Source organism: Candidatus Taylorbacteria bacterium, assembly GCA_039934295.1.
In the GTDB taxonomy this organism is placed as follows: Bacteria; Patescibacteriota; Minisyncoccia; order Phycocordibacterales; family HO2-43-120; genus HO2-43-120.
The window spans coordinates 1-57,640 of record JBDTMN010000008.1 but is presented as its reverse complement, the minus strand read 5'-3'; the positions used below and the strand labels follow the sequence as shown (position 1 = coordinate 57,640).

At 45.5% G+C, this 57,640-nt stretch carries 56 protein-coding genes and 1 tRNA gene; 20 read left to right on the top strand and 37 right to left on the bottom strand.

Annotation, left to right across the window (positions count from 1 at the left end; all coding sequences use genetic code 11):
• Positions 1-147: 147 nt before the first annotated feature.
• The 3 genes from ABI430_03250 to ABI430_03240 all read right to left on the bottom strand — a co-directional run bounded on the left by ABI430_03250 (position 148) and on the right by ABI430_03240 (position 2,736).
• Positions 148-1,710 (bottom strand): ComEC/Rec2 family competence protein, encoded by a 1,563-nt coding sequence (locus ABI430_03250; protein ID MEO8637892.1) that lies wholly within the window; start codon positions 1,708-1,710, stop codon positions 148-150.
• 90 nt (positions 1,711-1,800) lie between these two features.
• Positions 1,801-2,562, bottom strand: a complete 762-nt coding sequence (locus ABI430_03245) for a viroplasmin family protein (protein ID MEO8637891.1) — start codon at positions 2,560-2,562, stop codon at positions 1,801-1,803.
• Between the two features lie 3 nt (positions 2,563-2,565).
• The gene (locus tag ABI430_03240) at positions 2,566-2,736 is read right to left on the bottom strand and encodes a hypothetical protein (GenBank protein MEO8637890.1); all 171 of its coding nucleotides are present in this window, start codon (positions 2,734-2,736) and stop codon (positions 2,566-2,568) included.
• A 62-nt stretch (positions 2,737-2,798) separates the two neighbouring features.
• Between ABI430_03240 and ABI430_03235 the strand changes: the two genes are divergently transcribed.
• Positions 2,799-2,984 (top strand): hypothetical protein, encoded by a 186-nt coding sequence (locus tag ABI430_03235; GenBank protein ID MEO8637889.1) that lies wholly within the window; start codon positions 2,799-2,801, stop codon positions 2,982-2,984.
• A gap of 136 nt (positions 2,985-3,120) precedes the next feature.
• Here the strand turns inward: ABI430_03235 and recJ are convergent, their stop codons facing one another.
• Positions 3,121-4,857, bottom strand: coding sequence for a single-stranded-DNA-specific exonuclease RecJ (gene recJ, locus ABI430_03230; GenBank protein ID MEO8637888.1), 1,737 nt, complete (start codon positions 4,855-4,857; stop codon positions 3,121-3,123).
• A 52-nt stretch (positions 4,858-4,909) separates the two neighbouring features.
• Here recJ and ABI430_03225 point away from each other — a divergent pair, with 52 nt between their 5' ends.
• Both ABI430_03225 and ABI430_03220 read left to right on the top strand, forming a co-directional pair.
• Complete coding sequence (locus ABI430_03225) at positions 4,910-5,584, top strand: hypothetical protein (GenBank protein ID MEO8637887.1); 675 nt, start codon at positions 4,910-4,912, stop codon at positions 5,582-5,584.
• Positions 5,585-5,665: 81 nt separating this feature from the next.
• Positions 5,666-6,025, top strand: a complete 360-nt coding sequence (locus ABI430_03220; protein MEO8637886.1) for an HIT domain-containing protein — start codon at positions 5,666-5,668, stop codon at positions 6,023-6,025.
• A gap of 86 nt (positions 6,026-6,111) precedes the next feature.
• Here the strand turns inward: ABI430_03220 and pgk are convergent, their stop codons facing one another.
• The 12 genes from pgk to ABI430_03160 all read right to left on the bottom strand — a co-directional run bounded on the left by pgk (position 6,112) and on the right by ABI430_03160 (position 20,524).
• Positions 6,112-7,266, bottom strand: coding sequence for a phosphoglycerate kinase (gene pgk / locus ABI430_03215; GenBank protein MEO8637885.1), 1,155 nt, complete (start codon positions 7,264-7,266; stop codon positions 6,112-6,114).
• A 4-nt stretch (positions 7,267-7,270) separates the two neighbouring features.
• Complete coding sequence (gene tpiA / locus ABI430_03210; GenBank protein ID MEO8637884.1) at positions 7,271-8,044, bottom strand: triose-phosphate isomerase; 774 nt, start codon at positions 8,042-8,044, stop codon at positions 7,271-7,273.
• Between the two features lie 206 nt (positions 8,045-8,250).
• Positions 8,251-9,672 (bottom strand): hypothetical protein, encoded by a 1,422-nt coding sequence (locus tag ABI430_03205; GenBank protein ID MEO8637883.1) that lies wholly within the window; start codon positions 9,670-9,672, stop codon positions 8,251-8,253.
• Positions 9,669-10,328, bottom strand: a complete 660-nt coding sequence (locus ABI430_03200) for a prepilin-type N-terminal cleavage/methylation domain-containing protein (protein ID MEO8637882.1) — start codon at positions 10,326-10,328, stop codon at positions 9,669-9,671. The genes ABI430_03205 and ABI430_03200 overlap by 4 nt, the downstream gene beginning before the upstream one ends.
• A gap of 49 nt (positions 10,329-10,377) precedes the next feature.
• Positions 10,378-12,216: a prepilin-type N-terminal cleavage/methylation domain-containing protein gene (locus tag ABI430_03195; GenBank protein MEO8637881.1), complete on the bottom strand. Its 1,839-nt coding sequence runs from the start codon at positions 12,214-12,216 to the stop codon at positions 10,378-10,380.
• A 43-nt stretch (positions 12,217-12,259) separates the two neighbouring features.
• A complete protein-coding gene (locus ABI430_03190) occupies positions 12,260-13,471 on the bottom strand; it encodes a type II secretion system F family protein (protein MEO8637880.1) in 1,212 nt (403 codons plus the stop codon).
• A gap of 44 nt (positions 13,472-13,515) precedes the next feature.
• The gene (locus ABI430_03185) at positions 13,516-13,896 is read right to left on the bottom strand and encodes a GxxExxY protein (GenBank protein MEO8637879.1); all 381 of its coding nucleotides are present in this window, start codon (positions 13,894-13,896) and stop codon (positions 13,516-13,518) included.
• A 51-nt stretch (positions 13,897-13,947) separates the two neighbouring features.
• Positions 13,948-15,696 (bottom strand): GspE/PulE family protein, encoded by a 1,749-nt coding sequence (locus ABI430_03180; GenBank protein MEO8637878.1) that lies wholly within the window; start codon positions 15,694-15,696, stop codon positions 13,948-13,950.
• Between the two features lie 318 nt (positions 15,697-16,014).
• A complete protein-coding gene (locus ABI430_03175; protein ID MEO8637877.1) occupies positions 16,015-18,261 on the bottom strand; it encodes a hypothetical protein in 2,247 nt (748 codons plus the stop codon).
• A gap of 2 nt (positions 18,262-18,263) precedes the next feature.
• A complete protein-coding gene (locus ABI430_03170) occupies positions 18,264-18,572 on the bottom strand; it encodes a hypothetical protein (protein MEO8637876.1) in 309 nt (102 codons plus the stop codon).
• Between the two features lie 205 nt (positions 18,573-18,777).
• The gene (locus tag ABI430_03165) at positions 18,778-20,253 is read right to left on the bottom strand and encodes a fibronectin type III domain-containing protein (GenBank protein MEO8637875.1); all 1,476 of its coding nucleotides are present in this window, start codon (positions 20,251-20,253) and stop codon (positions 18,778-18,780) included.
• A 52-nt stretch (positions 20,254-20,305) separates the two neighbouring features.
• Entirely contained in the window at positions 20,306-20,524 is a 219-nt protein-coding gene (locus ABI430_03160) for a hypothetical protein (GenBank protein ID MEO8637874.1), read from the bottom strand.
• A gap of 194 nt (positions 20,525-20,718) precedes the next feature.
• Between ABI430_03160 and ABI430_03155 the strand changes: the two genes are divergently transcribed.
• From ABI430_03155 to ABI430_03115, 9 genes are all read left to right on the top strand, one after another.
• Entirely contained in the window at positions 20,719-20,856 is a 138-nt protein-coding gene (locus tag ABI430_03155; protein ID MEO8637873.1) for a hypothetical protein, read from the top strand.
• Positions 20,857-20,924: 68 nt separating this feature from the next.
• Entirely contained in the window at positions 20,925-21,242 is a 318-nt protein-coding gene (locus ABI430_03150) for a hypothetical protein (GenBank protein ID MEO8637872.1), read from the top strand.
• Position 21,243: 1 nt separating this feature from the next.
• Positions 21,244-22,242, top strand: a complete 999-nt coding sequence (locus tag ABI430_03145) for an H-type lectin domain-containing protein (protein MEO8637871.1) — start codon at positions 21,244-21,246, stop codon at positions 22,240-22,242.
• A gap of 557 nt (positions 22,243-22,799) precedes the next feature.
• Positions 22,800-23,957: a transcription termination factor NusA gene (nusA, locus tag ABI430_03140; GenBank protein MEO8637870.1), complete on the top strand. Its 1,158-nt coding sequence runs from the start codon at positions 22,800-22,802 to the stop codon at positions 23,955-23,957.
• Between the two features lie 117 nt (positions 23,958-24,074).
• Positions 24,075-26,057 carry a sodium-translocating pyrophosphatase gene (locus tag ABI430_03135; protein ID MEO8637869.1) on the top strand — a complete coding sequence of 661 codons (1,983 nt, stop codon included), beginning with the start codon at positions 24,075-24,077 and terminating at the stop codon, positions 26,055-26,057.
• Between the two features lie 166 nt (positions 26,058-26,223).
• Positions 26,224-26,871 (top strand): hypothetical protein, encoded by a 648-nt coding sequence (locus ABI430_03130; protein ID MEO8637868.1) that lies wholly within the window; start codon positions 26,224-26,226, stop codon positions 26,869-26,871.
• A 161-nt stretch (positions 26,872-27,032) separates the two neighbouring features.
• Complete coding sequence (locus ABI430_03125; protein ID MEO8637867.1) at positions 27,033-27,734, top strand: hypothetical protein; 702 nt, start codon at positions 27,033-27,035, stop codon at positions 27,732-27,734.
• Between the two features lie 153 nt (positions 27,735-27,887).
• The gene (locus ABI430_03120) at positions 27,888-28,226 is read left to right on the top strand and encodes a hypothetical protein (GenBank protein ID MEO8637866.1); all 339 of its coding nucleotides are present in this window, start codon (positions 27,888-27,890) and stop codon (positions 28,224-28,226) included.
• A gap of 543 nt (positions 28,227-28,769) precedes the next feature.
• Positions 28,770-29,810 carry a trigger factor gene (locus tag ABI430_03115; GenBank protein ID MEO8637865.1) on the top strand — a complete coding sequence of 347 codons (1,041 nt, stop codon included), beginning with the start codon at positions 28,770-28,772 and terminating at the stop codon, positions 29,808-29,810.
• A gap of 67 nt (positions 29,811-29,877) precedes the next feature.
• Here ABI430_03115 and ABI430_03110 read toward each other — a convergent pair whose 3' ends face one another.
• On the bottom strand, positions 29,878-30,576 hold the full coding sequence (locus ABI430_03110) for an RsmE family RNA methyltransferase (GenBank protein MEO8637864.1): 699 nt from the start codon (positions 30,574-30,576) through the stop codon (positions 29,878-29,880).
• Positions 30,577-30,819: 243 nt separating this feature from the next.
• Here ABI430_03110 and clpP point away from each other — a divergent pair, with 243 nt between their 5' ends.
• The 3 genes from clpP to rny all read left to right on the top strand — a co-directional run bounded on the left by clpP (position 30,820) and on the right by rny (position 33,786).
• Positions 30,820-31,398 carry an ATP-dependent Clp endopeptidase proteolytic subunit ClpP gene (gene clpP, locus ABI430_03105; GenBank protein ID MEO8637863.1) on the top strand — a complete coding sequence of 193 codons (579 nt, stop codon included), beginning with the start codon at positions 30,820-30,822 and terminating at the stop codon, positions 31,396-31,398.
• Positions 31,399-31,558: 160 nt separating this feature from the next.
• Entirely contained in the window at positions 31,559-31,936 is a 378-nt protein-coding gene (locus tag ABI430_03100; protein ID MEO8637862.1) for a hypothetical protein, read from the top strand.
• A 320-nt stretch (positions 31,937-32,256) separates the two neighbouring features.
• Complete coding sequence (gene rny, locus ABI430_03095) at positions 32,257-33,786, top strand: ribonuclease Y (protein ID MEO8637861.1); 1,530 nt, start codon at positions 32,257-32,259, stop codon at positions 33,784-33,786.
• 292 nt (positions 33,787-34,078) lie between these two features.
• Here rny and ABI430_03090 read toward each other — a convergent pair whose 3' ends face one another.
• Together ABI430_03090 and ABI430_03085 are read right to left on the bottom strand one after the other, a co-directional pair.
• The gene (locus ABI430_03090) at positions 34,079-34,558 is read right to left on the bottom strand and encodes a hypothetical protein (protein ID MEO8637860.1); all 480 of its coding nucleotides are present in this window, start codon (positions 34,556-34,558) and stop codon (positions 34,079-34,081) included.
• 185 nt (positions 34,559-34,743) lie between these two features.
• Positions 34,744-35,244: a hypothetical protein gene (locus ABI430_03085; protein MEO8637859.1), complete on the bottom strand. Its 501-nt coding sequence runs from the start codon at positions 35,242-35,244 to the stop codon at positions 34,744-34,746.
• A gap of 533 nt (positions 35,245-35,777) precedes the next feature.
• Here ABI430_03085 and ABI430_03080 point away from each other — a divergent pair.
• Complete coding sequence (locus tag ABI430_03080; GenBank protein ID MEO8637858.1) at positions 35,778-36,050, top strand: HU family DNA-binding protein; 273 nt, start codon at positions 35,778-35,780, stop codon at positions 36,048-36,050.
• A gap of 326 nt (positions 36,051-36,376) precedes the next feature.
• On the opposite strand, the gene ABI430_03075 is transcribed toward ABI430_03080, so the two are convergent.
• Both ABI430_03075 and ABI430_03070 read right to left on the bottom strand, forming a co-directional pair.
• The gene (locus ABI430_03075; protein MEO8637857.1) at positions 36,377-37,618 is read right to left on the bottom strand and encodes an SPASM domain-containing protein; all 1,242 of its coding nucleotides are present in this window, start codon (positions 37,616-37,618) and stop codon (positions 36,377-36,379) included.
• A gap of 150 nt (positions 37,619-37,768) precedes the next feature.
• Positions 37,769-37,891: a hypothetical protein gene (locus ABI430_03070; protein ID MEO8637856.1), complete on the bottom strand. Its 123-nt coding sequence runs from the start codon at positions 37,889-37,891 to the stop codon at positions 37,769-37,771.
• Between the two features lie 52 nt (positions 37,892-37,943).
• On the opposite strand from ABI430_03070, the gene ABI430_03065 reads away from it, so the two are divergent.
• Complete coding sequence (locus tag ABI430_03065) at positions 37,944-38,729, top strand: helix-turn-helix domain-containing protein (protein MEO8637855.1); 786 nt, start codon at positions 37,944-37,946, stop codon at positions 38,727-38,729.
• A 9-nt stretch (positions 38,730-38,738) separates the two neighbouring features.
• Entirely contained in the window at positions 38,739-39,590 is an 852-nt protein-coding gene (locus tag ABI430_03060; protein MEO8637854.1) for a DUF4105 domain-containing protein, read from the top strand.
• Positions 39,591-39,694: 104 nt separating this feature from the next.
• Here ABI430_03060 and ABI430_03055 read toward each other — a convergent pair whose 3' ends face one another.
• The 13 genes from ABI430_03055 to ABI430_02995 form a co-directional block, all read right to left on the bottom strand.
• On the bottom strand, positions 39,695-40,750 hold the full coding sequence (locus ABI430_03055; GenBank protein MEO8637853.1) for a DUF4325 domain-containing protein: 1,056 nt from the start codon (positions 40,748-40,750) through the stop codon (positions 39,695-39,697).
• 75 nt (positions 40,751-40,825) lie between these two features.
• Complete coding sequence (locus tag ABI430_03050; GenBank protein ID MEO8637852.1) at positions 40,826-41,509, bottom strand: DUF2238 domain-containing protein; 684 nt, start codon at positions 41,507-41,509, stop codon at positions 40,826-40,828.
• Between the two features lie 41 nt (positions 41,510-41,550).
• Entirely contained in the window at positions 41,551-41,889 is a 339-nt protein-coding gene (locus tag ABI430_03045; GenBank protein ID MEO8637851.1) for a hypothetical protein, read from the bottom strand.
• On the bottom strand, positions 41,876-42,676 hold the full coding sequence (locus tag ABI430_03040) for a type II toxin-antitoxin system antitoxin SocA domain-containing protein (protein ID MEO8637850.1): 801 nt from the start codon (positions 42,674-42,676) through the stop codon (positions 41,876-41,878). The genes ABI430_03045 and ABI430_03040 overlap by 14 nt, the downstream gene beginning before the upstream one ends.
• 408 nt (positions 42,677-43,084) lie before the next feature.
• Positions 43,085-43,438, bottom strand: a complete 354-nt coding sequence (locus ABI430_03035) for a hypothetical protein (protein MEO8637849.1) — start codon at positions 43,436-43,438, stop codon at positions 43,085-43,087.
• A 190-nt stretch (positions 43,439-43,628) separates the two neighbouring features.
• Entirely contained in the window at positions 43,629-44,867 is a 1,239-nt protein-coding gene (locus ABI430_03030; GenBank protein MEO8637848.1) for a hypothetical protein, read from the bottom strand.
• A gap of 344 nt (positions 44,868-45,211) precedes the next feature.
• Complete coding sequence (locus ABI430_03025) at positions 45,212-45,745, bottom strand: hypothetical protein (protein ID MEO8637847.1); 534 nt, start codon at positions 45,743-45,745, stop codon at positions 45,212-45,214.
• Between the two features lie 136 nt (positions 45,746-45,881).
• Entirely contained in the window at positions 45,882-46,385 is a 504-nt protein-coding gene (locus ABI430_03020; protein ID MEO8637846.1) for a hypothetical protein, read from the bottom strand.
• Between the two features lie 898 nt (positions 46,386-47,283).
• Positions 47,284-47,484 carry a hypothetical protein gene (locus ABI430_03015; GenBank protein ID MEO8637845.1) on the bottom strand — a complete coding sequence of 67 codons (201 nt, stop codon included), beginning with the start codon at positions 47,482-47,484 and terminating at the stop codon, positions 47,284-47,286.
• Between the two features lie 158 nt (positions 47,485-47,642).
• A complete protein-coding gene (locus ABI430_03010) occupies positions 47,643-48,125 on the bottom strand; it encodes a hypothetical protein (GenBank protein MEO8637844.1) in 483 nt (160 codons plus the stop codon).
• Between the two features lie 167 nt (positions 48,126-48,292).
• Entirely contained in the window at positions 48,293-48,541 is a 249-nt protein-coding gene (locus tag ABI430_03005) for a hypothetical protein (GenBank protein MEO8637843.1), read from the bottom strand.
• Between the two features lie 27 nt (positions 48,542-48,568).
• Positions 48,569-48,982, bottom strand: coding sequence for a GNAT family N-acetyltransferase (locus tag ABI430_03000; GenBank protein MEO8637842.1), 414 nt, complete (start codon positions 48,980-48,982; stop codon positions 48,569-48,571).
• Positions 48,983-49,174: 192 nt separating this feature from the next.
• Positions 49,175-49,519, bottom strand: a complete 345-nt coding sequence (locus ABI430_02995; protein MEO8637841.1) for a hypothetical protein — start codon at positions 49,517-49,519, stop codon at positions 49,175-49,177.
• Positions 49,520-49,740: 221 nt separating this feature from the next.
• On the opposite strand from ABI430_02995, the gene ABI430_02990 reads away from it, so the two are divergent.
• A complete protein-coding gene (locus ABI430_02990) occupies positions 49,741-50,505 on the top strand; it encodes a helix-turn-helix domain-containing protein (GenBank protein ID MEO8637840.1) in 765 nt (254 codons plus the stop codon).
• A 242-nt stretch (positions 50,506-50,747) separates the two neighbouring features.
• Here ABI430_02990 and ABI430_02985 read toward each other — a convergent pair whose 3' ends face one another.
• The 3 genes from ABI430_02985 to ABI430_02975 form a co-directional block, all read right to left on the bottom strand.
• Positions 50,748-51,101: a hypothetical protein gene (locus tag ABI430_02985; GenBank protein MEO8637839.1), complete on the bottom strand. Its 354-nt coding sequence runs from the start codon at positions 51,099-51,101 to the stop codon at positions 50,748-50,750.
• A 123-nt stretch (positions 51,102-51,224) separates the two neighbouring features.
• Positions 51,225-56,009 carry a GNAT family N-acetyltransferase gene (locus tag ABI430_02980; protein MEO8637838.1) on the bottom strand — a complete coding sequence of 1,595 codons (4,785 nt, stop codon included), beginning with the start codon at positions 56,007-56,009 and terminating at the stop codon, positions 51,225-51,227.
• A 316-nt stretch (positions 56,010-56,325) separates the two neighbouring features.
• A tRNA-Gly gene (locus tag ABI430_02975) sits at positions 56,326-56,396 on the bottom strand.
• Between the two features lie 88 nt (positions 56,397-56,484).
• On the opposite strand from ABI430_02975, the gene ABI430_02970 reads away from it, so the two are divergent.
• Positions 56,485-57,510 carry a serine protease gene (locus tag ABI430_02970; protein MEO8637837.1) on the top strand — a complete coding sequence of 342 codons (1,026 nt, stop codon included), beginning with the start codon at positions 56,485-56,487 and terminating at the stop codon, positions 57,508-57,510.
• The last annotated feature ends 130 nt before the right edge of the window (positions 57,511-57,640 follow it).

Here is a 57,640-nt window from a genome sequence, read left to right as displayed (position 1 = left end):
CGCTAGATACCGAGCTTTCGAGGTATAAGAGGATTATTTTGCAAACCTTAATTGGGAAAGTGTTGAGGACAACTATTTACGCGCAAACAAATAAAATCACCGCTAGATACCGAGCTTTCGAGGTATAAGAGGATTATTTTGCAAACCTTAATTGGTCGGAGATAGAGAAGAACCTGGAGAACTCGTCAAAGTAATGGCATCTTTCGCCACAGTTTTTTTATTGATTTTCAAATATGCAAAGATATAGCTCACATAGATAACCGCCATGAGCCATAGGGGGAAAAACGAGAGCTTGAGCGAAGCGAATGGGAGCTTTGAAAACAGTTCTACAACTTTGAGTTCATACCCTATGAGAAAATAGGTGATTCCCGCCGCAGGCAGAGCGACGAAAGAGCCGAAAAATGCAAGAATGCTTGTTATAAAACTCATAGCCATAGTCCAAGGAATGAGAAAGAGGACTAGAATGTTTACCGGAAGTGAGACGATTGATATTTCTCCCATTCTGTAAAGAATAAGGGGCATCACAATAATCTGGGTGGCGATTGTGGCCACTACATACTCGCGGATATTGAATTTTTTTGTGACAAACATTATTTTTCTCTCAACGATTGGCGAGAAATGAATGAGACCGAGCGTTGCCAGAAAACTTAACTGAAATGAAAAATCAAAGACCAGTATTTTCGGGTTGTGCAGGAGCATGAGAAATCCCGCAAGAAAAAGCGCACGATTGACCGCATTCGTCCTTCCGGTAAATTTGCCCAAAAGTGCAATGAGGGCCATTACAGAGGCGCGAACAACCGTCGTCGACCCTCCTGTCATAATGGCAAAAAGAATCACAGAAACAGCTCCCACCCCGAGATTCCCCGCTCGGGGAAGAAACGAAAAAATCTTCATCACATACTGCGAAACAATCATAATGTTATATCCAGAAAGAACAATAATATGGATGATTCCTGCGGTGCGAAAATCTTTTTCCAGATCTTTGCCGATTGCATTTTTCCCGCCCAATATGAGTCCCCCTGCAAGCGACGCATGAGGCTCGGGAAGAGCGCGCCTAAGATTTTGGAAAAGAGCGTTCTTAAGAGCGAACAACTTGGCTTTTACAAAATTGCCCTCTCCCTTTCCAACGAGGGTCACTTTCGCGAACGAAACGGTGTAAAAAATATTATCCTTTGCGAGGTAACTTGTATAATCAAAAGGCTTCTCTCCCTCCACCACGAAGTTTTTCGCTTTTTCGATTTTCCCCTCCGCACGTATTCTGTCGCCATAGGAGAACTCCGGATATAAATCGGTAGAGACCAAAATTTTTTCCGATATTGCAGCCTCGGTCGCACCGGCTTTTAGTATTGAATCCGCCTTGACCGTTAACTTTTGATTGTTTTCGCCGATGTCCGGCTCGTCTCTTACAACTCCTTGAATTACGACTTTGTCATTGGCATAGGAAGAAAGTGAATCGGGATTATGAAAAATGTTCGCGACATCATAGCGCAGAGAGCCGAAACCAAACGAAAACAACGTCAGGATAAAAAGGAAAATGTATCTTCTCCGATTATCACTACTTTTCTGTGATAAAAATTTTGTGACTAAAAAAGATGCTGTCGCTAAAAAAATAATGAGCGCCGAGAAATGCAAACCGAAATCTAAAAATGAATGGAAAAATATTCCGAGAGCAAACCCAAAAATAACGCTATAAAAATGCTCATTTTGCATTAAAATAATGTAGCTTGTAACATGTAACTTGTAACATGAGAAAATAAATTCTTTCGCATTTGTTTTGTGTTACATGTTATATGCTATATGTTACATATTCTGCCATTCTTCCATAATTCTTTTCTCATCGTCCAAGCTCAAACTTTTTTTATATTTCGCGCCACTCACGCCCTTGACCCTCGCCTCGCAATCTTTCCACGTTTGATGTTTTTCAATCTTTCTGTCAATCATACTCACGTATGAGTATGCTGGTTTTTTGGATCGATTTTTTGCCTCACCTGCACTTTTGCTTTTCGACTCATCGCCTGAAATATCCAGGACATTTTTTAAAGGATATTTTTCCATCGGTCCAGAAAAAAGATTAACTTTTTCTCCATCCGCAAATAACGTTGCAATTTCATCCGTCCTCTCATTTCCCGCAACCCCCACGTGCCCGCCAACATACTTCCATTCAATGTTCGCGCCTTCGGTCAAATCCGCCAATTGCGCCCACAAATCTCGATTCAAAACATCTTTTTTTTCTTTCGTCTTCCATCCGTTCATTCTCCAGCCGAAAACCCATTTGGTTATGCCGTTTATGATGTAGCGGGAGTCGGTGTAGAGGGAGAGGTGTAAGGTGTAAGGTGAAAGGTGTAAGGTTTTAAGATGAGAAAGAGCTTGGATAGCAGCCATGAGCTCCATGCGGTTGTTTGTTGTGTGATCCTCTCTGCCCCCCAACTCGATGACTTTCCCCTCTTCTTCGCTAACACCTAACACCTTACACCTTACACCTATCAGGACGCCCCACCCTCCCGGCCCGGGATTTCCGCGAGAAGACCCGTCGGTGAAAATGGTAATTTGTCTTGATTCCATAGCTTACTGGTAGCGGACAGAACGCTCCGCGGTCTTCGCCGCGGCGCGGACTTGCCACATGTTTATTTGCACGAGCGAAGCTTGCTCTTCTCCAGCAAAGGACACCTTGATCTGCGCCGAGAGCCCCGCTTCATGCCCCTGCACTCTTGGCGCAGGGTTCTTTACATTATACACAAAAAATCATATATTTCAGTGGGAAATATGGGTAAGAAATAATCAACTCGAGAGAAACAATCATGACTCAAAAAATCGAAACAGTTCTTCCGAAACCGCGCTTGCGACACGTGAAGGAGATCATCGGACGGCTGGAGGAAAGAAATCCGACAATCTCTAAAGATCTGAAACCCGCAGATCTTTGCCGTGTAGTCCTCACGATGTGGTTTTACGGCTACGCAAAGGGCCGCAGAAAGGTAACCGCCTAAAAGGACACTCCTGCACTAACCGAGCTCGACCACATGTCGGGCTTTTTTCCAACAAATTTAATCAACCAGAAAAATGCCCCCTGCTAACGTATGTCTTCGCCTCTCATGAAAAAAATAATTCGCAATAGTTGTGTGCCTAAACAACATCAACAATCCTCAAGCGAAGTTCGGGAAAACCGCGGAACACTGATTTTTCCATTGTGGCGAGGAGAGAGATAGTCGAGCCTTTTTCAGGTTTTACGGGAAATGCTTCCGGGGACATGAAAAAACCGATAGCAGAAATGTTTTTGCCAAGAGAATTTGTAAAAATAATCTCGAGATGATTTTTTTCTTTTCCGAATTGCCGCACATCAGCAAGCAGAATTTTTTTGAATATGAAAACGGGCTTCGGATTCCCCGTGCCAAAGGGAGCTATTTTTTCCACCTCCCGATAGGTTTCCCAGTTGACCGAGTCACTCGAAAGTTCATAGTCCGCGTATCCAATTTCCTCTTTTTTTTCGCTCTTCATGCTCCGATAGGCAACATTGAGTTTTTCTTCAAGGGTGTGAATCGCCGACAATGCCACTGAAAATCCTCCCGACCCTTCGTGTCCGCCAAACTGCATGAATGTTCCTTCCGGAGTCGCCTGCATGAGATTCAGCAAATGAACTGTGCCCGCAGACCTGCACGAGCCCTTCAAGACACCCTCGCCGTCCCTACCCCAAAGAAAAACAGGAGTGCTATATTCCTCCGCGCAGGTGTTTGCCGCAAGTCCAACCAAAGCGGGCTTCCAAAGAGGATTTCCGACCACAATCACCCCGTCAGGCTTTTCTCCGTATCGCTCCAGAATGTGATGCTTCGCTTCTTTCACGAGCGCGGCCACGGTTCCCTTTCGTTCGTTGTTAATTTGGTCAAGGTGTGCCACTAAAAGTTCTGCTTCCGCGAGGTCGCGGGTCGCGAGCAATCTGAAGGCGTCCATGGGAACACCCATCCTCGACGCGGCATTTATCCGAGGACCAATGGTAAATCCGATATCGTCTTCCGTAAGATGCCTCTGTTCCACTTTTAACTTGCTCAAAAGTCTCGTCAAACCGACCCGGGGAGATTTTCGAAGCACCGCGAGACCGAAATGAGCAAAAACTCTATTCTCACCCATAAGCGGAACCATGTCGGAAAGGGTTGCGATACCCACCATATCGAGAAGCCACTTCTCGTAACCTTCCTTCATTCCAAAACGCTCTTTGGAAAGTATGGCTTGAATAAGTTTGTAGACTACTCCCGACCCGCAGAGCATTTTTTCCGGATACCTGCAGTCTGCTTGCTTCGGATTCACGATTGCAAATGCTTTCGGTAAAATTTGGACCTGTTTACCCGACTCGCCTTGCGAGTTGAGGGGCAAATGGTGGTCGGTGATGATGACATCTATTCCATTTTTTTGAGCGAGCTCCACATGTCCGACATCCGCAATCCCGCAGTCAATCGTTACAAGAAGTTTTACACCATCTGCGATAAATTTGGAAACCGCCTCGTGATTGAGACCAAATCCTTCGTCGTGACGATGAGGAATATAGTTTTCAAAATTCGTGAATCCCGCATTTTTAAAAAAATCATGAAGCGCCACGGCTCCCGGAATGCCATCGGTGTCGTAGTCGCTGTAGATGACTGTTTTTTCGCTATTTTTTATTGCCTTAATGATTCTATCCGCCACTTTTTCCGCGTCTTTCAAAAGGAATGGGTCATGGGTATGTGCCTCGTAGTCGGGATGTAAAAATGTATTCGCCGTTTCGGACTCAACAATGCCTCGGTGAAAGAGAAGATGTGCGAGCAAATCCGATACGTGAGGAAGTCGGTTGCGTTCATCCACAGTCAAAGGTCTTCGAATAGAATAGTGCATAAAAAAAAGTATATCACAGCAATTTGAATAAACGCGGAACAATTTGCCTTGTTTGTTCTGTAGATTCCCCTTGACGGGTCATGTTCCGAAGCGTAAAGTGAAACCCGAATTGTTCATAAGCATTGATTGCTTAGAAATCACCGAACCCGCTCAACCTGACCGATTCGCAGGAAGCAAAGAAAGACACATGGCCATGGCATATTTTGTCGGAGAATTTTTCTTCAACACAAGATTCGGAATGTATTCGGTCTTGGTGACGGATGTGTTTTCGAGTCCGCGTGTAACCCAAAGTTTTGCTTTTGAAAAGACGCGCCCTGATGGGGAGCCAAAGGTAATCCGTGTTCGCAGGGTTTTCCCAAAAGGAATATACCTCGGATTTGCGAAGAAATGTGTCGCAAAATACAGTTTATTTCCTCATCAGGGAGTTCCTATTCGAGACAAAAAACCTCCAGCGCTCGGAACTGTCCCAACTCTCTATTGGGGATCTCAAACCACATCGCCTCCTATCGGTCTTTTTATGAAGCGAGAAGACTGTGAAGAGTGCTTCCGACATTTCTCGGAGAATCGCACCGCTTCCGGGAATGCCTATGATTCGCGCTGGCTAGTGCCGACCATCGAAGTGTTGAAAGCAATCGGCGCCGACCATCCGCTCGTGACTGTCGCACTTCAAAATCGTTGCGCGCTTCCGAGACCCGTCCGAGATTGTCTCACGACGCCCCACTCGTGAAATTTCATCTCGGAAAACGAACATCAGAGCCTTGGCAACCTTTTGCCGAGGCCAATTTTTTTCTGGTATAATTATCTCAACATGGAAACGTGCATCTTCTGCAAAATTGCGAGCCGTGAAATACCTGCAACGATTGTCTACGAGGACAAAGATTTTTTGGCATTCCTCGATATCCATCCACAATCCCCCGGTCACGCGCAAGTAATTCCAAAAAAACATTACCGCTGGGTCTGGGACGTGCCGAACACACGAGACTACTTTGAAGTTGTCAAAAAAATCGCTCTTGCTCAAAGGAAAGCTTTTGACACGGATTTTATTTTAAGCAGAATCGTAGGTGATGAGATTCACCACGCTCACGTCTGGGTCTTCCCAAGCAACAAAGTGGAAGGAGACCTGATGAATTTTGATACCAATGCGGAAAAGATCCGAAAGAATTTGTAACATGTAGCACGAAACATAAGAAGGGGGAAATTTTCTCCATCTCTTACGTTACATGTTACCCTAGTCCGACGCGTCATCGGACGGGTTTAGGACATGTCTTGTGTTACATTCTTCTTCAGGGCTTCAATTCCCACCAAGGTCTCGCTCGCCAAAAACTCGAGCATTGAGCCTCCACCAGTCGAGACGAAACCAAATTTTTTTTCGAGATGCAATTCGTCGATTGCCGAAAGCGTATCTCCCCCGCCCACTATCGATTCCGCTTTGCTCTCTATAATCATATTGGCAACCGCAAGCGTGCTTTCCTTAAATCCTCCCTCGTAGAGACCCAACGGCCCGTTCCAGAGAATAAAGCTTGAAGTGTTTATGAGTTTCTTCAAATCCGAGAGGGACTCGGGTCCCGCATCTACGATGGAATCCTCGCCCGTAACTTCAGCCGGATGTTTAATCTCTACACTGCCCTCTTTGCTTTTTACCCGCACATCAACAGGCAGAATGATTTTTCTATTTTTTACAATATTTCCTATGTCATAGGTGTTTTCGGACACTTTCGAGATTCCGACGGAAAGACCTTGCTCTTTCCAGCAGTCATTGGCAAGCGCCCCGCAGAGATAAATCGTGTCCGCGATATCTAAAAATTTCTTTACAAGCGGCAATTTCGTATCAAACTTCGCTCCGCCTAAAATAAAAAGAAAAGGACTCTTAGGCGCAAAAGCGCGCGACAAGTGTTTAATTTCATTTTCTAAAACAAAACCTGCGAAACTTGGGAGTTTCCCCGGAAGGCCGATGATTGAAGCGTGTGGCCGGTGACAAACGGCGAAGGAATCGTTGACATAAATATCGCCAAGAGACGCCAACTGCGCAACATATGCGGGGTCATTTTTTTTCTCCCCGGGATTTTTTCTCAAATTTTCAAGCAACACAACATCGCTCTCTCGCATCGCTTCAAACTGTTCGCGTTTCAAAGAGGAAATGGGGTCAGTAATGAAGGTAAGCGGAAAAAGCTTTTTATAATAGGCATAAATTTCCCCGAGAGTATCAACGCCCTCGGACTCGATATGGCCGATTATGACTATTTTTGCGCCCTGTTTTTTCAAATACTCGATTGTGGGAATCCCCCCTCTCAAGCGAAAATCATTCTCAATTTTTCCGTTCTGAATCGAGACATCGAGGTCAAGTCTCAGTAAAACAATTTTTCCTTTTAGATTCTCGGCCTCATGCAGAGAGTGCACAGATTTTTCCATGTTGTTATAGTGCGTTAACTGTTTTCAATATGTCGGAGAAATTTGTCACATCCAGACTTTGATGCCCGACTAAAAGTCCGTCCACCTGGCCACCGCCAACAAGCTCCTTTGCGGTCGAGCTTGAAGCGGACCCGCCGTATAAAATCGAGATAGAAGCGGCAGAAGCGGTCTTAAAATGATCGACCAGATTCTTTCGGATGAAAATAGCCATCTCGCGCAGGTCTCCCGGACTCATTGCATCTTTATCGGACTTGTTTATAGCCCAGATCGGCTCATAAGCAATCACGATACGCTCGAGATGTTTTTTGTGCAACCCTTTCAAAGATTCCCTGATTTGCCCTTTCAGAAAGTGAAAAAAGTTACCGTCTTTATCCCTCTCTTTCTCTCCAATGCAGACAACCGCGGTGAGACCGGAACGCAGAGCCAAAGCGGTTTTTTTCTGCACTACCTCATCTGTTTCGCCCATATTTCTTCTCTCCGAATGGCCGACAATGACAAAACTCCCGCCCACGCTCTTTATCATGGGAGCCGAAATCTCTCCGGTAAACGCTCCCTTGGTATCCCAAAAGACGTTCTGCGCTCCGAACGCGATGACCTCGTCTGTATAGAGCTTATTCAAGAGACTAAGGTAGACGAAAGGAGGGCAAATGACCGTTTTTACATTCGTAAGCGACGTCGCCACCTTCTTTACTCCTAAAAATATCTCTTTCGCCTCTCCAATAGAAAGCGGGTTCATTTTCCAGTTGCCGATGATAATTTTTTGTTTTTTTGCTTGCATAAGTAAAGTATAACAGAAGAATATGCAACATGTAACATGTGAGGTAAGAGAAAAGAAGTTATCTTAGACGCCAGAGCGAGAATTGTCTTTTGGAGAGACGAGCGAGTGAGCTTTTCGAAGAAAAGCGCAAGGCCGGAACACGACGGTGCGAGCTCGAGAAATTTTCTAGCAAGAAAATATCTGTGCCCTCCAAAAGACAATCCGAGCTACTTAACCTCTTTCCACGACTGAATTGAGTACAAATTAGAAGTTAGCGGGAAATTCGGAGGAGGGGCGTAGAGCAAATTAGCATCGTAGATGATGTTTCTTGCGTCGTAGCCGGTTCCGTCCGTGTAAGCAAAACCATAACGAAGATTCGTCGCAATCATTCCATAGAGAGTGAGCTCCGTCCGGTTGTAACCCGTTCCGCAGGCGCTTTTATAGTAGTATCTTCCGGCTCGACCATTTTGAGCAATGAGAGCGGCATCTATCCGCATCGTGTCTAAACTACCAAGCCCTGTGTTTATATCTCCTTGAGCGACAAGGCCGATTGAATCTTGCCCGTCATAATACGTATAGAGAAGATCTTTGTTTATGGTAATGCTTTTTCTGGTAGCGGGACTGTCGGGGAATCTTCCTGCGGCAATAGTAAGTCGTGCGGTCTGTATCGTTCCTTCAACCCAAATATTGTCTTCAAAAAACATCACGCCATGCACCGGAAAAGTGTGGTTTTTAATAAAAGTCTTGTTGAGAATAGTCCATGTTCCCCATCCTGTTTGTCCTGCGGTATTTGTGCAACCCCCCGCAGGAGCTTTAATGCTCGTCACTTTATAGAGGTCAAAAGTATCATTCGTCTTGAGGACAATAAGATAGCCTTGAGAACCTGACGCGAGGAAATACCTGCTGTCAGTAGTCGCCTGAGTTTTCATTTGGGAAAGGTCGGTGGTCATTCCAACAAAATCAACAGCAGGAACGGGAAATTGTCGCCCCGCCATAAACACATCTGCGCGAGCTGGCACGGCTGTGGGAGGAGAAGGATCTTGCGGGCTCAATGTTGTATACACGCCATAACGAAACGAGGAGCCGTTATCCGGGTCTACATATTTGTCTTTCGCGCTTGTGACGATATTGTGGGCGAGACCGTCAAAACGGATTCCGTTGTTGGAATGCACGGGACCGAAAATTTCCGTTCCGTCGCCAAAACGCATCACATCATTCGCCACAACCGCATACCGAGCGAGCGAAGGGATGCCAAGCGACACTTCGAGTGTCCGAGCCACCGACGGATTTGCCGTGACGGTACCCTTGGATTTAATTTTTACGACAGTGGACCCTATGGGAGGCGGAGTGATGGTGAGAGTAAATTGCCCGATGACCGTCCCGTCTTTATCCGTATAATCATGCACGTAGGGACCGCTCGCACCCGTCCCATCTTGGTAATCTGCCGGGGCGTGAGCAAGATGCCAACGGTAATAATCCACCCCCGATTCGGCAATTTGAAACGCCTGTTCACGGAGACCCAACACTTTGGAATCTTTAAAAAGCGCCGCCGCGAAATAAATCAGAGCCCCCGTCACGAGGACTGCGATTGCTCCGAAGATGAGAACCGGTACTATAATTATTCCTTTTTTAAAAGAGAGAGGTGTCATAGATTATCTTTTAGATTTCGAAACATCACTTGAGAAGTATAGAGTTCTGCGGGAGGGAGAGAATTTGGATTTGAATCAATCGAAAGGCTTATTTTTAAAAGCCGAACTTGCGCAACTGCTACAGGTTGTGCAAGCGGTGGATTGGTTCCATCATAAGTCGAATCAAAATACTCGAATAAGGGAGCCGATGGGGCATTGCGGATATTATACATCAAAACAGAGGTCGTTTCATTGCCTTGAACATAGACGAGCGGAGAGCCTGTGGGCTTGATCGTGCCTTTCATGAGCGTCGTGCCGGAGCGATAGTAGCGAATTTTTTCTTTCAAACCGTCATCGTTCGTGTCGCTGTAAAAAATGATACTGCTCGTTGCCGCCTGCTGAACCGCGTATGAGCCGTCATTTCCGGGCGCGACGCCCCGAAGCTCTTTTACCATTGTCCGGACAATGACACGCGCGGCGGCGATTGATTGGAGCGATTCATCAGAAGTCCTGTTATTTACCAAGACATCTCTTTGGAAATACGCGATAGGAACGGCAATAATGAGGAGTATGGCGATGGTTACGAGCACTTCAATGAGGGTGAAGCCACGGGAATATGTAACATGTAACCTGTAACATGTAACACGAGAAAATCTTTTTTGCATTTTTGATTTCATGGTCAAATGTTAAATGTTAAATGTTAAATGTTTTATGTTACATGTTTCTTTAAGGAGTCAAAACAATATCCTGCTCCTGCCATGAGAGAGTGACGGGTATGTCCAACTCCGATGTCGAATATCCTGATTTTGACACTGAGACATGGTATGTTCCCGATGCAAGGCCCGAAAATACCACCTGCCCGGGCGGAGTGCATTCTGAAGTAAATGTAAATGCGATGTCGGATATATTTGGAGTAAACGCGGTGTCATCCGTGCTTAGAAAAACTTTGTAGCGCGCATATCTATCCCCCGTATGAACCGAGGAAAGCGATGTGTTGGAAGAAGTATAATACGTGCCCGATGTTCCGTCGGGACCCTTATATTCCCATCCAGAAAATGGAAGGGTTGAAGTGGAAGCAAATTGAAAACGAACGCTGTTTGGTCCCGCGGGAATAGGCTCATCGGTCGGAATCCATTTAAGATTGTAGAAATTACTTGGCGAACCTGTGTCGAAGGTTGAAGACTCAAGCGTGCCCGACGTTTTATACGTGCCAAAAAGATTTTTCAATTTAATCTCTCCTCCAGGCGAACTCGTCTCGATATTGCCGTCGCTTCCCATATATTGGAGAGGGTCGGTGAACAAATCTTGTCCGCTTCCGCCGGACCAGTCGGTCTGATTAATGTAACCGCTTCCCGTAATTTGCTCCGAATCGTAGGAAGGGCTCTTTGTGAGAGTCACCGTGGCGCCAGTAACCGGAAGTTCCGTGGCGCTGTCTTTTACAGTCACAAGAAGACTCTTGGGATTTACTGGCACGACAGTGAGAGAAACGTCAACTGCGGACCCGGGATTAACCGCGACAGGGTTCAAAGGATTTATCCCCACAATGTCGTTAGTCGCATCAGTCCCGACAATCGTATAGGTGTCCCATTCCAAAGCATTATTCGTATAGGTTCCACTTCCGTTTGTCGCCAGATTCGCCGAATATTTTAAAACTCCTGGCCCGATTGTTTTGGAACCAGAAAAAGTGAAATGAACATCAGGAACCGGAACACAGAGTGGAGTGACGCTCTTCATGGAAACGACGCTTGTCCGGTCGATTGAAAAACTCACCTGGGTTACCTGTCCCAAAAGCACAGTCGCGTGAGGTTTTGAGGGAGTTGGATTTCCGGATGCCCCCGTTAGATACGTTCGGTCGCTTGAATATCCCGTTTTTGTCACAGTAATCTCGTAGGCTTCAACTCCGGGAGGCGCATCGACAATCTGGAGCATGCCACTTGTATTCGTCACGTCATCAATCACGATGTCCGGATTAGGCACGGCATTTACAACATGAACGGATGCGCCGGCAAGCGCAATTCCGTTAGCGTCAAATACTTTTATGAAGAGCGCCCCGTTCGTCGACGCGGTCTCAAGATTTTTTGGAGCAATCGTGGCGGTAAGAGTGAGGGGTGAAAGATTTTTGCACGTCGGGCAAGTAATTTCAACTTCAATTTGCTTATTATCCGCGGGAGAAAGGTCGTTGGGAGAGCCCCCGATTGTGCCGTCAAACGGCAAATCAATATTTCGAATCGTAGTGGTTACGGTGAATGCCTTGCCTCCTCGATTCAAACTTTGTATATGCGGAATTTTACCGTCCGGAATTGAATCTACGACACCCACGTCCGAATAGGCCAGATTGCGGGCGATTTCAATCTGCTCATTTCCAAGATTGAGCGCCAAGATTTTGTACTGATTCAAACTAATGAAAGAGAAAAGACTGACATACACCTGGTAGATGGAAATAAAAATGACCGTGAAAATAGCGATGCCGACAAGCATTTCGATGAGGGTGAAGCCTCGGGAATATGTAACATGTAACTTGTAACATGTAACACGAGAAAATCTTTTTTGCATTTTTGATTTCATGGTCAAATGTTTTATGTTACATGCTACATGCTACATGTGTCTTCTATATCGCATCTACCAGCGTATACATCGGCGTAATCATCGAAATGGCAAAAAACCCGACAGCAATGCCTATGAAGACCATGAGCACTGGCTCAATGATGGTGGACATATCTTTTGTCTTTTGGTCGACTTCGTTTTCATAAAAATCCGCCACGCCGACAAGCATCTCGCCAAGTTTTCCCGTTTCCTCTCCGACGCTCATCATCTCGCCCACAAACACCGGGTACAGCGCCTCATTTTTTTCAAAAATATCAGAAATCGGCTCGCCTTTTTCAACTTTAACTCTAGCTTCCTTGAGCACTTCTTTATAATATGAATTCTGCAAAACATCGCCTGTGATATCTATCGCTAAAACAAACTCCACCCCGGAAGAGAGGAGGGATGAGAGAGTTCGCGCCGTTCTCGCCGAGTTTGTCTCTTTGGTGATTTGCCCTATCACGGGGATGCGAAGCACAACGTAGTCGAAAATTCTTTTGCCTTTTTTTGTTTTGAGCGAAAAAAACAACGAAAAACCGACTACAAGAAAAAGAATGAGGGCAATCACGGTGTTGTCTTTGAGAAAATCGCTTACAAAGATAACGACCCTCGTGGAAAAAGGCAGCGCCACATTCAATTCTTTAAATGTCGAGGTCAAAGTGGGAACAACGAACATGAGCATCAAGACCGCAATCACAAGCATCACGCCTATAATCACAGCCGGATAAATGAGCGCGCCTTTAAGACGCTTGCCGAGAAGATACGATTTCTCCATCTGCGTTGAAAGAATTTTGAGAGCTTGAACAAGCGTTCCCCCTTCTTCCCCTGCTTTGACCATGGAAATAAAGAGGGGAGAAAATGTTTTGCCGTGCTCCTTCAATGAATCACTCAAGGGTTTCCCCGCTTTGATGTTGTCGTTCGTCTTCTGGATAAGTGTTTTGAACTTTTTGTTTTTTGTCTGCCTCTCCATTACCGAAAGAATGCGGGAAAGCGCAAGGCCGGCTTCGAGCATTGCCCCCATGTTTCTCGCGAAGTTAATCTTGTCGCGCGTCGATACTTTGGAGAAAATCGTGATACTCCCAAGCTTAAACGCCGATTTAGGCCCTTTTTCCTGCGCGGAAACAACCGCGATCCCATCCTTTTTGAGCTGACGATAGAGCGCAAACTTGTCCGGCGCTTCCCCCTCGCCCTCTTTTATTTCTCCTCCCTCTATTTGATATTTGTATTTGAAAATCATAACACTGAACAGACACAGAACATTACACGGAAAGAATACAGAACTTATTTGCCATATACCCTTCGTATAATTTCTACGCCGTTATTATTGCCAAAATTTATTAAAAATCCAAGTCTAAAGTTAGTTACCTTCAAATAATACCAGAACTGCGTCATATCGTCTTGTGTCATAAAGGGTTTACATTTTAATTCGACAAGTATCTTACCGTTAACCACAATGTCAGGGATGTACACGCCGACTTTTTCACCGTCAAAAAATATTGGTAACTGTTTTTCCTGTTCTACTTTTAAGCCCGCTTTCTTCAAAAATACGAGTAAAGCCTTGCTGTAAATTTTCTCCTTATGTCTGTTTCTAAACTGCTTATAGACCTCGAAACAGCCGCCGCGAATAATGTAGGATTCGCTTTCATAAATTAAAGTACTCATAATGGGTTCTGTGCCTGTTCCGTGCTATCTTCCTTCCGTGTCAGTTCCGTGTTACTCCGAGACCACTCGGAGTACCTCCTCAACCGACGTAATGCCCTGCGCCGCTTTGAAGATGCCGTCTTCGACCATCGACATCATTCCTTCCTGTTTTGCCTGCGCGTCAATCACATCGGAACTCTTGGATTGCAAAATAAGCTCGCGAATTGTGGGAGTAACTTTCAAGATTTCGTGAATGCCAATTCTGCCCTGGTAGGAGTCCTCCGCTTTTCTGCCCTTAGGAGGGCGGTAAAACGGCATTTTCTCCCATGTTGCTTTCTGGTCCACAATCTTTTCAACCTTGAGAAAATTCATCACGCGATTCAAATCCGCGATTTTTTTGAGCGATGCCAATTCCGCCGGACTTAAAAAATACGATTCTTTATCCGCGTTCAATTTCCGAATGAGCCTCTGTCCCAAAATAATATTCACCGTGGACACCAGAAGAAACGGCTCTACTTTCATATCAAGAAGCCGAGGTATCGCCCCCGCAGCGGAATTGGTGTGAAGAGTGGAGAGCACTAAGTGGCCGGTCAGGGAGGCGTTCACCGCGAGCGACGCTGTTTCATTGTCGCGAATTTCTCCCACCATGATGATATCGGGGTCTTGCCGCACCAGCGTTCGAAGTCCGTTTGCAAACGTAAAGCCGATTTCCGGACGCACTTGTGTTTGGTTGACTCGCTTCATCTGATACTCGACTGGGTCTTCGATGGTTGAGATATTGACGTCCGGCGTATTAACGATATCGAGCATGGTGTAGAGAGTTGTGGTCTTTCCACTTCCGGTCGGTCCCGTGGTCAAAATCATGCCCGTCGTAATTTTCAGAGCGTTGTGAACTTTCTCCAATCCCTCTCCGTGGAAACCCATGCCCTCGAGCGAAAAACCTGAAACATTTTCCCGAAGCAGTCTCATCACCGTCTTCTCTCCGTAGTAGATGGGCAACAGGGACACGCGGAAAGAAACTTTTTCCGTGTTCATCTCTATTTTGAACCGTCCGTCTTGAGGCAAGCGTTTCTCATCGAGCTTCAAATTGGCAAGCACTTTTATCCTTGCCGTTATGGGAGATGCCGCGTTTTTGGGAAGGATCATGGTGTCGTGGAGAATTCCGTCTATCCTGTAGCGAACAACCACCTCCGTTTCCTGTGGCTCGATATGGATGTCGGACGCGTTTTGTAAAATGGCATGTTTGAGAAGCGTGTCCACAATGCGCACAACCGGAAGCTCCTCGGCCATCTTTTTGAGATCGCCCTCGCTCGTCAAATCCCCCACTTCATTGATTGTTTTTAAATTCAACGCTTCCTTGGCGATAATATCTCCGAATTCGGCTTTCAAACTTTTTTGATACTGAAGAATGACCCGTTTTATGGATTCGTTATCGGTAAGACGAGGCAAAATAGTGAGTTTCACTTTCTTTTTGACGAAGTCTATTGCTGCCAAGTCATCCGTGTCGGTCATCGCCACTTCGAGCGTATCCGCGGTTTTTTTGAATGCGACAATGTTGTGGTTGCGAGCAATGGGCTCGGGAATCATGGAAAGAACCTCAAAATCTATTTTTTCGCCCTTCAAGTCAACGAACGGAATTCCGAGCACATAGGCCTGCATCCTGCGCATGTCGTCTTCGGCGATTTTGCCGTTCATTACTAATAGTTTGCCTACGCTCACATTTTCCGCCACCGCCTTCTTTTGGGCACTCTCAAAGTCGCTCTTCGAGACCAGTCCCGAATCCAAAATAAATTCCTTAAGTTTTTTTTCTTCGATATACATGAGTAAATCCGAAATCCGAAGCACGAAATTCGAAAAAAGTTTTAATTAAACAGTTTTAAATAGGAAATTTCTTTGTTTACTATTTTAAAGTTAATTCTTTTTTCGGATTTCGAATTTCTTGCTTCGAATTTGTTCCGTAATTATAGCACCTCTACCTAAAAAAACTTGTCCCCCTCGGGGGACAAGTTTTTTAATCTCTCTTTTTCTCCGCTTATCCCCTTGCCCCGAGCTTTTCTCGGAGAAAAGCTCGGGGCATATCTGTCTTTCTTTCTCATTCTTGAACCTAACAGCTAAAACCTAACAGCTAATAGCTTCCCCCTACTGCTGTCCATACCCCGGAATCGGTCTGCAACTGTTCTCGCCTCCAACTTTGCTGAAGCCCAGATTGCAGGTCCATTCGCAAGCTCCCAATGCAGGAAGTAATGGGTCAGTAGAAGGATAAGTATGATACGTCCAGTTAAGAGCGGCTACTTCAACAGGGTTCACTACAATTCCGCTTCCCGATGGTTTCGGAGGATTACATGTTGCTACGACGCAGGCAGGTGAGGGAGAGGTCGAAGAAGTATAAGAAGAGAGAGGTGAATCCCCCGAGCTATTTGAAGCCAAAACACGATATCTATGAGGTAAACCGTCCATCACGGTATCCGGAAATGATCTCCCGGGACCGACATAAATTGCCGCTGATGTTCCCTCACGGTAGAGACTATAACTTGTCGCTCCAGAAGAAGAACTCCAAGAAACATCGATCTTTCCTCCACAGGTAGATGAAGTCACTGCGTTTATTGTCAAAGGAGTACCTGGTAGAGGAGTGTAATGTTCACATTTTGTAGCTGTACAGTCGGAACTGCTGTTTCCAGCTGAAGTCCAGTTTGTGGGTCCCGCAAGACCAACATCATCTCCAGAACACATTGTGGCTCCCGCGGGTAAATTGCCTACACAGGAATATGTCGTGGAACATGCAGTAACCGTAATCGGCGAAGCGGGAGTGAGAGACGATTCTCCTATGACTCCGCCATCTCCGACATAGAGCGCCGATACCGAGTATGTGTACGTACCCTCAGGTGGATGGTCGATATATGATGGAGCGGAACTAGCGAAAGCACTTCCAGCTTTTTCTATAAAAACACCCCCTCGATAAATACCATAATCAATGACATCCAAGTTTGCGGGAGCGGTCCACGAGAGTTGAACGGACTTGACCGAGTTTACACAAGCGCCGAGAGCTGTCGTTACTCCAGTCGGCGGTTCGTAGGGAACGACAGTAGAGGTAACTGTCAGCGTAAATGTCGTAGTTCGATTTAGAGTGGTACAGCTGAAATTGTTTGAAGGGGTGCCGGGAGTTGGATAATAACTCCAAGTGGCTCCTCCACCACTACAATAAAAATTGGCTAGCCCCGTCATCTGTGACAAAGTAGTATAAGGGCACCCCGCATCATCGGTGCGATGACATTCTATATTCGCTTCCGATGGGTAGGTCACCGTAAAACTAGAGTTGGTAGAACACTCATACGAATAACCATCAAATTGGGTATTTCCTGGATTCATAAAATATCCGCGAGCACAGTAATAAATAGAAGTTCCTGCAGAAGACGCTTCACCCGTCACTGTAATAGGATATGTACCGACAGGAGTACTTGCTGTGGTTTTAATTGTCAAAACGGAAGAGCCCGTGGGATTTGAAGGATTGTTCGTTATAGCGGGATTCAAGGTAGCTCCGGAGGGTAATCCAGAAACAGACAATGTTACCGGCTGTGTCGTTCCAGCTGTTAATGTTTTCGTAATGGTATTTGAACCCGAGTTGCCTGCTTGTACAGTAATGTTCCCGCTATTGGTAAGGTTGAAGTCAATGAAAGGCGCTGGATTGACGGCAGAAGTTACTGTCAGTGTAAATGTCGTAGAGATAGACGGCGCAACGATTGGGGTCGTGCAAGAAAATGTGTAATCGCAGGTTGGAGTCTTGGTCCAGTTATTTGCGCCACAAAAATAAATAGGCTTATTGTAAGGAGTGGGATATGAAGTACTACAAGCATATTGTGAAGAAGGATATATATTTTCCTGGTACCTTCCTATATTGTCACTACAATGTACTATTCGAATCGGATCATATGTTTCGTAGGGACCTCCAGCACCTGGATGAGAAGTTTCAAGCAAATCCGCTTCACTCCAGCAACTTCCTCCAGTTACTAATGGCGTAACCGTGACACTATAAGTGCCAATTGGCGTACCAGAAAATGTCCCTAAGGTAAGTGAAGAAATTGTCTGACCGGAAGGTAAAGGATTTGGGGAGAATGATGTGCTAATCCCCGGTGAAATGGTATTTACAATATTATTTGAAGAATCCCGAACAGTCACTGAAAAATTAATACCGCCTGAAAATCCATTTAATCGTGTTGCGGTAATTTGACTGATGGCACTCGAGCCTTGAGCTACAGTTTTATTGCCATCATTCGAAAGAGAAATAGTTTGACTTTGCGCAAATACAAAATGAGTATTGATACTAGAGATTCCCCACGCCGAAACAAAAATTATTGATATTAGGAAAATTCTTAGGGAATATTTTTTCATGATTATTTTGCCCTTAATATCCGAGTAATCTCCGCTCTCTCCGCTTCAGTATAGGTCGCTCCGCCACGGGACACAAAATCTACAATCTCCGAGCGTTCTGCTTTAGTAAGAGGTTGGGTATCTGTACTTTGCAGACGAGCTATCACTTCTGCCTTTTTTTCTGCGAGCGTAAGTTCTTTCGGAAGCTCGCTTGTTTTTTTAAAATTCAGCGCTGTTGAAGCAATATAGGTAATCGAAAGCGCGATAACACATATCAAAAAAGCAATGACAACCGGATTTTTATTTTGAGCAGATGTTTTATTTTCGTCCATAGATTTTCATTGAGCGAGTGAGATACATATTCATATTACTACATTTGTCGAAGCACTAAAGCAGAGGGTGTGCATAACTTCTCCCCCCCCTTTTTTTTTCCACCAGCCCCGAGCTTTTCTCGGAGAAAAGCTCGGGGCTTTATCATTCTTTCTCTCTCTTCTTCTGACGTTAACACGTTACATGTTACACGTTACATTCCCTATTCTACTGCTGTCCATACCCCGGAATCGGTCTGCAACTGTTCTTGTTCGCGCCTGTCTCACCTTCAACTTTGCTATAGCCCAGATTGCATGTCCACTGACAAGCTCCTACTGAAGGGAGGGACGTCGCCGAAGAAGGGTAAATGATGTAGCCATGGTCCCAATCAGTACTTGGAGGAGTGGGTGGAGGTGGAGTATATTGGTCGGGCCCTTTCACAGTCCCGCTTCCAAAAGGTATAGTTCCCGTACAATTGGTCAGAAGTGGATTCACAGGACAAACGTCGGAAGCAAAAGCTGGTGGTACTGGATTTGAAAGAGCAGAATTGTTGAGCCCGTTGTATGCTTGAACTCTATAAGAGTAGGAAGTGCCCGAAGTGAGACCAGTATCGGTCCTTATTGTGTCTTCACCGTCATAAATTTGAGTCAGTCTATTAGGATTGGTATCCTCACGCCAGATTCTATATAGATTACCCGCCCCGCTAACTTGATACCCTGAAATAATAATTGCTCCTCCACAGGCACCCGTAGCAACGGATGGAGTAGGCGTATCAGGAGTCCCCAGCGGAGGTATTGTGTCTACAACGTCAAGATCAATTGTGGTTGAACGAATCAGCCCGGATACATAATCACTTAGACTAACAGACTGACTGACATGAATCACATAGCTACCTTTTGCAAGACCGCCCAAACCATTTAATATAAAATCTACATTTGTCCCTGCTCCTGATGTCGGCAAATAACTGCCTGCAGTTACTAAAGCACCTGTGACTCCAGGAATCGGATCCGAAGTGCTATCCGTGCTCAAACTAAATCCAAAAAAGCCCGACCCTGCAGGACTTCCGAGCAACAGTCTTGATGCAACATGGGTGCTAACATTCGGAGTACCTAGTTGGATTTGGATAGCGGTGGCACCTAGCGGAAGCGTTGGAGGGTCCAGAACAAAATCAAAATCCGTTATTAAATAGACCCCGCTCATGTCTATCCAGCCGACAACATCAGACCCCCACGCAAAATCATACCCTGGACAACTCGTAGCTGATGGGCAAAAAGTTCCTGGAGTACTGCCCAAAGTTACGCCGTATGGGCTTCCATCTGTTGCAGTGCCATCGAAACTAACCCACCCATCCCAGCCATTCCAATCAGCAGAAAGTGCCCTCGCAAAGCCGTGCATCTTGCCTGCCGCATCTATACTTGCGTTTGTGACCCCAGAAAGCCCGCCAAATTGAAACCATCCAATGTTTTTAGTCGGAGGCACTGCGGTATCATCTTGCGGGTTCGCCCAAGCGTAGCCAGAAAGCGTGCCGTCATCATTTTTTACCACCCCGTCAAAATTAATCCACCCAATGTTTGAAGACCACCCCCACCCCTTGAGCGACCCAGCTGCCGCTTGCGCGCTCTCACTGCGCCCAATCGAATATGCTCCGGCAAAAATAAAAGCGAGAGCAAGACCGAAAAATATAATTTTTTTACTGGTGGACATAGTATAGATTTTTTTATTTGTTAATTTTTAGGTTCATGTTAAGAATGATTTTTCATGTCATGGACAGTCCTTGCCAAACACCGCGGTAATCCTGAGTCAAAGAGTCAATGGGAATGGTGTCGGGAAAAACAATTTTCTTCGAGAAGAAAAAATGCATAAGGAAAAAAAGCAAGAGAGCTAGAGCGAAAAGAACAAGAATGGGAATGAGCTTGCGGTCTCCGCGAGAGTGCGAAGATACTTCCGTTTGGGACAGATTGGGAAAAGTGTCCATGAGGTAAAGTATACCACATATCTTGAATTCAAAACTATGCAAGGTGGGGAAAACCCCGTAGTGAATTTTGGCATTTGGCTTCGCCATTTGAAATCTCTTGATTTCAAAATGCCAAAATCTACTACGGGGAAAAGTGCCAAAAATCAACGAGCGAAGCGACTATAACCCGCACTTCAGTGCGGAGCAATAGTCGTATGACTATGATTTTTGAGCATCCCCGCGGAGGCGGGGATCCAGAGCATCCTTGCGGAGGCGAGGACGCCCTGCCCCCAGCACTTTCGGAAAGTGCTGGGGGCAAAATCCTCCCAATCTTCTTACTCACCTTTTTTTAAATCAATAATCAAACATATCCACACCCTGTTCATTGCTTATCTTTTTATTCGATACTATAATTCATCTCATGGACAACATCTCTTCGAACAATTCTCCCCAATTTCCTCAAGAACAAAAACGACCCAACGTCACCGTAATACTTTCTACTGTAGGTATTTTTGTGGTGCTTATCTTCCTTGCATATGCTGTCTACTATTACGCAACTTCTCCCTCTCCCATTGTAAAAGAAGTCCCCCTTCTCGAACAAAGAGTAACCCTCACTCCAGAGCAGGCGGCGGAAAAGAAAAAAATAATTGAGGAAACAGATACTTCGAGGGTCACATTGAGTCAGTCGCAGGCAGAGGCAAAACTTTTATTAATTAAACAGGCACAACAATTAAAATAATATGAAAACAGCAAAACAATACATCTTGTCGATAGCCCTAAGCTTAGGAATACTATTTGGAGTCAGTTCTCTGCAAGCGGGGTATACAGCTCCCACCATGGCTCCTCCAAACGGAAATGCCGAAGCGCCCATAAATGTTGGGGATAATGTGCAAACAAAGCTTGGACAGCTTAGAATAAATACACAGATAATTGACCCATATAAAGTCGGTCTCTTGGTCTTCGGGAAATCGATTTTTAACGGTAATATTGAGATTGGCACTACAACCAGTCCCGCCACCGTCAAAATTTTCAACGGGAGCCAAGGATCAGGCAAAGTCCTCACGTCTGATGATGTCGGAAACGCAACATGGCAGACGCCAACTGGAGGAGGGGGAGGAGGTACGGGGAACTGGGGTAATATATTTACATACCATACCGATGTCAATTTTGTTAATGGGGTTTCTGACTGGATAACTATCAGTTTACCAAGTGGCAATACCATGACTGCAGCAGCAGTACGTTATGGAGGATTATCTGACCTTACTACTTATATGGTAGATGGTCAGGTGTCTATTACTGAATTTATGGATATGCAAGCATATGTTGAAGTTGATCAAGCTCAATCTAGAGTGAAAGTGCATCTAATAAATAACAACCACATAACACCAAATACTACCTACGATACGGGTCTAATAGAAATATACCTGACCATTTTTACCGGAAGTCCTTCGGGAGGAAGTGGATCAACCCAAGTTATCGATACAGGTTTGGCAAATATTAATTGTGCTGAATACGCATGGGTTACAACCACGGCAGTTTCTTTTAATAAGACATTCACCCAAGCTCCTAAGGTATTTCTCCAGTCTAAGTGGATGAACGAGAACGGTAATGAGGCGACTATCTTTTGGGTAACTAACGTGACCACAACAGGATTCAATATACGTTATGGAACCCCAAACAGTAATTCTTGTCGTACTGAGAGGGATCCTGGTATTATGTGGATGGCTATACAAAGTTAGAAAACTAATCTCGGGTAGAGCGTTTCTTTTACCTCGCGAAATTTGATTTGTGAACAGTTCCATTAAAAAGAATATAAGCCTCCGGCAAGGACCGTAAGCCTCCGGCAAGGACCGTAAGCCTCCGGCAAGGACCGTCCTTGACATGAAGAAACCGCTCAACATAGCGGTTTCTTCTTACAAAGAGACTCTTTGGACAATTAGGTAGTCACACGACTATTGCTCATGGGTTATGTGGCGTAACTCAGGGTCATGGTGGTGTAATAATTTGTTTCTATCGTTTACACCCTTTTTTGTTTTGATTGCTTTTTTTATGAAAGGGATGTAGTATAGTCGTATTCGAAGTTCGCCCAAAAGCGGACTCATTTTTTTAAAAGTATAATACAAATCCACGAATGTGTGACCGCCCGTACCCCGTCCGACCGAGTCATCCGGGCGGGCGAAACGTTACGTTCGGGCGGGCGAATGACACGAATAAAGAATCCGGCTTATTCGAATGCTTTATTTGTGAAAAGTTCTTAACTATTCGTGTGCCCTATTCGTTAAGGGTTCTTAACATCATGTTTGACCTCAAAGTAATCCACTCGGTTCTCTCCCAGCTTGAAGAAGAGCGGGGAATTCCGAAAGCAAAAATACTCGAAGCCATCGAGCAGGCGTTGGCGACCGCGTACAAAAAAGAATACGGCAAGAAAGGCCAAATCGTAAGAGCCGTCTTCGATTTGAATTCCGGCAAAACCGAATTTCATCAAGTAAAAATTGTTGTTGATGAAACGCGCGTCATTCTGCCCGAAGAAGCGCTCGCGCTTGAAACTGAAGGAGAGAGCGAGAAAAAAATTCCCGACGAAATGGAGGAGCGCGCTCGCTTCAATCCCGAGCATCATATTCTCCTTGATGACGCGAAAAAAATAAAAAAAGGCGCTGTGCTCGATGATGAAATCATATTCCCACTTGAAGCCAAGGAAGACTACGGGCGCATTGCCGCCCAGACAGCCAAACAAGTCATCATCCAGAAAATCCGAGAAGCGGAAAAAGTTTCCGTCATGGCGGAATACGGCAAGCGACAGGGCGAAATTGTTTCTGGTACTGTCCAGCGAGTCGAGCGGGGCAACATTTTCATTGACCTCGGCCGAACCAACGGCATTCTCCCCTACGAAGAGCAGATACCGGGCGAAAGATACCGCCAAGGAGAACGAGTGCGCGTGTATCTTTTCTCCGTGGAAGAAAGTCCAAAAGGAATTTTCCTACGGCTCTCCCGTTCGCACCCCAAATTCCTTCATGAACTCTTCAAAATCGAAGTGCCGGAAATCGCCTCCGGAGCAGTCGAGATAAAAGCAATCGCGCGAGAAGCTGGCTCGCGCTCAAAAGTGGCAGTCGTATCGAATGACCCCCACATCGACCCCGTGGGGTCTATGGTGGGTCAGCGTGGCGTTCGTGTGGGAACAGTGATGAGCGAGCTCGGCGGAGAGAAAATTGATATTATAGAGTGGTCTCCGGAACTTCGAAAATTCGTCGAAGACTCTCTTTCTCCCGCAAAAGTTATTTCTGTCGAACTCGACGAGAACACAAAAAGCGCGAAGGTGATTGTGGCGGAAGACCAGCAATCGCTCGCAATAGGCAAGGGAGGCCAGAACGTGCGCCTTGCCGCGAAGCTCACCGGCGCTCGCATAGACATTCAGTCAATGAAAGGAGAGAATATAAGCGAAGCGATTCCAGAGTAAATTTTAATAATTATTAACACGATGCGAATATACGAATTATTCGAATGCTCCGAATAGGACTCTTTTCCCTTCTTATTTGTAGATTCGCATGTATCCGTAGATTAGCATCGCATCAGTATGAATCCTTACATAATTTTTTCTTTAGTTAGCGGAGCCATTGCGATTGTCTACGGCCTCTTTTTAATACGAGGCATTCTGAAAATGAGCGCGGGCAATGACAAAATGCGAGAAATCGCCGCCGCAATCCAATCTGGCGCCGAAGCATACTTGCAGAGACAGTATCGAACCATCACCATTATCGCAATCATTCTCTTTTTCGTTCTTTGGATTGCTCTTGATATCAAAATCGCTATCGGCTTTTTGGTCGGAGCGGTTTTGTCGGCAGTCACCGGATTTATCGGCATGAATGTGTCGGTGCGAACCAATGTCAGGACTACCGAGGCGGCGAGGCAAGGCCTCGCCGCCGCCCTCTCTCTTGCTTTCAAAGGGGGAGCAGTCACCGGCCTTTTTGTCGTCGGTTTGGCGCTTCTTGGAGTAACGGCATTTTTCGCCATCACCCATGATGTTGCTTCGCTCATCGGCCTTGCCTTCGGCGCAAGCTTGATTTCCGTTTTTGCCCGACTAGGAGGCGGAATTTTTACCAAGGCGGCCGACGTCGGTACCGACCTTGTGGGAAAAGTTGAAGCAGGAATTCCGGAAGACGACCCGAGAAACCCGGGCGTCATCGCGGACAATGTGGGCGACAATGTGGGCGACTGCGCAGGCATGGCCGCGGACTTGTTTGAAACATACGCCGTAACCACCATCGCCGCCATGATGCTTGGCGCAACGCTCTTTCGAGGTTTTGAAGGCGCGCTCATCTACCCATTGGCCATCGGAGGCATCGCCATCATCGCGTCCATAGTAGGCACCTGGTTTGTAAAACTTGGAAAGTCACAAAATATCATGGGCGCGATGTACAAAGGACTTGCGGTCGCCGGAGTCTTGGCCGCGCTCGCCTTCTACCCCATTACAAATATGATAATGAGCGGGAACGGTGCTTATTCAGTTTTGAATCTCTTTGGATGCACGTTGGTCGGACTTATCGTCACGGCACTTTTAGTCATCATCACCGAATACTATACTTCAACAAAATACAATCCGGTAAAATCAATCGCGGCGGCTTCCATTTCAGGACACGGCACAAACATTATTCAAGGACTCGCAATTTCAATGAAAGCAACCGCATGGCCCTTGCTCACGATTGTCGCGGGAATTTTGGCCTCATACCATTTCGCGGGACTCTATGGAATTGCTGTTGCCGCAATGAGCATGCTCTCGATGGCGGGAATTATTGTGGCGATTGACGCGTACGGCCCGATTACCGACAACGCGGGAGGAATCGCGGAGATGGCTAAACTTCCACAGGAAGTCCGAGATGTTACCGACCCCTTAGACGCAGTCGGCAACACCACGAAAGCAGTGACCAAAGGATACGCCATCGGTTCTGCCGGCCTCGCCGCGCTCGTCCTTTTTACTTCTTATACCGAGGCAGTCCCCGGTTTGACATTCAGCTTGAGTGACCCGAGAGTTATTGTCGGGCTCTTCTTGGGGGGACTCCTGCCTTATTACTTTGCCGCCCTTTCAATGGAAGCAGTGGGCGTTGCCGCGGGAAAAGTTGTTGATGAAGTGAGGAGACAATTCCGCGAAATTAAGGGCATTATGCAAGGCACAGCGAAGCCCGATTATGCACGCTGTGTGGACATTGTCACTTCCGCCGCTATCAAAGAAATGATTATTCCTGCTCTCATCCCTGTTTTGGCTCCGATTCTCGTCGGCTTTATTTTGGGACCAGTCGCACTCGGCGGGTTGCTCGTCGGCTCTATCGTTACCGGACTATTTGTCGCGATTTCAATGACCTCGGGAGGAGGCGCTTGGGACAATGCCAAGAAACATATTGAGCAGGGCGCGCATGGAGGCAAAGGTTCTCCCGCTCACAAAGCGGCAGTCACGGGAGATACCGTCGGCGACCCGTATAAAGATACTGCAGGTCCCGCCATCAACCCTATGATAAAAATATTGAATATCGTAGCGCTTCTTATCGTCGCATTTTTGGTTTAATCCCCCTCCCCAAGGCCCGACCTTAAGTCGGAAAAAAGGTCGGGCCTTAGTCTCCAAAATGTTTTAAAGCCGACCGCCTTCGGCGGTCGGCTTTACTTTTACCCAATCTTCATGTAGTTTTCTCCTTAGAAAAAAGACAGACACCTAACCCGGGAGGAATCAGATCATGAATATTCCAGTCGTACTCTTCATTGGACGATCGAGCCTCAAGAACTTTGCAGAAGAGTTGGATAAGGATAAGTATTTCCAAGTACTGCTTCTCTCCATCCCGAGCGCTCTTACATTCGTTCAGGGGAATGGCGAGAGCGTGAGCTTTGCAATATTCCAAATGGTGGAAAACCCCTGCGTCGAATTGGACAGGAACGAAACTCTCGAGGGATACAAAACCGGCATTGTCCTAAAGAAAAAGCTCGAACCGCTTTGCCCCAACGCAACATTCATCATCTTCAACAACGGAAGAGGCGAGATGAATGAATTTGGAAATGACCCGAAAGTGGTCCCTCTCGGAAACCCGCGTGTCTACTCGCAAGCGGAACTATGCGCGCTTATCGAGGAACTCTCCCGAAGAAAAGATAAAACGCCTTCGGCTTCAAGTCCCCCTCCGGTCAATCCAGCTCTGGCCGAGACCGAAATGTCCCCGCCCGCGCCTCCTGAAACCGTTCCAGGAAAAATTCGACCTCTGATGCACGAAGTCGAGATACACCCTTCAATGTGCGGAGACCCTCCCACTTGCTCCGAGTGTGGACACGTTGCCGTAAAAAAGAACGGTTTCTGGAAATGCCTCAACTGCGGAGAGTCGGTGGACGCATGTTGACCTCTCGACCCACTTAAACCCATCCTCCACAGGATGGTTTTTTTCTTCCAAGGGTTACCCTTGGAAATTTTTTGTCGGAGTAATAGTTAAAAATACCATACTGTAGTAAAATAGAAGAGCACTTTCGATAGTGCCTTATCAGCATTTTAAAAAATAAATAAATGATTGTAAAAAAGTTAGCGATGCTTTCCGTAATAATGAGTTTAACTCTCGGAGTCGTGCCTGCGCTCGCGGAAGATTCCGGAGCAAACACGCAAACCGATACGCGAGAAAAGCAACAGCTTCGAAATTTTAATTTGGAAAAGATGCAGAATGAGCTCCAAAAGAAAAATGACGATCGTCCTTTTGGAGGTATTCTTTCAAAGTGGAGAGGTAGATTCGCGAGCACGACTCCGTTTCGCGATAAAATGGGCACCTCTTCCATTCACAAAAGAGAAGAGATTAAGGACAGATTAAAAACCCTCAAAAACAAAAACATCGCAGACCATGTGGATAAAGTGGTCGACAGGCTGGGAAATGCGGTGGACCGGCTTTTGGCAATCGGCACCAAACTCGAGGAGCGGATGAACAAAATGGAAGATTCTGGCATCGACCTTACACAGGCCGAAGTTCTTTTGACTCAATTTAAAACGGTTGCCGACCAAGCGAAAGAAGACATCATTTCGGCAAATTCCAGAATTCAGACCATCCTTGAGCAACCAATCACCTCCGAGACAGGCCCTAGGGTGAGAGCTGAACTCAAAGTCGCCGAAGAAAGTGTGAAGGGCGCGCTTAAGGCACTCGTTGACGTCATTAAATCCGTAAAAGCAAATGTGAGGAGCGGAGACGACAGCGCTACGAGCACTTCAAATTCAGAAAATTAATAATTAATGCAACAGTGACACCCGCCCGTTCCGAACGAACCATCTTTAGTACGTTCGGGCGGGATTAACCATTGACATTTGACCACAGAATTTTGCAAAGCAAAATTCTGTAAAAGTCACATATCAATTGTCACTGTTCAAATGTTCCCAAATATGGATCAAAACCAAAATCAAGCCGGCTACACAACAAATTCTTCCCCGACAAACACGACCCCAGTCGAATCGCCAAACAAGTCGAATCATGTGGCATTGACTGTTTCGATTATCGCAGTTCTTATCCTTCTTACGGGAGGACTCCTTCTCTCTCGTTCGATACAGCAGGCGCAAGATGGAGAAACTGCCATCACCGCGTCTCCGGAGTCGCTCCCAATGTCCGACTCTCCCGACGCACTCTCTCAAAGTGACGACCTCAATACTCTAGAGGCCGAAGCCAACGCGACGGCTGTGGCAAGTAGCGCCAATTTTGATTACTCGTTTGACCCGCAAAACTAAAATACGCTCGGCACGTCCTTTTATAGAATCAGAAAGCCTCCCCAGCCGGAGGCTTTCTTCGTCCTAAAAAAATTTTTTCAATCAGAATTGAAAACCATGCAAATTTTCCCGCGAACCCGCCCGAATGAATTCATCCGCCCGGATGCCATCCCGACAGAGCAATCCGCCCGGACGAAATTCCGTTCGGACGGGTTCTGGCGGGAATCCATTCGGACGGGTTCAGACGGGTGTTCTCTAAAAGAGATGTCTCGCTCTGACGTTTAAGAGAACTTTTTCCTTTCTCTTACGTTACAAGTTACACGTTACACGTTACATTATTCCCCTTGACTCAAATCCGTATTCAGCTATATTTACGAGAACCAGTTTCAACAAAAATGGCTCAACCAAAACGCAAAAATTTCGAGGTAAAAACAGAGGATGAGAAAGGAGGCGTACTAGCAGTACGAACGACTGACGAAACTCTGTTTTTGACCGAAATTTTCATGTTTTGGGAGCCAAGCATGCTTTTTTATTTCTAGCGGTTTTTATTGAAACTGGTTCTACATGCAAAAAACATACTCGAATTTAAAAATAACCAAACTCCCCCACTCCGAAGTTGAAATAGAAGGCGAAATTACCGTCCTAGAAATGCAGAAAGCTCGGAGGGAAGCACTCGAACATTTGAAACGCGAAGCCGACATGCCTGGTTTTCGAAAAGGCCACGTTCCCGAGAACATTATTTTGGAGAAATTCGGAGAGATGCACATTTTAAACGACGCCGCGGAAATCGCGCTTCAAGAGGCGTATCCGGCAATCGTTATTGATAATGATATTTCTGTTATCGGTCGCCCCGCGATTACCATCACGAAAATCGCCAAAGACAATCCGCTTGGCTTTAAGATAAAAGTGCCGATTTTTCCCGAGGTAACTCTCGCCGATTATAAAACGCTCGCGAAGAAAGAGATGACCAAAGCGGATGAGCTTGCAGTTACCGACTCCGAAATAGACGACGTGATAAAAGGGCTCCAAGAAAACAAATCGATGGCAATAAAAAAAGCGGACGTAAGCAAAGAAGAAAAAGTGCTCCCGGAAGTAAATGAAGAATTCATTAAAACATTTGGCAATTTCAAAGACATCACCGACTTCAAAACAAAAATCAAAGAAAATTTGACCCTCGAAAAGATTGCTCGGGCAAAAGAAAAAAAACGCCTGACGCTCGGAGAGAAACTGGTGGGAGATTCAAAGATGGAACTGCCGGAAATATTGATAGAGGGAGAAGTCCGCAAAATGGAGCTCCAGTTTGAGGACGACCTCAAAAGAATGAATCTCAAAATGGACGATTACTTGAAGCACCTGAAAAAGAATCGCGAGGAACTCGCGCGCGAGTGGCGCGAGCCGGCGGAAAAGCGAGCGAAACTCCAAATCATTCTTAACAAAATCGCGCTCGAAGAAAAAATCTCTGCCTCGAAAGAAGAAATGGACAAAGAAGTAGCTCACATCCTCGAACACCACAAGGATGCGGACAAAGAGAGAGTCGGCTCCTACGTAGAAATGATGCTCACCAATGAAAAAGTTTGGGAGTTTCTCGAAAGCCAGAGCGTGTAGCGTGTAACGTAAGAAAAAATCAAGGTGACTCCTTAGCTCTCTAAGGTGTCTCCTTGATTTTTTGTCATCACAAAAGCAAAAGAGAAAGCACAGCAATCGTGGCGGTTTCGGATCGTAAAATCTGCGGACCGAGTGAGTAGACGGGAATATTTTTCTCGCGAAAAAGGGCGAGCTCTTTTTCGCTCCAACCGCCTTCGGGACCGATGAATAAGGTGTAAGGTGTAAGGTGTAAGGTGTTAGACTGAAAAAGAGAGCCAGAGGGGTCGAAGACAAGGGCAGAAGAGGGAGAAGGAAGGGAAGAGATGGCCTCGGGAAGTGAAACTGATTCAGCGATAGTAGGTAGAATACCTCTTCCGGATTGCTCGGAAGATTCTTTCAAAATCTTTTTTGCGCGTTCACTATTTATTTTCTTCTTCTCGCTCCGCTCGGAAAGAAGCGGGACAAAATGCGAAACGCCAAGCTCCGTGCCCTTCTCCAAAACCCACTCAAAATTGCTTTTTTTTATTATCGATTGAAAGAGCGTAATTTCTTTCTTAGGAATATTTATATTCTTTCTTTTCTCCAAAATTCGGAACGTGAGCGTTCCCCGCGCAAACGAAGTAACTGCGGAAACGTATTCAAAGCCTGTGTTATCAAGAAGAATCACCCGACTCGCCACGTTCATCCGAAAAACGTTTCTAAGCTGATGAAACAACTCCACATCGTTCAACACGACCTCCTTTTCGTCGCCAATCGTCTCTTGTATGAAAAAATTATGGATTCTCATTATCAGTAATGTACCACATATCAAAAAATGTGTAACTTTCCGAAAAATTTGTCAAATCATATTTTTCTGATATATTGACTGTATTACTCTTTAATTTTCATTCTTATTCCTGATTCTTAAATCATGAATCTTGAATCTACCCATAATGTCTTACCTCATACCTACAGTTATCGACCCCAGTAGTAGAGCAAGGCTCACTACGGGGCAAGAAAATCTTAACTATTAACTTTTAGCATTAAAATTATGTCTTATTTGATTCCAACGGTTATTGAGAAGTCACAGTTTGGCGAGCGCGCATACGATATATACTCGCGCCTTTTGCGCGAAAATATCATCTTCTTGGGAGGCCCGATAGACGACTACACCGCAAACATCGTCATCGCCCAGCTTCTGTTCTTGCAATCCGAAGATCCAAAAAAAGATATTTCACTGTATGTAAATTCCCCCGGAGGACAGGTCACCGCAGGCATGGCAATCATCGACACGATGAATCATATTAAAAATGACGTCTCCACTGTCTGCGTCGGTATCGCGGCATCCATGGGCGCGGTAATTCTCTCTGCCGGAGCAAAAGGCAAAAGGATGGCGCTCCCCAACGCCGAAGTAATGATCCATCAGCCATTGGGAGGCGCGGAAGGCCAGGCATCCGACATTGAAATCAGCGCCAAGCATATTTTGAAAACCCGCGAGAACCTAAATAAAATGCTCGCAAAAAACACGGGAAAAACTCTCGCTCAAATCGAAAAAGATGTTGACCGCAATTACTTCATGACTTCTGAAGAAGCCAAGAAGTACGGGATTATTGATAAGGTGATTTCGTAGGAGTAGGTGTTAGGTTTTAGGTGTTAGGTGTCAGTATGAGAAAAGATAGGAATATAGAATCCCCCCAAGTTTCTCGGAGAAACTTGGGGGGATTTCAATTGACAACAAAATTATTCCGGACTATTCTGAAACCAGCCCGAACAAAAAAAGAAAAATTCGAATGAAACCGACACCCTGTCTCACCATGTCCGACTTTTACAAAAAACTCGAGACGCTAGTGGATTCGGGTTGGAAAGCCCGCTTCCGAAATGGACACATCCTTCTTTGGAGTCCCCGAGCAAAAGTCGCGCGCTTTGATCCCTTGACGGCCTGGTTTAAACTCGAAACAGGAAAACGTGTGAGCCTCGCCCGAGTGAGAGCTCAAGCACTGGATTACGGTTTAAGCAAACCCATAATAAATCGCATCTTGGGCGCAACGGATCGCACGTCGTATTTTGCCACTCGAATGAAAATGGCGCGCACCTTGCGTATCATTGGCGACTCCAAAGCCTACATTCCGAACTCCTTGGATATATCTACCGCGCCACTATGTGACTAGGTAGATTTTTATTGAAAACTGACAACGAGTAACCTAAAAGGTGACAAATTCCTTTAGATGATGTATTGTATTCAATGTAGATTTATTATTCATATGCCCTACTGCGTCCCCAAAGCTTTGCGGAGGAGGATTCGTTAAGGGTTCTTAGCATAAATTGAATTTCGGCTTTGCTTATATGGTTTTTATTGGATTGCTTTTCTTTATTGAATTACATGTGTACGTATATTTTCTCCAGACTAGATCAAATCTAATATAAGTAGAACTTGCGCGTAAAGCGCAAGCGCTATGAACTTTTTAGGTGGAGGCGGGATCGCCATAACATGACATTAAAAATAGCCCTCCTGTTTACATCCGTAACAGGAATAGTGGGAATCGCAGTCGGATATTATCTCCGGGTGCTTGTTGCTCTCGGGAAAAAAGGTTCAGTCGAGCTCCAGATAAAAGAACGCGAGCTACGCGCAGAAGAAAAAGCAAAAAAAATAATTGCCGACGCCGAGACCAAAGCCATCGAGACAATCAAGGAAATCCGAGTTGAGATAAAAGAAAAGGAAGAAAAATTGAAGAAGACGGAGGATAGAATCGTCAAAAAAGAAGACCAACTCGACCATAGGCAGACCGAGCTTGACCGCGAAGTCGAGAGCGTGAAAGCCAAAATCGTCGAGATTAAAAAAATCAAGGAGAGAGTAGACGAGCAAGATAAAGCGAAGGCGCTTGAGCTTGAAAAAATCGCAGAGCTCACGAAGGATGAAGCGAGAGCGAGCCTCATTAAAGCCGTCGAAAAACTGTACGAAGAGGATCTTTTGGTGCGCATGCAGAAGCTCGAAAATTTCGGCGAAGAGACACTGGAGAAAAAAGCGAAAGAAATCCTTACCACCTGCATTCAGAGACTGGGAAACGCCGTAGGCGCAGACGTCCTCTCGACCACGCTTGCCATTCCCTCTGATGAGCTCAAGGGAAAAATTATCGGCAAGGAGGGTAGGAATATCAAAGCCTTCGAGCGAGTAACAGGTGTCGAAATCATAGTTGACGATACTCCCGGTTCCATCACTATTTCTTCGTTCGACCCGGTGAGGCGCCAAGTTGCCAGGCTCGCTCTCGAGGCCTTGATTGCGGACGGCCGAATCCAGCCAGCCAAAATCGAGAAGCTCGTGGAGAAAGCCCAGGAAGACATCAATAAAACTATCAAAGAAAAAGGCGCGGAAGCGGCCTATGAATGCGGGGTAATCAACCTTGACCCGCGCATCCTTCACATTTTGGGAAGGCTTCACTTCAGGACGAGCTACGGACAAAACGTCTTGGCTCACTCGATTGAAATGTCGCACATCGCGGGAATGCTCGCGGCGGAGCTTGGCGCAAATGTGAACGTTGCAAAAGCCGGAGCGCTTCTCCACGACATCGGAAAAGCCGTAGACCACGAAGTGCAGGGCACGCACGTGGAGATTGGAAGGAGAATTCTTCAGAAATTCGGAGCGGGAGAAGAAATCGTGAAAGCCATGCAGGCCCATCATGAAGAATATCCGTACGAAACTGTTGAGTCGGTCATCGTGCAGGTGGCGGATGCCATTTCAGGAGGCCGTCCTGGCGCGCGTAGAGACTCCGTGGAAAATTATTTGAAACGTCTCGAAGACTTGGAAGGTATCGCGAAGTCTCTCCCCGGCGTTGAGAAAGCATATGCCCTGGCTGCAGGCCGAGAGATTCGAGTCTTCGTTACCCCGGGGGAAATCGGCGACTTGGACGCTCATACAATGGCGCGTGAAATCGCTCTTCGCATCGAAAAGGAACTCAAATATCCGGGAGAAATCAAGGTGACAGTGATTCGAGAAACAAGGGTCATAGAGTTTGCCCGTTAAGAAACGGGCAAAGTGTAGCTGATTTTTCCGCTAGAAAAATCATGTCGAAAGATTTTCAATAGCAAAGCTATTGTAAAATTTTCGACTTGTAACGTGTAACGTCTGAAAAAAGAGAGGAAAAACCCAGGGCGGCCGAAGGCCGCCCTGGGTTTTTGTTTTTCTTTTTTCCTCCCATCCTTTTCCAAGGAGGGGTTTGGGGTGGTAATTATTCGTGTGCCTTTTTTGTCATAGGTTCTTAACATAAAAAATCCCGCGAGCGAATCGCGGGAGGTGAAAAAAGGACAACAAGACGCTAGACCGAAGAACGAGATGTAGCATGTCCTCGCCTCCCAAGCTCAGAGGAAAAGAGCGCATACGGCTTTCGCGAATCGCGAACCACGAGTGCCACACCCTCGCGCCTGCGGTCAAATATGATGAAGTAGCTCCCAACTTGAATCTCGTCCGGCAACTTCTGTTCAAACTTGACGTATTTCGGTTCTTTGCGTTCATCTCCTTCGCTCCGGACCGAGAGAAAAGTACAGAGTATGTCATCATGAATCGTGTCAGACCGAGAGCACACCCTGTACACGGTTTTTGCTCTCAATGCCCACCACGATTTCGACCCGCCAAGGAGCTGAGTAGCACAGAGAAGGACGGTAACCGCCGCAATTGAGCTGGAGACAAGGATACTGAGCCAAGACGGAAGTGCAATGCGAAGAAGTGTGAAGACAGAAAGGAAGAAAAAGGATGCGAATACAGTAGCGAGAACCAGGCGAAAACGGTAATTTCTCATATTTTTGGGGATTTTTGTGTAGGGAGCGTTTTTTTGTTGTTTTTCTTTAAATTCCGCCCTCAATCATAGACCATCGTCTCCTTGAAATCAATCGACGGGAATACGGAAGTGAAGTATCACAAATGTTAGAAAAAACCCCGCGAACGTATCCGGGGTGGTGAGGACGAGGAGACCGAAAAACAAAGTTAGGCCGAGGCCAGACGCAGTTTGGGTTGTTTTTGCTTGACAAGTTCGTCTGAACACAACAAGTGAACACCGGGGTGGCCAATCGCGAAAAGAAGACCGTCAAGTGGGCTGTCAAAAATAGCGAAACTTTCCCCAGCCCGAATTGCTTCTGGCAACTCAATTTCAAACTCGACGTAGCGAGGGTATTTGCGATCATATCCTTCACTAACTACCAGTAAAACAGTTTGAAGTGGCAAACCACGAACCGAAGTAGACCGAAAGCAGACTCGATACACGCATTCTTTTCCCAACTCATGCCACGAGTGGGGACGACCTCGGTAGCCCAACGTGATAGAGTAAATCAAGAGTCCGAGCAAGGTGTCCAACCCCACCACAATGATCGTCTTTTCAGGATCAACAAACTCGACATCGACCTTTTTATGAAAACTCACGGAAATTAAAAAAAAGACGGTGCCGACAAGCACAATAAATGCGATCTGACGGAATATGTATTTTTTCATAGAGTTTGACGTGTTGACTGCGTTTTTGTTTGTTTTTCTGTCTATCTACACCCTATATTATTCCAAAGGACTCAAAAAGCAAGTAACTACCTGAAATGATTGAGTGCGAGAGAAGAAAATTCCCCTTTCTTACGTTACATGTTACCCTAGTCCGACGCGTCATCGGACGGGTTTAGGACACGCTACACGTTACATGCTCGGTAAAAATTGACTTTTTCCCATTCTCATTCCTTATTTCAGAGCCTGTTGCCCAAAAAATGGCTTACTATATAATAGAAACAGAGAAAACACTGGGTTTCTGCCCGGTTTAAAGGAATATCAGCCTGTTCCAAATCTAATATTATTTTGAACAGGCTCTCAGGTCGACATTATTTAATCTTTTATCAGCTAACGATAGCATCTAAGAACTCACATGTTTGAATGAAGTTCGAGGAAAAGCCGAGGGATGAACCGAGCCATACTCTTATGTATGGTGAGGAAGTACCGAAGGCTTTGACAAAGAAATTCGTCAAACATGTGAGTTCCCCAATAAAATGAATAAACAAGCAATAGCGGAGGCCATAGCAGCCAAAATCGGCGGAACAAAAGTTCAGGCCGAACAAGCGATTGACGTAGTAGTTGACTCAATCGTAAATACACTAAAGAAAGGTGAGGAAGTATCTATCGCAGGAATCGGAATCTTCTCCGTAAAACAAAGAGCGGCAAGACAAGCTCGAAACCCAAGGACAGGAGAAGCTATTTCTGTTCCAGCAATGAGAGTGCCGAAGTTTAGAGCGGCTAAAGCTTTGAAGGAGGCAGTCAAGTAATGATTCAAGAATCTAGATTCCCGCCCGAACGACTGTTCAGTCGGGCAGGCAAGATTCACGAAAAGAGAAATTCTTTTGAACAAAATCCCGTTTCTACGGGATTTTGTTTTAGTCGGACGGTTTTGTGTTTTCTCTCCTAATGATCTCCCTCCCCTCCTTTTCCAAGGAGGGGAACTAAAGGGGTGGTAAATATTCGTATCCATTGGTATATCGTTCTCATTCGTATATTGGTATCAATACATGATTCATATTATGTATAAAAAAACCCCGCATTTTATTGCGAGGTTGGAGTTTGTTTACGCTATTCTCCAAAGCGTCTGGCAGACCTACTGCCGTGTATTTACCTTTGCTTTCACCTCTCCGTAAAAACGTTTAGGGAGCGACACACCATCCTTAACACATCCATTGTTAAACTGGTTGATAGCGTAGTTTTTACTGTTTTTCCAGATCTCACGAAGCGGCGCTGTGCGAACATTAGGATGAACCACAAAGTCCGGAGTGTCATTGCCAGGACACCTCTGCACAGTTCCGTCATAGTGGATATAGAGACCGTGAGTGAGTTGATTGCAAGGGGCGACTCCGATGTAGGGATGAGGTCCTTCCTCGAGAAATTGTTCGTGAGTCATTACCCCACGATCAATTGCCCATAAATAGACCTCGACCGCCAATCTGATGTAGTCGTCTTCGAATTTTTTCTCCGAAGCCTTCCTCACCAGCTTGTGTCCCTTTCCTGAAACCATAGTTGGTGGAAGATATACTGGGATGTTCCTTTCGGCGCCCCATTTGTATATTTCCGCAACACAACTAAGATTCTGGGAAGTCACCGGACTGCAGATAATTGCCAACCTTGGTTTAGTAAGGTCAGCATTCATCCCAGCTTCGCAGAGTCGCTCGAGAGCTATTCCGCGTGCTGCATGATAGTCAAACTTCTCATTGATTTGCCGTTCATTCCGAGGAATGAAAAGGTTTTCGAAATGAGGATCGAATGACCGGCCTCCAACCAAGAATGTCACATTCGGATATGACACGAGCTTTTTGACCAGCTCTTTCGAACTGATTCCGTGGTAATGATGCGCAAGTGCGTCATTTCCCATGATGGCTCCCTTGGTGAATATCCCGACCACAATGCCCCGATCCCGGAACCCATCTAGAATCTGGAAAAGTTGAGGATTGGCGAGTAATTCGCCTGGTCCCAAAAATTTCACTGATTCGAGACCAAGTTCTATTGCATCATCAACAACCTTCCAGACCTCTTTCAATGTCATGATTGGGTTGTGAAGTTCTGCCTCGTTAAAGCATCCCGGACATTTGTGTGGACATGGATAGTTCAGCGTGAAGATCTTCTCGGCTTCTCCGAGGGGGGCGCTGTTTACCATTTGCGCAAACCCTGCTTCCGGAATGTTCAGGTCGAGAGTGAGAAGTTTTTTATACTTCACCCCTTTAATTGTTACAGTCCCATGAAGACAGCCTTCGGGGAAACTCCATTTCCAGATCATTCGCGAAGTTCCGTTAGGAAGTTCGCTCTTTGCAGGAAGTGTAGCAGGCACGTTGGGAAAAATATTGGTCATAGGTTGTTTCCAACCATCTTGTGTAGAGAAGCAGTTCTGCTCTTCATAATCCCGCAATTGCGGAATCGGCTTTATGCCTCACTCGATAGGTGGATGGTGGGCTCTAGAGTACACCCACCCTTCACCCATCGAGTGCTTACACATATTTTTTCAAAGAACCACCATCACTCTTCTGTCAAAAGGATAACATTTTATTCCATCATTGTCAATCTTTATCGTCAATCTGCTTTTGTAAATAGCCATATTTCTCAATATATTATTGTGTATCAACATATTTTTGTGGAAACTTATTGACACAAATACGATTTGGGTATATACTTTCGTTATGAAGGATGAAAACGCACAATTAAAAATTACCCTTCGAACATTCGGCTTGAGCGAAAAAGAAACCATCGTTTACGTTGCACTCCTTGAACTCGGTAAAGGCACCGTCACACAAATCTCTCGAAAAGCTGGAATAAACAGAACAACGGGCTACGACATTCTCGATTCCCTTTCAAATAAATTGTTAGTGAATGTTTCAGGGAAAGAGCCGAAGCAGGAATACGCAGTTGAGCCTCCAGATGCTATTTTGCGATTCCTGAAAGACCGGCTTCAGGATACCGAGGAACAAATCAAAAAGGCCGAAGAGCTTGTGCCACAACTTCGACGCGTGGAAGCAACTCAAAATCGGCCAAAAATAAAATTCTATGAAGGAAAAGAGGGACTCAAGCACGTGTACGAGGACACTTTGGCTTCTGAAGAGCCGATTCGCGCATATGCCAACGTAGACGACATGCACAAAGGACTCGCAAATTATTTTCCCGAGTACTACAAACGGCGTGCAGAAAAAAACATCAAAATTCGAGCAATTGTTCCAAAAACTCCGACAGGAGAGGAGCGTGCCTCACACGATGAGGAAGAAAAACGTGAAATCGCATTCGTTCCGGCTGACAAATACTATTTTTCCCCAGAGATAAACATCTACGACAATAAAATAATGATCGCCTCATGGCGCGAGAAGCTCGGCGTCATAATCGAAAGCGCCGAGATTGCCGACGCAATGAAAAAAATCTACGAACTCGCTTGGGCAGAAGCCAAAAGACTGGATAAAGATTTACGAAATAAGTAGAATAATAAAATGAGAAAAATCAAAAAGTGGCTAAAGCGACTCATTCTCTACCTCATTGTCTTTGCAGTTGTTGGGGTGGCATTCGCACTCGCCATTACTCACTTCACGACGAAGGCGTCCAATGACAGAGAGTGGAACGACGACCAAAAAATTCTTGCCTTCGCTGAAATAAATGGGAATATTGTTTCCATCCACAACATACGCAATTTCACCTACGCCTCCACTACAAGCTACACGCCTCATTATTACGACAAAACATTTGACATCAGCACCCTAAAGAAAGTTTGGTACGTCGTCGAGCCGTTTTCCGGAATTCCCGGGTCGGCTCACACATTCTTGAGTTTCGAATTTGAGGGTGACCAGTTTGTTTCCATTTCTGTAGAAATCCGCAAAGAAAAAGGCGAATCATACGACCCAGTCAAAGGTCTCTTCAATCAGTACGAACTCATGTATGTCATCGCAGACGAGCGTGATGTCGTGAAGCTACGCTCAAATTACCGCAAGGATTTGGTCTACGTCTACCCCATTAAAACCACGGTGGAAAAAGCCCGCGCCTTATTTCTCGACATGATGGAGCGGACAAACGCGCTCAAAGACCACCCCGAATTTTACAATACCATCACCAACACCTGCACCACCAATATCGTGCAGCACGTCGATAAAATTACTCCGAACAAAGTGCCCCTTTTTAACCTTAGGATTCTGCTTCCGGCGAACTCCGACAAGCTCGCGTACGATCTCGGCCTCATCGACACCAAGCTTTCTTTCGAAGATGCGCGAGCGCGGTATTTTATAAACGACCGCGCGGAAAAATACGCGAACGACCCCGATTTTTCAGTGAAAATCAGACAGGCTGATTAACCCCCCAAGGTTCGACCTTAAATCTCAAAAAGGTTGAACCTCTATCTAAAAAAGAGTAGGAAATATTTCAAATATTTCTAAAAAACATCAGAGACGGAATATATTTATGATCGGGCCTTAGCTTCATTTTTTGCTCTCTCAACCATAAACCTAACTCCTTCGTTCATATGTACTTCTTGGAGTTCAATTTTGGGATGCGTGTGATGAAATACTCTAAAAACTTCGTCAGCAAAGGCTTGTCCGACAAGTGGCACTTTGTCAAAGTCAAAAACAATAATTTTAAACTTTTCCAATCCTGATAGGACTCGACGTGCTTGGGAACGAGAAATATGTACACCCGCAATCGTATAGAGCTTTATGCGCACTTCTGTTTTATCAAAGCCGTAGTCGCTCTCCTCTCCCAAATTTGTGTACTTCCTAAAAATATCGTTAAGATGTAGCTCTGACTCAGTATTAAGTGTGAAAATAACTCTCGTTCCTTTTTTAAGTTTCTGAGCTTCCTTAATGAAAACATCTGATATTTTATTGTCTACAATAAGTTCTCGGCCGAAACTGTCTAATATAAACTGTTCACCCACTTTTGAAGTGAAGAAAATCCCCTCCCCAGAATGAGATTTGGGCATAGTGGTTGTTTTTCCCTTAAGCAAATCCTGGATTGCCTCCAGCTCTGATTTTAATTTTCTTTTCTGCATAATATTCCGGAAAACTCCTATTCCGGAATCATCTATTATTAACTCCAAAATTTTATCTTGTATGGCAAGCTCAATGCTTATTTTCTTGGACCCGGAATGTTCTATTGCGTTGTTTACCATTTCTGAAAAAGCATAGGTGAAAATACTTCTCACATTTTCGGGAAGTTTTTTAAGAAGCACGAAAGCGTGCTCTATTTCTTCGAGAACAGTGTGCTCTTCGAGTGAAACATTGGTAAACGTTTTCTTAAAACGTGCAGGTAAAATTTCTTTATGATTTTTCGCATATTCAGGAAGTACGTACAAAGCATTTCTTGTGGAGCCGATTTTTATGAGCTTCCTTTCAGTTACCAGTTCGGTACACAAAATGCTCGCATATTGCCTCGAAACTTCAAATTCCTTAGCAATATCCCTAGTGAATATTTTGCCCTTTTTCCTTGCAATTTCGAGTATTTTAGCTTTTGTTAACATTGTCAAGTAATTGTAAACCAACCTGTATTGAATTGTCAAGTAATTGTCAAATGGCTCCTTTTTTCAGTTTTCTTTTCAAGAATGGAGATACTCCTTCAATTTTTCTTCACCAAGAGGGCGATCACCTTTTGGAATTTTGAAGCTGTCCTTAAATTCCTGCCAGTGATGCTTATTGTAAATTGAGTTGATGATGAAAATAATGAGCATGGCAATGGAGACCCCCGCAATGGCCATGAGCATATCTTTCTGCGCGTCCCAAACATCGCCCTGGCTTCCCAAAAATGCGAGTCCCGCCGCGGGGTCAACATTGCGCGCCGTGAGCCACTCGATTATTTCATAAAGCGCCGACGACGCCCCCACCAAGTCGAGCGGAAAATAGTATGACCAAAACCCTTTTGCGTTTGAGAGTCGCATAAAAACTTCTCGCGCGGGGTACGCCAAAAGAAAACCGAAACTAAAATGCACCAAGCGGTCATACATGTTTCTATCCGCGCCAAACCAGTGCTCAATCGTGTAACCAAACGGCACCTCGGCGTAGGTATAGTGCGAACCAACCACATGCAACACCATGAAAATGGTGATAAGCGTGTATGAAACGTTCGACAGCTTGAAATATTTACCTAAAATAAAAATGAGGGGAACAAAAATAAACACGAGATAATTTTCCAAAAGCCAATCATGCCGATATGTGGGTAGAATCGCCGCCCATATCCAAAAAACGACAAAAACCACAACCAAAAATATTTTATATCGTTTCATATTATACTAATGTACCATAAAAATTTGTCCCAGACACCTCTTTATTCGACAGTTTTCAGATACCGCTTAATTCTTTCTTGATCTTCATTTTCTTTATCTCCTTTAAAATAGATTTCGATGTAAACAAAAGTGATTGTCTCATTATGGTACGCATAAATAACCCGTATTGACCGGTCTCGTAAACTTTTACATGCAAGGCGTGCCTTTACTATTTTTACTTTTGGAGAATAGTGGATAGTAATAAAATTCACGCCCAGACCTGTTGAGTTTGCGAGTATAAGTCTTTCAAATTTTTTGATATCTTCAATTAAGCTCCGATATTTCTTCCAAAGCTTTCCGAATTCTTTTTCAAATTCTGGTAATTGATTAAAGTGGCTCATATTCTCGTACTGATGTTTCTTCCGGTCGGTAAAAAACGTACTCATAATCAAGTTGTTCTTTTTCCTTGGCAATAAGCCACGGAGTATCTTTGTGCGACAGTGCCGAAATTTGCTTGGCAGTAAAATCCGAAAAACGATTAATTTCCCAATCGATGTGGGCTATTTCTTGACCGGACAGTTTTGATAGATTTAATGCTTCGTCTGGATTGACTAAGTATTTAGTCTGCTCATATTTATAAAATTTGCTTTTCACTGTCTCAAGCTTTCCCTCTTTCTCAAGAAGAAAAACAATCTTTGAAAACGCCACAGGTGTCGGACCATGGGTATTTCGTATATATCGAGCTCCGATTAACTGTTCCTCGTACTTTTCATAATAATCAAAGTCGATGAAATAGAGAATCTTATATAATACCGTCTGTCCGATATTCGGCTTGCCCCCAATTTTAGAAAGTATGTAGAGAAGCGCTTGCTTAAATTTCTCCGCCTTTTCTTGGGGCACAGATACGCGCTCCCAAATTTTATCTGTCATAACAGTATGTTTTTTAGATTTGCGCTTTTTTTCAATAATAACTGTGGGACTAGCCAGCGTCCCCATTTTTATTTCTTCAAGAGAGATGTCGAAAATCTTCCCCAGCTCGCTAGCTTCAGCGAGTGTAAGTTCACGTCGTCCCTGTTCAAAGGCGATGTATGAGGAACGTGAAATATTAAGTTTCCCAGCTATTTCAAGTTGCGAAAAACCCCGCTCTTTTCTTAGAGAACTGATAAAATCAACATATTTATTAAACATACCTTAAGTGTATCGTGGATATGTCGGAAAGTCAAGCATATATGTGTATAACTATTTGACATTAAAAGTATGCACGAAAAAATCCCCGCGGGGCTACGGGCCATGGCGACAGAATGTGCACAAACCTGAAAGCGGTGCTAGAGGAGAGAGTTTTTTTGCCTAGTCTTTTTAAAGAATTAGGGTTATAACGCTCACACTGCTTTCTTGCTTGCGCAACATGCCTCGTAGTAAATTTTACTCCACTACTTGGGGTTCCGTCGTCTGACCGATAGCCCCTCGGGGACTATAAATAATTTTGTAAATCTGACTCAATGAATGCACAATTTTCAAATATTGTAAACTCAATAAAGTGGACGAGTTTCCGCAAAAACTCGTCCGGTTGAAATTATCCGCTGCGGCGGTAAAGAACTACTCTGGCTGGATGATTAGCACCTCCAGCCCCTCATCGTCATCTCGATTTACCTTTACGTAATATCCCGAGTCAACGATCGCGTCCTCAAACGCCTGTAGCTCTTCCACGGTTTTGTACTCCACCCCGAGAAAAGTTGCGACACGCCCGTTTTTAACAGCTCGATATGCCCTCGCCATCAAGTCCGCCCCGCCCCATTGAATCGTTTCTTCACGATCTGCGCCAGAGAAATCAATCTGCCAGCCAAAACCCTGATCAACCATCTCAAAGAGCAAGAGAACTGGCTTCATATCTGCAGGCGGAGTTCTCACTTGCCCGTTGTATGCTCCGCCGAGACATTTTATTCGTATCATAGATTTCCTATTCTTCTGAAAATCGTTTCTACCAATGAACCCGCAAACAATCTTTCAATCTGTGGGCTCAAAAAGTAGGAGGAATTTTCGTATCCTCCAATTTGTCTTTCGACACGCCGACACCATATCGGGAACCCATCATTTTTTGTCGCACTCGCGACAGGATTAAAATGAGAAACCTTGAAAAAACTTACGCTGCAACCGCAATGAACGGCTGAAGTTTGTGCTCAAGTACACGGCGGACGCCGGGCACTGCCACAAACCTGACCAACTCCCCGACAGTGACGCTGTCCCGACTTGGGAATGACCTCTGACGGAAATCCTCCGTTCCTGGTATGCAATTGCCCGCATCCGTGCTGTCCTGAACAGTAACAGCCAATTCAGCATGTTCTTCGCAGAGTCGCTTGAACTGTTGGTCCCGCTCAAGCAGGTCAGCGGTGTGTTTTTCCTGCTCCCGCCGAAATTCGGCTGCTTGCCGAATTTTGTTCTCCGCGCCTTCGCGGAGACGCCCGACGATTTCTTCGAACTGCCCTTGCATCGCCCGAACCGCTTCGGGCAACTCAAGGGTGATCTCGAAATCTTCAGTGACACCCTCAAACTCAAAAAGTCCGACAGCGTCGAACTGCCCCTCCAACTTCTCCTGCAAATAGCAGGTTGGAGTGAGAACGGTCACATTGGCCGGAACAGCTACCTGAAGTGTCTCAACCGTTGAGAGCTCCTCCCGAGTGTAACGCTTACGCGCGATACGCCCAGAAATTTTGTATATCGCACCGGAGACAAGGTGGAGCCCGAGGCGCTTCCAAAAGTTCAAGGTGGTGTTATACCCACCGTCACTACTCGTCGGCCACTCAAAGGCAAGATCATGAATGAACCTGCCCTCCAGAGCTCGGCGAAGGTTCTGGAAAGTGAAACGGTCCCCATTTGCATGGAGAACTGTCCACTTTTTCGTTTCCATATCTGAAGTCGTGCTCCGGATGAAAGAAATTGATACCGGGGTCTCCACCTCCGGAACTTTTCCAGCGAGGTACCCAGCCAACATGTAGCGATCCGTCGCCACAAATCGATCCCCTTCCTCCACAAGGAAGGGGTAGTCGTGAGGAATCCCTGCGCCCCGATAGTCAATCGGAGCCCAGATCGCTTTGCCGAGCACCGTCGGCAGTTTAACCTTGCCGTCAGCATCGGGCTGAAGCCCGAAATCGGGTGACGTCATGTCCACTCGATAGGTCGGGAGTATTCGCACCCACGGTAGAGCAGGAATCCATCCCGCGCCACTCGCTCCCGACAAGGAGCGGTAGTAGTTTTTGCCACCATAAGTGGCATGAATACTCGCCGCCGCCGTTTCGCTGGAATACTCCAGCACATTTCTCGACCGAAGGTCGAGGACAATGTTGAAGTCGCCACCGCCCCATTTCATTTCGATTTTTTTCATTTTTTTTATTTTTTTGTTGTTGAGTTTGCTTACTCACCAGAACATCCGATTTTCAGCATGTGAGGGCTTATGCATCAGCCCCCTTATGCCAAAAACCGGTTAAAAAAATGAAAATATCTCTATCAGCTCACGAATAATTCATGAGACCAAAATTTTGTCTCGAATATACACAATTCACTTATCGAAGATGAGAAGTTTCCATGCTTTTTCTGTTTTCGTCCTTTAGGACTCATCAGTCCGCCTTAGGCGGAGAACAGAGGAGAAGTCGTAACCAAACAACTTCTCCACATAACCTTGCGACGATTTATCCATGAATGGAAAGGAAGTCGCACTTCCTATGATAATTAACTCGCGACCCGCGTCAGCAGGTGGCGATAGACCACGGCCGCAACGGCCGAGTCATAGAGTGGGTTGTGCGTCCCGCCCGCGAACTCGCCGACCGACAGTCCGTGCTTCGCGACGTACTTGTCGACCGAGGTCGCGTCCTCTCCAGCCTGCTGGAGATTTCCGCTCACGTCGTAGAGCGGATACGGAGCATCCCAGTCGCCGATGAGTCCGGCGGCATGGAGGTCGCGGAGGATTTTCACCTCTACGATAAACCCCATGTGAACGATCACGTCGGCCCCTTCCTTGTTCGCCTTGTAGAAATCGGCGAACGAGGCGAGAAGCTCGTCGTAGGTCGCGTGGGTCACCGGAATGTCCTGAATTTTCGGCAGGACATTTTCCTTTACCCAACTGTCGGTCACTTCCGAATCTGCAATACGACCGACGAACCGCGCTATCTCGATGCCGTTCTCGTCATAGACGAGCGCACCGATCGCGAAAGCCTGGCCCCAAAGGCCGTTGGTCTCCGCGTCAAAACTAAACATTTTTTTCATTTCTTTACTCCTTCTGGTGTATTGTTTGGCACCTGCTTGAAGCCGTTTAACCTATCAACCAACAACACCTGTTATTGATTGAATAAGTTAGAGATTTTTACGAAATCCCTAGAAAACGGCAGACCACCACAGTCTGCTAACCGACAAACTCCCGAAGGGACTGCTCCCTCCGCTTGGCCACTTCTTCTTCAGTGACCAAGCGTTCTGCCTCCTCCTTTCTCCACTGAACACTCTGAGCCACCTCCATGGCGACCCTTTTCTCGACAGCCTCCTTCTGTCGAGGAGTCAGGAGTCGCAAAACCTTCTCTGCGACTTCCAGCTCCATGGCCGACCAATAACCATGGTCGACCAATCTGATTTTTTCTCTACCCACCGCAAGGGTTATGGTGGGTCCGTACATGCAGTAACTTGCATGTACGACGACCTCTCCGAGGTCGATTTCGAAACTGGAGGGTCCACCCTCCCTCCTCTCGGGGTCGAGAATTTCCTCGACCGCCTTCCTGATTTTTCCAGCCACCATCTCGGTGACTGAGACCGTGGCGATTGTTACCATTGCCTTTGTTTCTCTCCCCAGCAGACTGCTGAGGAATTTTATAATTCTGTTCATTTTCCGGCGCTCCTTTATTGCGCCATTTTCCACAGCTTGTTCCGCCTGTAGAACGCGGATATAACTCTATGAGTCCACAAGATCTTTCACTTAATGGACTCAATAAAGTGGAGAAGCCGTAACCAATCAACTTCTCCCGACTAACCTTATGACTATTATCGACAGTCATCACGACGGAGGTTCTGCTTCCTCACGGCTCTCCATTTTGAAAAACGGGGACAAAATTTTTACCTTTATTTACGCGACCGGCTTGTCCCTCCGTAGCTTTAGAGCGAAGGAGGAATTTTGTCGCAACCAAACTCGCGTCTGGTGTTATTTCCCTCTTTGGCTTAGCGAGCTGTCCGTGAGGACTCCCGCACCGAGAGGTGATATCCGCTAACCATCAGGCCAACGAATATCGCAACCTGTAGGCCGGTCACCAGACCGACCCAACTCATCTCCGACCGGAGGTCAACCCATCCCTCGCTTTGAAGCGAGAGGAGTTTTGACACCCCGAGGTAAACTCCTCGGAGTGTCACGGCCGAAACCGTGACCCACAACAACCAAAAACTTTTTTTCATAATTTTCTTTCAGCACTCTTTGGTGCTTTTTTGTTTTCGGAATCGCACTCTGATCATCTGACCAGATGAGATGCAACCCCTCTTACCCCACCAATCTTTAAGTTTATTACGCTATCAATGAGTGAGGCGAAGAGGAATAACATTGCAAAGCAAATTTCTTGCCTCGCGCTATGCCCCGTAACGAAAATTCTTATTTTCCGGTACTAGGGTCTTCCAAACTTCGCTATTCAATTGTCAAAGACCTCTTGTTTTCGCTCTTTTGAGCTCATCAGGCAAAGTACACACTTCGCAAACGGCGAGATAAAATGAATCATCTCGAGTTGTTTCCGCTCACCAAGCGCCGAGGAACTTCCCCTCGGAATTGTGGGAGTTTAACGACCTCCATTGTCGTCGTCAATGAACTTGTCCAGCTTTTTGAGAAGACAGACGAGCCCACTCGTTACCACCTTCACCGGCAATGTGCCGGTTACTGTAACCTCCTCTTTCTTAAAGGAGAAGTCGATGAATACTTCTTTATTCTTCGCGTGGAAGTGAACGCGGCCGTTTCCGGACTTTTTTTTGTGGTTTCTCACAACAATGTAACGACTAAATTTGTCACGACATCGTTGTGAGAAACCAGTCTCCAAAAAAACTCTGTGAATCCGCGACAACGTCGTAGACTCAATAAAGTGGACGAGTTTCCGCAAAAACTCGTCCGGTTGAAATTGCGCCCCGCGGAGCGTTCTGCATTTTACTTTCCCGTCTTGACGACGGGGAAACGGACTCCCTGCCGTACATCTCCATCATCTGTGAAGATGTCGGACAAAGGCGTAAGCCCGAAGGCCCGCACCCCCTGTGCAGTGTGCATCCATGGGTAGAAATCCGGCCGACCAGGAAAGTGTTTAGGTGCATTGAGCACAGTAAACGTATCCCCTAGCTGTGGCAGAATCCATTTCCCAGCTTCGTCCTTCCCGCAGAGAAACAGACTTGGAGAAGCAAACTCCCATCCCCGTTCCTGAAGCTCCTGCTCCAGCGAGACTATTGCTACCGACGAAATTACTTCCGCCAGTCCGATGTACCCTCGCTCTTCTCCCGTAGGAGTAGCAAGAAGTGAGGGAATGTGGCAATTCCACATGTCCGCGATCTCAAGCGTCTCGAGGACAGCTTGAGTTGTAAGTCCCGATGCCTGCACGAGCCCGAAAGGCTCGACGGCAATATTTTTTTTGTTTTTCATAGCACTCTGACACCTATCGGTAAGTAGCAAAGTGTTATGAAAAACATTTTAAAGAACTCTTTGAATCCGCGACAACGTCGTAGACTCAATAAAGTGGAGAATCATGAATTCTCCTGAGACGATTCTGTTGCCAGGTAGTCTTCGTACCCCGCGTGCCGAAGTCGCAGTTATTGTGCAGTCCCAATCCATATCCCAACTCCTTGGAAATTTTCTTCTACCCACAGATGCGCCAACTTTAAAGCATCCCTGATAGTTGAATCTTCCTCTTGAGCCTTCCCAACCCGCAAATAAGCACGAGCCGCTCTTACCAAAAGTCTCCAGCGGACCCTTCTTGCCAATTTCCCTTCGGGTTTACTTTCCAAATAATGCCACTCTGCCCTCGCCCACTGCACCCATTCCCAGTCATACCAGATCATTTTTTCCTCTCAATTGTAGTGTTAATGTTATTCCAAAAAACAGCCGCACGCCGACTGATCCACCACTTCCAGAACATTCCTAAGTTCAAGTTGCAGTGTATTGACTGTCATCATCGCTTTTGGCGTGAGAACATCAATGTGGACTTTGGTAAATCCACGTTCCATACAGCGGCGAACTGTCGCTTCGAGAACCATCTTGCCATAACCTTGCTGGCGAAATGCTCTCACCGTATACAAACCAACAATCGTCGGATGACCGGAAGTCATCTCTCCTTCGGGGGCGATTGTGGCGAGTGCCGCAATGCAACCTTCCACCATTACCACAACCGCCTCATCGCAACATGACAACCTATCTCCTCCAAAAAGAGTCGGAAACCAGGCATCATGCTTTACATAGGTGTGTGTTGAGAACAACAAACTCACTGCTTCGTGAGCTTTCATAATTTGAGTATTCATAGCAACCTGTCACCAAACATATTAGTAACAAATTGCTATGAGTAACTCGTATCAAAGATCATTCTGCTTTTCGTCCTTTCGGACTCATCAGTCACGATACACATCGTGAGAAGCAACCCGTTCACTCAACGGGTAGAGGAAAGTTTTACAAGATCTTTCAACTTCTTCCAGTCTCGGCTATTCCGAGACCGTGAACAGTGCGAAATTGAATTTCGCGGCGTTCACCTCGTCGGTGGTGTACTCGTGCCGGTTCTCCAACCGGGGGAGCCCTGCGACTCCCATGACGACCAGTCGGTCGCCATTTACGAGCGAGACACTCGGCGCCTTGGGCGGAATCTCCACTTCCACCTGGAAGCGGGTCTTCATCACCTCAATCGAAGCCTTGTGGCTCGGGTTGAGGCAGGAGGTCACCCCCTCACCAATGATCTCCTTCGCCTGCTCCACCGTAAGATTGCTTTTACGAATGCCGCATTCAAGGGGGAACATCGAAGGGGCGATACCGAATCCAAAGTAGGTCTTCATAATCAATTTTTCTACTGGTAGTTTTAGGCCACCTATATAATGCCTTTTTTTGTCAATCGATAGCGGCAAGCAAGTGCTTATCCCATCTCTATCGTCTTGCAGTAGTGTAACATATATAAACACTATGTCAAGCTAGTTACAGGTCTGTGATACACTGATTCACCATTTCATGACTATTGACAATATTTAACTGTAATATAGGATATAATTGTCACGATGATATGAATGAAAAAGACAAAAATATAATAGAGAATTCCGGATTATCCTCCGAGCAAGCGCTAGTGTATTCATGCTTGCTTGAGACCGGCATCTCTCCAGCCAAGCATCTTTCAAAAAAAACAGGGCTCGGTCGCGCCCTTACCTATAAAGTACTCGAACAGTTAATCGTTCTTCGATTAGTTGAAAAGAAAAAAACATCAGGAAGGATCGCACTGTTTTCCCCCGAACATCCAAAGCGACTTGTGGAACTACTCGAGGAAAAAAAATTAGATGTGGAACAATCAAAAGCACTTCTTCAGACGACCCTCACTTCCCTTTCTTCATCTTTTAATCTTTTACAGGGAAAACCGAACGTCCAGTTTTTGGAAGGAGTCGCGGGACTTCAAGAGATATATAACGATATTCTCGATGTGAATCAAAATATTTTGGTGATAAGTTCTCCAATTCATCAAGGAAAACAGGAAGTAATCCATCTCATCAAGGAGCAAGTTAAGAAGCAGGCGGAGCAGAATATTAAGACGCGAGCTATCACTCCCCGCCACGAAGGGCACGTGGCAGTGCTTCCAGTAGAAGAAGACGAGAAACATTTAATCACTCGCAAGATGATTCCGACCGAAAAACTAAATATCCCGGCTCAGATTATTATCTATGGAGACAAGGTTGCAATCACAAACTTCAAAGAAAGCATCATTACTATCGCCATTGAAAGCAAATACATCACCGAGACGTTTCGGATTATGTTCGATTATATCTGGGGTCATAGTTAAATCAAAAAGAATTAGGGTCAAAACGCTCACACTGCTTTCTTGCTTGCCCAACATGCCTCGTAGTGAATTTTACTCCACTACTTGGGTTCCATCGCCTGACCAATAGCCCCTCGGGGACTGTAAATAATTTTGTAAATCTGACTCAATGAATCCACAATTTTCAAATATTGTAAACTCAATAAAGTGGACGAGTTTCCGCAAAAACTCGTCCGGTTGAAATTATCCGCTGCGGCAGAAAAGAACTACTCTGGCTGAACGATGTCCACCACCATTCCCCGCTCGTCGTCCTGTGCTACGCGGACGCAGTATCCCGAGTTGACCATGGCATCTTCAAATGATTGAAGCTCCTCCATTGTGGAGTACTCCGTGCCCATAAAGTTAGCCGTCAAACCTTTTCTGACTGCTCGCACTGCGCGTGCAATCAAGTCTGCCCCGCCCCAAGCAATCGCCTCCTCCCGCGATGCCTGACTGAGGTCAATCTCCCAGCCCGACTCTTTTTCGATCAAGTCGTGAAAGAGTGTTGATGGATTCATCTCCCGCGGCACAGCCCACACAACTCCATTGTAGGGTCCTCCGACGCATTTCACTGAAATCATCTTTTGTCCTTTTTGAAGTTAGAGTTTGGAAAATTCGTAAGAACCTCTCACTTACGAACTCCTATTGGGAAAAATGTAGGGACTTCTTCCGTTTTTGAGTATAACACGAGAATACCCGTCTTGTCAATTTTGACTCGATGGCATGACCTCGTACACCCGATAAACAGCATCCTCACCCTCGTCATAGTAGTCAGGAACAAGCACTTCTTCAATGGGAACTACCCCAATTCCCGCAAATGTTTCTCGCTGGGTATCGAGCATAGCGAGAGAATTTGGTCGCAGGTGCATGTCAAAAAGTACGGGCTCACCGAGAGTGGTCGCCTTTGCTTTTAACCTCTGCACTAATTCTTGAATTATTTTCCGTCCGACTCCTTGCCGTTGAGCTTCCGGAGCCACGGCAATATCCTCAAGATAGACTGATTTGTCTCCTTCATCAGTTTCATCTTCTACTGCAACTGCGTAGGCAATCATTTCTTGTTTAGTGCTACCTTCAGGAACACCCCAAATCGCTACAGAATACTCGAGACCATTGCCCTCATTAATATCTCTTACAAGCTCAAGGCCTTGTATGAGTTCGCTATCATTTACATATACTCGGCGTTCAAGTTCTCTCATTGAGCGAAAATCAGGCTCGGTGAGAGCATACGCGTTGACTTCACTAAACACTACACGTTCAGCTTCAGACTTTTTTGTTTTCGATTCCGCTTTTTTAGTTGAAGACTTAACTCCTTTTTCCCAAATCACTTTGACTGAACTGCTCTCTGCTTCCAAAAAGTATCCGTCAGACCTATTTGCACCACCTATCTTGGTGTATTTCTGAACGTTTTCAGGAAGTTTTGATAACTCTCCAGCAGTAGGCAAATCATTATTAGCTTTTCCGAGCACGACTTTCTTGACGCCGACTGCTTTAGCATACTCCTTGATATATTTAAAAAGCTCATTTGTAAACTGCTCAGAGAAGTTTGCACTAAATAATGTATTGGCTTCAATATTATCCACCACCAAAGCTGGCTCCCCATTTTCGTCTTCGCCAAGCCAACACCAAGCCGCCGTTACCGGCTCATTTTTGGTTTCGTCCCACACATTTACAATTTGGATACCGAGGTCGGTATTATAGTCAGCGATAGGAGATTCGGCTCCATGATATGTGCTGTCTATGCATATACAGCACGGTGAGTAATTGCCTTGATATAAATCAACATCGGGGTCTCTCGTCCAGACGAATATGCTCATGGGACGACTTTCCATCTCTTCCTTTTTTTTATCAGACTGTTCACCAAAAAGATTTTTAAGCATGCTTCTGTCGGCATCGAAATGGTTGAACTGCTCGGCAAGTCGAGTATTTATGTCTTGAACGAGAGCGGAAGCGCGTTCACTACTCAAAGCCGGAGCAATCATATTTTGGAGACTCGCTCTAAATTCCTCAATGCGACGCTCCATGACAGTAAACTTGGCGCGTAGGTCTTCCTTTGCGACTGCCATTTTGCGCTTAATCTCCTGAATCTTTTTACCCGAAGGCATTTTCTCTGTAATCGCGTTTTCAAGTTCCTTTTCTGTGCTGGCAAATATCTCCTGCGCCTTAAATATGTCATCCTTGAGCCGCTGAAATGAAGCTACATCGGCTAAAAGTTTCTCCCAAAGTACACCTTTTCGCTCTTGTGATGATTTAGCTTTTAGATTTTCTATTCCTTTTTCAATACCTGCTACTCTTTTTGCATTCCCTTCGCTCTTGGCTTTTTCTAGAGCCGTCATCATTTTCTGAAGCTCATCTGTTGGTGCTGTACCCCCACCTAATGCGATCTCAAAAGCAATTAACTCGACACGGTACTCACTCAACACTTCTTTGATAGTGTAGGCATAAGTATCAATTGTCTCCTTAATCCTGTTAATCGGCGTAGTAATTATTTCCGAAAAAGCCAATGTATTTTCATTTGACCCTAAATTAAACGAGGCGGTCTCATCATAATTGAGCCACCGTTCTGAACTAAGTCCTTTTGAGTCAATGTCCGCCACTACCTCTTTGTTTTTGCCAAAGGCCAACAAAGTATCCTGCATCAACATGCGAAATTCAACTGATTGCGGGTCAATATCGGGATGTTCCGTCATAATTTTCTTTTTAGCCGCGCATTGCGTTGTTATATTTTCTTTGGATATGCGGTCGAATTGCGGATATTTAATCAGCAACCGCGAACCGAAACGAGGGTTGGAAGCCACCGCCTCCAAAAGAAAAGGATTTTGTGTTGCGATATCGATAATCTTCTTTGGATTTTTCCTAAATTCAAGGAGACTTAATAACAAATCCGGTGTTTTTTCAGCTTGCGTCGCAAAATCTGGAGAGATAGTTCGTAATTCAGATAATAAGGTCCGTATTTCAGGAAAGTATTCGAGAATATCTTCACTGCTAACGCTCACTTTGAATTTTTCTTTTATCTGTTCTGCACGTTCATTTTTGTCGTCAGCTAAACACTTGAGAAAAGCTTGCTTTGCCGCTTTTAACAAATTTTCGGCTGAAAGAGAATATTGGTCCTTAACTTTTTCAGCATAGTCAATTTGTCCTGAGCTCAAAAGGTTTACCATGCCGTCTATTACCGCAGAATGAACCGCCTCGTCAGGTAGTAAAAACTGATCTTTAATTTGCATGACAACGTCTCGGCCATTTCTTGCCGATATCCAGTCTGTAATTTTCTTAATGGCGATTTTCTGCATTTTCGGCGAAAATAGATAATCGGCCCGAAGAGAAAACTTATTCATTACTGAACTAATTCTATTAAAATATGCGCTATCAATGTGGCCATATGATATATACTTAAATAAACCTTCATTCGCAGCTTCTTGAGTATCTTTATAGGACGTAGTAATTTCGGCTACTAAAGACGGGAATTTACTTTTAATTTCAATGGCAACATCCATTCGTTCAGTCCCTGAAGCTAAGGCAAGTGTCATTACTCCTATAATGTTATATTTTATGTATTCAATTGGTAATGAAAATTTGTCAATTATCTTAAGGACATCGTCAACAGATCCATTTAATAGACATCTAGACACTCCCTCTGTAGCAGCCTTTCTAACTTCGTCAGAAACTATAATCTCTTGAGAAATTGAAAACTTTTCCTGAATCGACTCGGCCCCGGCGATGTTTCCATTCGCTAATTGCGCCATCATACCCTCTTTCGCGGCTAGCTGTGTATTCTCAACAGAAAGAGAAAACATGTTTCTGATTTCATCTACGTCAGATGTGTTATAGGCATTCCCCTTTGCTAAACATTTTGCCATGCCTGCTCTTGCCGCCAGTTGAACCGCATGAGATGAAGTTACCTCGGTCGGTAGGGAAAAGGAATTTTTAATTCTAACCGTGTTAAGTACCTCTCCGTTCGTAAGACATTTCAACATAGCTCGTTCTGCGGCTTGCTGGACTTCGGAAGAAGATAACACTTCAGTAGGAAGAGCGAAGCTCATCTTCAACCTTAAAGTTTCTGTGATAAAGGCATTCTCACCTGCTAACAGTGTTCTAATCATTGCCTGTTTAACCGCTTCTTGCACTTCAGGGGACAAGGCTTCTTCCCCAGAAGAAAAAAATTTATTTTTTATTTTTTCCGCATCATGCATGCTATTCCTCTTTATTTGCGCTATCATTCCTTCCTCGGCGGCCTGTCTTGTAGCAGAATCAGAAAGTCCAAATTGATTTCTAAATTTTATGGCCTCGTCAATCTGAGGATACTCCGAAGACAAATACCTCACGACCACTTTCTGACAAACCCGTTGAGTCTCTGGGGAAGCCAGAGACTCAGGTAAAATGGCAAACTGATCTTTTATGGCAATAGCATGTTCGATGGATCTGTATTCTTTATCGTCCAATAATAAATCCAACATTCCTTGCCTAGCCGCCTGTTGTACTGTCGGTGAAGTAATCGTCTCTGGAGAAATGGAGAATTCCTGTCTGATTTCGCTTGCCCTATGAATATCTCCCTTTGACAATCGTGCTATCAATCCTTCTGTGGCGGCCTGCATGACGTTCTCTGAGGAAAGAGAAAACTTACCACAAATCTCCCTAGCGTATCCAATATCGTTATAGTACTCCTTTGAAAGTGTATATGCGACAAAATGTTTAACAATCTCCTGAACTTCGGAGGAAGCTAGTACATTTGCGGTTATTGAAAATTGTTCTTTAAGATGTTCAGCTCCCCTAATATCGTCGCGCTGAAAGAAATATATAAGTTGTTTTTTAATGCTGTCTTGAATTTCGGAAGAGGTGATAATTGACTGGCTCAGGTAAAGTCTATGTTTAATTTCAATTGCTCTATCAACATAACCATCTGAGATAAGGTTTCCTAGTATCTTTTTAAAAGTTTGCTCAAATTCTGGTGAGAGTCCTCCTTCTGCAGAACGAGCGGGGAAAAAATTATTTATTAACTCAATTACGCCGTCGTTATCTTCATGTGATAAGCGGCGCGCCAATGCCTCTTGAATGGCATGTAGTTCAGTTGAATGGTAAATAATTTCGGTGGGAATAGAGAAAATATTCTTAATTTCGGTTGCCTGCTCTATATCTCCGTTCGATAAGCATCCCATCATTCCTTCCGTGGCGGCTTGTATAACCTCTGGAGAATCTTTGACTTCATCGGGTATGTTAGATAATCGTCTTCTTTTTTCCCATTCCCAGTCATCATCATTTCGATCATACTGATAATTATCAATGTCTTCATCCTCTGCACGGACATTATCTACGCCTTCGAGACTCTTTTCTACATAATCCAAGTAACCTCGCGATAAACCACCGATTAAGCGTTTTTTGGCATCTTCTCGAATCGTGTTCTTTTTATTCTCTTCCTCAACATGAAATTTCCCGACCATATCTTCGGGCTTTAAGGAAATCTTCAACTTGTTGGGTTCTAATCCTTCCTGGCTCATAGAGAGATTATACCCGAAAAGAAAAATTTGTGCGGGACGGGGGACGCTTCGCTATCTCACTCGTCCCTCGTAAGACTCGGGACTCTTTAGAAACCCACGGTTTCTAATTCCTCGAAGACTCGGTTTTCCTTACAGGAACAGTACACCTTTTGGACAATTCAGAAATTGTCTCAAAAGGTCTTGCGAAGCTCCAAGTTTTCGCTTCTCACCTCCACGGGAAACTCCCGTTTCCCGACCCCTTCCCAGTTCGATCCCCCAACATTAGCAAAAATGAATAACAGTCTGGTCCTTTACAGAGCAAACTGTTTTTCATTTGTGCGGGACGGGGGAATCGAACCCCCGACTACACATTGGAAGTGTGTCATTTTACCACTAAACCAGTCCCGCGATTTGTAAAATATAACAGAAATGACAGGTGGTCGCAATAAGATGGACGAGCTTTCACATTTCGAAGTTTAACGCATATAATAACCTCATGGGGCACTCGTCAAAAAAACTGAAATGGCTTGCGATAGCGCTGATTCTTGTTATTCCCTTGTTTTTGGCAACCAAAAATCTTGCGCACATTCCCCTTGAGAAAGGGAGTGGAGAAAATATGAAAGAGGTAGCAAAGAGCAATTTGGCTTTCTCGCTCCAAGCATTTTTGTTCGAGAGAAATGATTTCGTCGATGTAAGCAAAAAAACAAAAGAGGCCCTGGTAAACATCATCTGCATTCCCAAATCCCCTCCCTTCTTCGCCATCTCCGGAACCGGGGTCATCGTTGACCCCCGAGGAGTGGTGCTCACAAACGCGCACATTGGCCAATATTTTCTTCTCAAAGATTTCACCCGAGAAAATTTTATCGACTGCGTGATTCGGACGGGTAATCCGGCCCAAGCTCGCTACAAGGCAACTCTTTTTTATATTCCAGAAACGTGGGTGTCCAAAAATTATGCGACAATCACCGAGTTGGATCCCGTCGGCACCGGAGAAAATGATTTCGCGCTCCTCCTCATTGACCAAAGCATAGACCCCCGCCTCGCGCTCCCCGCTTCTTTCCCCTATCTTCCCATGAATTTTAATGAAGTCGAAACGAGAGGTATTGATGTCCTTGCCACCGGCTACCCCGCCGGAGTCTTGGGAGGCGTGAGCTTGAATCGCGACCTTTTCTCTGTTTCTGCTGTCACCAAAATCAACGCTATCCAAAGTTTCGACGGAAGACAAAGGGATTTTCTCCTCCTCTCCGCATCAACTGTCGGAGAAAGGGGTTCATCGGGCGGGTCAGTGGTGGACAAAAATGGGAACTTGATCGGGCTTAACGTAACGGTCCGAGGCGGAGTTGGCCTTTTGGGAGAATTGGGCTCGCTCTCCATGACCCATATCAATCGAAGCATCTTTTCAGACACCGGACTTTCCCTTGCCGGATTTCTCGCTCAAAATCTCGATACTCTCTCCGCCGATTTCAAGAAAACGCGCCTGCCGACGCTCACCAAAATTTACAGCGATAATCTTGGACGCTAGTTTTCATACCGAATGAGTTTCCCCCGTCCCCTCTCCTTCGTGTATCCGCAGTTGCCTCGCATTTCGTTTTCATTCAATGCATAAGGCCAGATACATATTGCACTCTTTGGTCTCTCCAAAGCAGTGAGAA

Coding starts and splice junctions, on each gene's coding strand:
- ABI430_02985 (MEO8637839.1), bottom strand. CDS start 51,101: ATGATTTCAGTGAAATGCGTCGGAGGACCCTACAATGGAGTTGTGTGG.
- ABI430_03165 (MEO8637875.1), bottom strand. CDS start 20,253: ATGTCCACCAGTAAAAAAATTATATTTTTCGGTCTTGCTCTCGCTTTT.
- ABI430_03205 (MEO8637883.1), bottom strand. CDS start 9,672: ATGACACCTCTCTCTTTTAAAAAAGGAATAATTATAGTACCGGTTCTC.
- ABI430_03110 (MEO8637864.1), bottom strand. CDS start 30,576: ATGAGAATCCATAATTTTTTCATACAAGAGACGATTGGCGACGAAAAG.
- ABI430_02970 (MEO8637837.1), top strand. CDS start 56,485: ATGGGGCACTCGTCAAAAAAACTGAAATGGCTTGCGATAGCGCTGATT.
- ABI430_02980 (MEO8637838.1), bottom strand. CDS start 56,009: ATGAGCCAGGAAGGATTAGAACCCAACAAGTTGAAGATTTCCTTAAAG.
- ABI430_03060 (MEO8637854.1), top strand. CDS start 38,739: ATGAGAAAAATCAAAAAGTGGCTAAAGCGACTCATTCTCTACCTCATT.
- ABI430_03065 (MEO8637855.1), top strand. CDS start 37,944: ATGAAGGATGAAAACGCACAATTAAAAATTACCCTTCGAACATTCGGC.
- recJ (MEO8637888.1), bottom strand. CDS start 4,857: ATGCACTATTCTATTCGAAGACCTTTGACTGTGGATGAACGCAACCGA.
- ABI430_03235 (MEO8637889.1), top strand. CDS start 2,799: ATGACTCAAAAAATCGAAACAGTTCTTCCGAAACCGCGCTTGCGACAC.
- ABI430_03160 (MEO8637874.1), bottom strand. CDS start 20,524: ATGGACACTTTTCCCAATCTGTCCCAAACGGAAGTATCTTCGCACTCT.
- ABI430_03125 (MEO8637867.1), top strand. CDS start 27,033: ATGATTGTAAAAAAGTTAGCGATGCTTTCCGTAATAATGAGTTTAACT.
- ABI430_03130 (MEO8637868.1), top strand. CDS start 26,224: ATGAATATTCCAGTCGTACTCTTCATTGGACGATCGAGCCTCAAGAAC.
- ABI430_03245 (MEO8637891.1), bottom strand. CDS start 2,562: ATGGAATCAAGACAAATTACCATTTTCACCGACGGGTCTTCTCGCGGA.
- ABI430_03120 (MEO8637866.1), top strand. CDS start 27,888: ATGGATCAAAACCAAAATCAAGCCGGCTACACAACAAATTCTTCCCCG.
- ABI430_03155 (MEO8637873.1), top strand. CDS start 20,719: ATGACTATGATTTTTGAGCATCCCCGCGGAGGCGGGGATCCAGAGCAT.
- clpP (MEO8637863.1), top strand. CDS start 30,820: ATGTCTTATTTGATTCCAACGGTTATTGAGAAGTCACAGTTTGGCGAG.
- ABI430_03085 (MEO8637859.1), bottom strand. CDS start 35,244: ATGAAAAAATACATATTCCGTCAGATCGCATTTATTGTGCTTGTCGGC.
- nusA (MEO8637870.1), top strand. CDS start 22,800: ATGTTTGACCTCAAAGTAATCCACTCGGTTCTCTCCCAGCTTGAAGAA.
- ABI430_03080 (MEO8637858.1), top strand. CDS start 35,778: ATGAATAAACAAGCAATAGCGGAGGCCATAGCAGCCAAAATCGGCGGA.
- ABI430_03010 (MEO8637844.1), bottom strand. CDS start 48,125: ATGAAAAACAAAAAAAATATTGCCGTCGAGCCTTTCGGGCTCGTGCAG.
- ABI430_03055 (MEO8637853.1), bottom strand. CDS start 40,750: ATGTTAACAAAAGCTAAAATACTCGAAATTGCAAGGAAAAAGGGCAAA.
- ABI430_03075 (MEO8637857.1), bottom strand. CDS start 37,618: ATGACCAATATTTTTCCCAACGTGCCTGCTACACTTCCTGCAAAGAGC.
- ABI430_03170 (MEO8637876.1), bottom strand. CDS start 18,572: ATGGACGAAAATAAAACATCTGCTCAAAATAAAAATCCGGTTGTCATT.
- ABI430_03000 (MEO8637842.1), bottom strand. CDS start 48,982: ATGAAAGCTCACGAAGCAGTGAGTTTGTTGTTCTCAACACACACCTAT.
- ABI430_03070 (MEO8637856.1), bottom strand. CDS start 37,891: ATGTTGATACACAATAATATATTGAGAAATATGGCTATTTACAAAAGC.
- ABI430_03030 (MEO8637848.1), bottom strand. CDS start 44,867: ATGAAAAAAATCGAAATGAAATGGGGCGGTGGCGACTTCAACATTGTC.
- ABI430_03220 (MEO8637886.1), top strand. CDS start 5,666: ATGGAAACGTGCATCTTCTGCAAAATTGCGAGCCGTGAAATACCTGCA.
- ABI430_03100 (MEO8637862.1), top strand. CDS start 31,559: ATGAAACCGACACCCTGTCTCACCATGTCCGACTTTTACAAAAAACTC.
- ABI430_03135 (MEO8637869.1), top strand. CDS start 24,075: ATGAATCCTTACATAATTTTTTCTTTAGTTAGCGGAGCCATTGCGATT.
- ABI430_03150 (MEO8637872.1), top strand. CDS start 20,925: ATGGACAACATCTCTTCGAACAATTCTCCCCAATTTCCTCAAGAACAA.
- ABI430_03185 (MEO8637879.1), bottom strand. CDS start 13,896: ATGAGTACTTTAATTTATGAAAGCGAATCCTACATTATTCGCGGCGGC.
- ABI430_02995 (MEO8637841.1), bottom strand. CDS start 49,519: ATGAAGACCTACTTTGGATTCGGTATCGCCCCTTCGATGTTCCCCCTT.
- ABI430_03175 (MEO8637877.1), bottom strand. CDS start 18,261: ATGAAAAAATATTCCCTAAGAATTTTCCTAATATCAATAATTTTTGTT.
- ABI430_03050 (MEO8637852.1), bottom strand. CDS start 41,509: ATGAAACGATATAAAATATTTTTGGTTGTGGTTTTTGTCGTTTTTTGG.
- ABI430_03040 (MEO8637850.1), bottom strand. CDS start 42,676: ATGTTTAATAAATATGTTGATTTTATCAGTTCTCTAAGAAAAGAGCGG.
- ABI430_03180 (MEO8637878.1), bottom strand. CDS start 15,696: ATGTATATCGAAGAAAAAAAACTTAAGGAATTTATTTTGGATTCGGGA.
- ABI430_03190 (MEO8637880.1), bottom strand. CDS start 13,471: ATGATTTTCAAATACAAATATCAAATAGAGGGAGGAGAAATAAAAGAG.
- ABI430_03045 (MEO8637851.1), bottom strand. CDS start 41,889: ATGAGCCACTTTAATCAATTACCAGAATTTGAAAAAGAATTCGGAAAG.
- rny (MEO8637861.1), top strand. CDS start 32,257: ATGACATTAAAAATAGCCCTCCTGTTTACATCCGTAACAGGAATAGTG.
- ABI430_03025 (MEO8637847.1), bottom strand. CDS start 45,745: ATGAAAAAAATGTTTAGTTTTGACGCGGAGACCAACGGCCTTTGGGGC.
- ABI430_03115 (MEO8637865.1), top strand. CDS start 28,770: ATGCAAAAAACATACTCGAATTTAAAAATAACCAAACTCCCCCACTCC.
- ABI430_03195 (MEO8637881.1), bottom strand. CDS start 12,216: ATGAAATCAAAAATGCAAAAAAGATTTTCTCGTGTTACATGTTACAAG.
- ABI430_03200 (MEO8637882.1), bottom strand. CDS start 10,328: ATGAAATCAAAAATGCAAAAAAGATTTTCTCGTGTTACATGTTACAGG.
- tpiA (MEO8637884.1), bottom strand. CDS start 8,044: ATGCAAGCAAAAAAACAAAAAATTATCATCGGCAACTGGAAAATGAAC.
- ABI430_03035 (MEO8637849.1), bottom strand. CDS start 43,438: ATGATACGAATAAAATGTCTCGGCGGAGCATACAACGGGCAAGTGAGA.
- ABI430_03090 (MEO8637860.1), bottom strand. CDS start 34,558: ATGAGAAATTACCGTTTTCGCCTGGTTCTCGCTACTGTATTCGCATCC.
- ABI430_03145 (MEO8637871.1), top strand. CDS start 21,244: ATGAAAACAGCAAAACAATACATCTTGTCGATAGCCCTAAGCTTAGGA.
- ABI430_03250 (MEO8637892.1), bottom strand. CDS start 1,710: ATGCAAAATGAGCATTTTTATAGCGTTATTTTTGGGTTTGCTCTCGGA.
- pgk (MEO8637885.1), bottom strand. CDS start 7,266: ATGGAAAAATCTGTGCACTCTCTGCATGAGGCCGAGAATCTAAAAGGA.
- ABI430_03005 (MEO8637843.1), bottom strand. CDS start 48,541: ATGATCTGGTATGACTGGGAATGGGTGCAGTGGGCGAGGGCAGAGTGG.
- ABI430_02990 (MEO8637840.1), top strand. CDS start 49,741: ATGAATGAAAAAGACAAAAATATAATAGAGAATTCCGGATTATCCTCC.